The 57,671-nt window shown below is 46.8% G+C and carries 50 protein-coding genes (2 of these 50 only partly in view); 19 read left to right on the plus strand and 31 right to left on the minus strand.

All coding sequences use genetic code 11. The features are described 5' to 3' along the window. On the minus strand, positions 1-134 hold the beginning of the coding sequence (udk, locus tag LY387_RS11750; protein WP_042474065.1) for a uridine kinase. Its footprint begins 508 nt before the window's first position; 134 of the gene's 642 nt are visible here — the first part of the coding sequence; it begins with the start codon at positions 132-134; the stop codon falls past the left edge of the window. 190 nt (positions 135-324) lie between these two features. Then, positions 325-1,401, minus strand: a complete 1,077-nt coding sequence (gene apbC, locus LY387_RS11755; protein ID WP_234494253.1) for an iron-sulfur cluster carrier protein ApbC — start codon at positions 1,399-1,401, stop codon at positions 325-327. Between the two features lie 177 nt (positions 1,402-1,578). Here apbC and metG point away from each other — a divergent pair, with 177 nt between their 5' ends. The 3 genes from metG (at position 1,579) to LY387_RS11770 (ending at position 5,545) form a co-directional block, all read left to right on the plus strand. After that, complete coding sequence (gene metG, locus LY387_RS11760; protein WP_234494254.1) at positions 1,579-3,639, plus strand: methionine--tRNA ligase; 2,061 nt, start codon at positions 1,579-1,581, stop codon at positions 3,637-3,639. A 206-nt stretch (positions 3,640-3,845) separates the two neighbouring features. Next, positions 3,846-4,652 (plus strand): hypothetical protein, encoded by an 807-nt coding sequence (locus LY387_RS11765; RefSeq protein WP_128649060.1) that lies wholly within the window; start codon positions 3,846-3,848, stop codon positions 4,650-4,652. A 104-nt stretch (positions 4,653-4,756) separates the two neighbouring features. Then, the gene (locus LY387_RS11770; RefSeq protein WP_234494255.1) at positions 4,757-5,545 is read left to right on the plus strand and encodes a hypothetical protein; all 789 of its coding nucleotides are present in this window, start codon (positions 4,757-4,759) and stop codon (positions 5,543-5,545) included. Between the two features lie 26 nt (positions 5,546-5,571). Here LY387_RS11770 and fadR read toward each other — a convergent pair whose 3' ends face one another. Beyond that, complete coding sequence (gene fadR, locus LY387_RS11775) at positions 5,572-6,411, minus strand: fatty acid metabolism transcriptional regulator FadR (protein WP_234494256.1); 840 nt, start codon at positions 6,409-6,411, stop codon at positions 5,572-5,574. 690 nt (positions 6,412-7,101) lie between these two features. Between fadR and nhaB the strand changes: the two genes are divergently transcribed. Then, positions 7,102-8,694 (plus strand): Na(+)/H(+) antiporter NhaB, encoded by a 1,593-nt coding sequence (nhaB, locus tag LY387_RS11780; protein ID WP_234494257.1) that lies wholly within the window; start codon positions 7,102-7,104, stop codon positions 8,692-8,694. 80 nt (positions 8,695-8,774) lie between these two features. Continuing rightward, positions 8,775-9,317 (plus strand): disulfide bond formation protein DsbB, encoded by a 543-nt coding sequence (gene dsbB / locus LY387_RS11785; RefSeq protein WP_234494258.1) that lies wholly within the window; start codon positions 8,775-8,777, stop codon positions 9,315-9,317. Between the two features lie 99 nt (positions 9,318-9,416). Here dsbB and LY387_RS11790 read toward each other — a convergent pair whose 3' ends face one another. Continuing rightward, positions 9,417-10,019 (minus strand): YecA family protein, encoded by a 603-nt coding sequence (locus tag LY387_RS11790; protein WP_234494259.1) that lies wholly within the window; start codon positions 10,017-10,019, stop codon positions 9,417-9,419. 122 nt (positions 10,020-10,141) lie between these two features. Here LY387_RS11790 and dusC point away from each other — a divergent pair, with 122 nt between their 5' ends. Beyond that, positions 10,142-11,104, plus strand: coding sequence for a tRNA dihydrouridine(16) synthase DusC (gene dusC, locus LY387_RS11795; RefSeq protein WP_234494260.1), 963 nt, complete (start codon positions 10,142-10,144; stop codon positions 11,102-11,104). Positions 11,105-11,113: 9 nt separating this feature from the next. On the opposite strand, the gene malZ is transcribed toward dusC, so the two are convergent. From malZ to LY387_RS11815, 4 genes are all read right to left on the minus strand, one after another. After that, entirely contained in the window at positions 11,114-12,946 is a 1,833-nt protein-coding gene (gene malZ, locus LY387_RS11800; protein WP_234494261.1) for a maltodextrin glucosidase, read from the minus strand. A gap of 151 nt (positions 12,947-13,097) precedes the next feature. Further along, on the minus strand, positions 13,098-13,892 hold the full coding sequence (locus LY387_RS11805; RefSeq protein WP_042474051.1) for an ABC transporter ATP-binding protein: 795 nt from the start codon (positions 13,890-13,892) through the stop codon (positions 13,098-13,100). Further along, positions 13,889-14,830, minus strand: a complete 942-nt coding sequence (locus LY387_RS11810; RefSeq protein WP_042474049.1) for an ABC transporter permease — start codon at positions 14,828-14,830, stop codon at positions 13,889-13,891. Before LY387_RS11810 ends, LY387_RS11805 begins: the two co-directional genes overlap by 4 nt. Positions 14,831-14,911: 81 nt before the next feature. Then, on the minus strand, positions 14,912-15,877 hold the full coding sequence (locus LY387_RS11815) for an ABC transporter substrate-binding protein (protein WP_234494262.1): 966 nt from the start codon (positions 15,875-15,877) through the stop codon (positions 14,912-14,914). Between the two features lie 396 nt (positions 15,878-16,273). On the opposite strand from LY387_RS11815, the gene LY387_RS11820 reads away from it, so the two are divergent. Next, complete coding sequence (locus LY387_RS11820) at positions 16,274-17,368, plus strand: PQQ-dependent sugar dehydrogenase (RefSeq protein ID WP_234494263.1); 1,095 nt, start codon at positions 16,274-16,276, stop codon at positions 17,366-17,368. A gap of 125 nt (positions 17,369-17,493) precedes the next feature. Here LY387_RS11820 and yfbV read toward each other — a convergent pair whose 3' ends face one another. After that, positions 17,494-17,946 carry a terminus macrodomain insulation protein YfbV gene (gene yfbV, locus LY387_RS11825; protein WP_234494264.1) on the minus strand — a complete coding sequence of 151 codons (453 nt, stop codon included), beginning with the start codon at positions 17,944-17,946 and terminating at the stop codon, positions 17,494-17,496. Positions 17,947-18,281: 335 nt separating this feature from the next. Here yfbV and LY387_RS11830 point away from each other — a divergent pair, with 335 nt between their 5' ends. Beyond that, a complete protein-coding gene (locus LY387_RS11830) occupies positions 18,282-19,478 on the plus strand; it encodes an acetate kinase (RefSeq protein ID WP_006070029.1) in 1,197 nt (398 codons plus the stop codon). 131 nt (positions 19,479-19,609) lie between these two features. After that, on the plus strand, positions 19,610-21,754 hold the full coding sequence (pta, locus tag LY387_RS11835) for a phosphate acetyltransferase (protein ID WP_234494265.1): 2,145 nt from the start codon (positions 19,610-19,612) through the stop codon (positions 21,752-21,754). A gap of 73 nt (positions 21,755-21,827) precedes the next feature. Here the strand turns inward: pta and LY387_RS11840 are convergent, their stop codons facing one another. Together LY387_RS11840 and LY387_RS11845 are read right to left on the minus strand one after the other, a co-directional pair. After that, positions 21,828-23,000 (minus strand): hypothetical protein, encoded by a 1,173-nt coding sequence (locus LY387_RS11840; RefSeq protein WP_234494266.1) that lies wholly within the window; start codon positions 22,998-23,000, stop codon positions 21,828-21,830. 142 nt (positions 23,001-23,142) lie between these two features. Then, positions 23,143-24,024 carry a Tim44 domain-containing protein gene (locus LY387_RS11845; RefSeq protein ID WP_128649052.1) on the minus strand — a complete coding sequence of 294 codons (882 nt, stop codon included), beginning with the start codon at positions 24,022-24,024 and terminating at the stop codon, positions 23,143-23,145. 295 nt (positions 24,025-24,319) lie between these two features. On the opposite strand from LY387_RS11845, the gene LY387_RS11850 reads away from it, so the two are divergent. From LY387_RS11850 to LY387_RS11860, 3 genes are all read left to right on the plus strand, one after another. Beyond that, positions 24,320-24,910, plus strand: coding sequence for a TetR/AcrR family transcriptional regulator (locus LY387_RS11850; protein WP_234494267.1), 591 nt, complete (start codon positions 24,320-24,322; stop codon positions 24,908-24,910). A gap of 15 nt (positions 24,911-24,925) precedes the next feature. After that, a complete protein-coding gene (locus LY387_RS11855) occupies positions 24,926-26,800 on the plus strand; it encodes an MFS transporter (RefSeq protein ID WP_234494268.1) in 1,875 nt (624 codons plus the stop codon). Between the two features lie 139 nt (positions 26,801-26,939). Next, on the plus strand, positions 26,940-27,866 hold the full coding sequence (locus LY387_RS11860) for a YeiH family protein (RefSeq protein ID WP_234494269.1): 927 nt from the start codon (positions 26,940-26,942) through the stop codon (positions 27,864-27,866). Between the two features lie 10 nt (positions 27,867-27,876). On the opposite strand, the gene LY387_RS11865 is transcribed toward LY387_RS11860, so the two are convergent. From LY387_RS11865 to LY387_RS11895, 7 genes are all read right to left on the minus strand, one after another. Next, on the minus strand, positions 27,877-28,104 hold the full coding sequence (locus tag LY387_RS11865; protein ID WP_234494270.1) for a hypothetical protein: 228 nt from the start codon (positions 28,102-28,104) through the stop codon (positions 27,877-27,879). A gap of 71 nt (positions 28,105-28,175) precedes the next feature. Continuing rightward, a complete protein-coding gene (gene menE, locus LY387_RS11870; RefSeq protein ID WP_234494271.1) occupies positions 28,176-29,597 on the minus strand; it encodes an o-succinylbenzoate--CoA ligase in 1,422 nt (473 codons plus the stop codon). Continuing rightward, positions 29,597-30,601 carry an o-succinylbenzoate synthase gene (gene menC, locus LY387_RS11875; RefSeq protein WP_234494272.1) on the minus strand — a complete coding sequence of 335 codons (1,005 nt, stop codon included), beginning with the start codon at positions 30,599-30,601 and terminating at the stop codon, positions 29,597-29,599. The genes menE and menC overlap by 1 nt, the downstream gene beginning before the upstream one ends. Positions 30,602-30,777: 176 nt before the next feature. Next, a complete protein-coding gene (menB, locus tag LY387_RS11880; protein ID WP_128649945.1) occupies positions 30,778-31,644 on the minus strand; it encodes a 1,4-dihydroxy-2-naphthoyl-CoA synthase in 867 nt (288 codons plus the stop codon). Between the two features lie 12 nt (positions 31,645-31,656). Further along, positions 31,657-32,496 carry a 2-succinyl-6-hydroxy-2,4-cyclohexadiene-1-carboxylate synthase gene (gene menH, locus LY387_RS11885; RefSeq protein ID WP_234494273.1) on the minus strand — a complete coding sequence of 280 codons (840 nt, stop codon included), beginning with the start codon at positions 32,494-32,496 and terminating at the stop codon, positions 31,657-31,659. A gap of 1 nt (position 32,497) precedes the next feature. Beyond that, on the minus strand, positions 32,498-34,201 hold the full coding sequence (gene menD, locus LY387_RS11890) for a 2-succinyl-5-enolpyruvyl-6-hydroxy-3-cyclohexene-1-carboxylic-acid synthase (protein WP_234494274.1): 1,704 nt from the start codon (positions 34,199-34,201) through the stop codon (positions 32,498-32,500). Beyond that, positions 34,198-35,505 (minus strand): isochorismate synthase, encoded by a 1,308-nt coding sequence (locus LY387_RS11895; protein ID WP_234494275.1) that lies wholly within the window; start codon positions 35,503-35,505, stop codon positions 34,198-34,200. The genes menD and LY387_RS11895 overlap by 4 nt, the downstream gene beginning before the upstream one ends. A gap of 228 nt (positions 35,506-35,733) precedes the next feature. Here LY387_RS11895 and LY387_RS11900 point away from each other — a divergent pair, with 228 nt between their 5' ends. The 3 genes from LY387_RS11900 to LY387_RS11910 all read left to right on the plus strand — a co-directional run bounded on the left by LY387_RS11900 (position 35,734) and on the right by LY387_RS11910 (position 38,982). Next, a complete protein-coding gene (locus LY387_RS11900; protein WP_234494276.1) occupies positions 35,734-36,948 on the plus strand; it encodes a pyridoxal phosphate-dependent aminotransferase in 1,215 nt (404 codons plus the stop codon). Between the two features lie 81 nt (positions 36,949-37,029). Next, a complete protein-coding gene (gene yfbR, locus LY387_RS11905; RefSeq protein ID WP_234494277.1) occupies positions 37,030-37,614 on the plus strand; it encodes a 5'-deoxynucleotidase in 585 nt (194 codons plus the stop codon). A gap of 15 nt (positions 37,615-37,629) precedes the next feature. Beyond that, entirely contained in the window at positions 37,630-38,982 is a 1,353-nt protein-coding gene (locus LY387_RS11910) for an anti-phage deoxyguanosine triphosphatase (RefSeq protein WP_234494278.1), read from the plus strand. 57 nt (positions 38,983-39,039) lie between these two features. Here the strand turns inward: LY387_RS11910 and LY387_RS11915 are convergent, their stop codons facing one another. Continuing rightward, positions 39,040-39,651, minus strand: coding sequence for a tRNA-uridine aminocarboxypropyltransferase (locus LY387_RS11915; protein WP_234494279.1), 612 nt, complete (start codon positions 39,649-39,651; stop codon positions 39,040-39,042). On the opposite strand from LY387_RS11915, the gene rrtA reads away from it, so the two are divergent. After that, positions 39,650-40,192: a rhombosortase gene (gene rrtA, locus LY387_RS11920; RefSeq protein WP_234494280.1), complete on the plus strand. Its 543-nt coding sequence runs from the start codon at positions 39,650-39,652 to the stop codon at positions 40,190-40,192. The two genes, LY387_RS11915 and rrtA, sit on opposite strands and share 2 nt — an antisense overlap. Positions 40,193-40,223: 31 nt before the next feature. Here rrtA and LY387_RS11925 read toward each other — a convergent pair whose 3' ends face one another. The 7 genes from LY387_RS11925 to tig all read right to left on the minus strand — a co-directional run bounded on the left by LY387_RS11925 (position 40,224) and on the right by tig (position 49,097). Then, positions 40,224-40,517, minus strand: a complete 294-nt coding sequence (locus LY387_RS11925; RefSeq protein ID WP_234494281.1) for a ComEA family DNA-binding protein — start codon at positions 40,515-40,517, stop codon at positions 40,224-40,226. 162 nt (positions 40,518-40,679) lie between these two features. Further along, positions 40,680-42,539, minus strand: coding sequence for a peptidylprolyl isomerase (ppiD, locus tag LY387_RS11930; protein WP_234494282.1), 1,860 nt, complete (start codon positions 42,537-42,539; stop codon positions 40,680-40,682). Positions 42,540-42,724: 185 nt separating this feature from the next. Then, positions 42,725-42,997, minus strand: a complete 273-nt coding sequence (locus LY387_RS11935; RefSeq protein ID WP_006075676.1) for an HU family DNA-binding protein — start codon at positions 42,995-42,997, stop codon at positions 42,725-42,727. 194 nt (positions 42,998-43,191) lie between these two features. Further along, positions 43,192-45,543: an endopeptidase La gene (gene lon / locus LY387_RS11940; RefSeq protein ID WP_234494283.1), complete on the minus strand. Its 2,352-nt coding sequence runs from the start codon at positions 45,541-45,543 to the stop codon at positions 43,192-43,194. 116 nt (positions 45,544-45,659) lie between these two features. Then, entirely contained in the window at positions 45,660-46,940 is a 1,281-nt protein-coding gene (clpX, locus tag LY387_RS11945; protein WP_042474030.1) for an ATP-dependent protease ATP-binding subunit ClpX, read from the minus strand. Between the two features lie 123 nt (positions 46,941-47,063). Next, positions 47,064-47,687 (minus strand): ATP-dependent Clp endopeptidase proteolytic subunit ClpP, encoded by a 624-nt coding sequence (gene clpP, locus LY387_RS11950; protein WP_042474027.1) that lies wholly within the window; start codon positions 47,685-47,687, stop codon positions 47,064-47,066. A gap of 105 nt (positions 47,688-47,792) precedes the next feature. Next, entirely contained in the window at positions 47,793-49,097 is a 1,305-nt protein-coding gene (gene tig / locus LY387_RS11955; protein ID WP_234494284.1) for a trigger factor, read from the minus strand. A 550-nt stretch (positions 49,098-49,647) separates the two neighbouring features. Between tig and LY387_RS11960 the strand changes: the two genes are divergently transcribed. From LY387_RS11960 to LY387_RS11970, 3 genes are all read left to right on the plus strand, one after another. Then, positions 49,648-51,453: a sensor histidine kinase gene (locus LY387_RS11960; RefSeq protein WP_234494285.1), complete on the plus strand. Its 1,806-nt coding sequence runs from the start codon at positions 49,648-49,650 to the stop codon at positions 51,451-51,453. Further along, positions 51,450-52,793: a sigma-54-dependent transcriptional regulator gene (locus tag LY387_RS11965; RefSeq protein ID WP_234494286.1), complete on the plus strand. Its 1,344-nt coding sequence runs from the start codon at positions 51,450-51,452 to the stop codon at positions 52,791-52,793. Before LY387_RS11960 ends, LY387_RS11965 begins: the two co-directional genes overlap by 4 nt. An 88-nt stretch (positions 52,794-52,881) precedes the next feature. Further along, on the plus strand, positions 52,882-53,067 hold the full coding sequence (locus LY387_RS11970) for a hypothetical protein (RefSeq protein WP_234494287.1): 186 nt from the start codon (positions 52,882-52,884) through the stop codon (positions 53,065-53,067). An 18-nt stretch (positions 53,068-53,085) separates the two neighbouring features. On the opposite strand, the gene LY387_RS11975 is transcribed toward LY387_RS11970, so the two are convergent. The 5 genes from LY387_RS11975 to LY387_RS11995 form a co-directional block, all read right to left on the minus strand. Further along, positions 53,086-54,447 (minus strand): TRAP transporter large permease, encoded by a 1,362-nt coding sequence (locus LY387_RS11975; protein WP_234494288.1) that lies wholly within the window; start codon positions 54,445-54,447, stop codon positions 53,086-53,088. Positions 54,448-54,449: 2 nt separating this feature from the next. Further along, a complete protein-coding gene (locus LY387_RS11980; RefSeq protein ID WP_234494289.1) occupies positions 54,450-55,103 on the minus strand; it encodes a TRAP transporter small permease in 654 nt (217 codons plus the stop codon). A gap of 75 nt (positions 55,104-55,178) precedes the next feature. Continuing rightward, positions 55,179-56,177, minus strand: a complete 999-nt coding sequence (locus tag LY387_RS11985; RefSeq protein ID WP_234494290.1) for a DctP family TRAP transporter solute-binding subunit — start codon at positions 56,175-56,177, stop codon at positions 55,179-55,181. Positions 56,178-56,462: 285 nt separating this feature from the next. Then, on the minus strand, positions 56,463-57,575 hold the full coding sequence (locus LY387_RS11990; protein WP_234494291.1) for an ABC transporter ATP-binding protein: 1,113 nt from the start codon (positions 57,573-57,575) through the stop codon (positions 56,463-56,465). Positions 57,576-57,580: 5 nt separating this feature from the next. Next, positions 57,581-57,671, minus strand: partial view of a carbohydrate ABC transporter permease gene (locus LY387_RS11995; protein WP_234494292.1) — the 3' portion only. Its footprint extends 767 nt past the window's final position; only the last 91 of its 858 coding nucleotides appear in the window; the start codon falls outside the window, past its right edge; its stop codon occupies positions 57,581-57,583.

Consider the following 57,671-nt stretch of genomic DNA (forward strand, 5'->3'; position numbering starts at 1 on the left):
TCCGTGATGACACCGATTTGGTGGTCGCCTACCTTTTCACGTAGTTCGTTATAGATAGTGCTCGCGATGAGGCTTTTTCCAGAAGCAGAAGCGCCAGCGATACCGACGATGACACATTGATTATTATCAGACATTCTTTGCACCTAGTACATATATGGTGGTGAGGACAAAACCGCGTAATTATATGGACATCATTCATTAGATACTAGTCGATATCTCACTTATTTGACCTCCAATTTTGCCTTCGCTCAAAGAATGGAGAAATGCAATCGATTACCCACTAGCGCCGCGTTTTAAACATAGCCAACACATGTCATATCATGGCTATTCCACCATCTTGAACATGATCGAGTCTGGTTTGGCTTTACCGCTCCAAAATAGATCGGCGCACACACGCTCTGCGAGTTCTTGATAGATAATCGCGTGTTCACTTCCTGGGTTTGAAACCACGGTCGGCGCACCATTATCAATCGACTCACGAATGTCGATGTGCAGAGGCACTTGACCGAGAAGGTTTAATCCGAACTTAGACGCCATCCACTCTGCGCCACCAGCGCCAAAGATATGCTCTTTCGAGCCGCATTGGCTGCAAATGTGATAGCTCATGTTTTCTACAATACCCACCACTGGTACCGAGACTTTCTCAAACATAGCAGCACCTTTAATCGCATCAGCAAGGGCAAGGTCTTGGGGTGTGGTCACAATCAGCGCCCCCGTCACAGGAATTTGCTGAGATAAGGTTAGCTGAATATCCCCCGTACCCGGTGGCATATCGATGACTAGGTAATCCAGATCTGGCCATTCTGTTTCATTGAGAAGCTGAGCTAGTGCCTTGGAGGCCATTGGGCCGCGCCATATCGCCGCGTCATCGGTACTCATTAAATAGCCAATAGATTGAGTGTAAATGCCATGCGCGGGTACAGGCTGCATCCACTTACCATCACGAACGTCTGGATGAGCATCAATCTGGCCAAGCATAATAGGAATTGAAGGACCATAGACATCCGCATCCAAGATGCCCACTTTGGCACCCAACTTACTGATGGCCAGTGCCAAGTTCACCGCCGTGGTTGACTTACCAACGCCGCCTTTCGCTGACGTAACCGCAATGACGTTTTTGACGCCTTTTATCTCTGTCGCAACCGTGGTTTCCAGTGACTTAGTATTGACAGACACAGAGTAAGAAAATTTAGCAACGTCGCCACTGCTTTGTTTCGCGTCAATCCAGTTTGCTAGAGCTTCTCGTGCTGAGAGATTGGCAAATGGTAAGGCAATTTGAAACTCTCCAGAGGCGGCAACCTTAACCACATCAGGGACTTCGCTCCACCCCAACTTAAGGTTTGAGTACGTGAACTCCCCCAGCCATTGGCAAAAATCTTGTTTCGATTCAAACGTGCGCATCTTGCTTTCCTTATTATTGTTAGTCTTTCGCTAATCTTTCTAAGATTAGCACTCACTTAGCTGAACCAGAACCCTAAAAAAGTTGGGGAGATTGATACTGGATACCTTGGAGTCATGCCACGCATCATGTAGTATTAGCCAATATTTTTACTCTGAATAAAGAAAGCGAAACAAAGTATGGCAACCGATCCAAGAAAATTGTTGGTCACTTGTGCACTACCGTACGCTAACGGCTCTATCCACTTAGGTCATATGCTTGAGCATATCCAAGCGGATATTTGGGTGCGCTACCAACGTCTACGTGGCAACGTAGTAAACTTCATTTGTGCTGATGATGCTCACGGCACACCAATCATGCTGAAAGCGCAGCAGATGGGGATCACGCCTGAAGAAATGATCGCAGCGGTTAGCGAAGAGCACCAAAAAGACTTCGCTGGCTTTGATATCAGCTTTGATAACTATCACAGCACACACTCAGAAGAGAACCGTGAGCTTGCGTCTCACATCTATCTTGAGCTGAAAAAGAACGGCTTTATCTCTAGCCGTACCATTTCTCAGCTGTTTGATCCTGAGAAAGAAATGTTCCTACCGGACCGTTTTGTAAAAGGTACTTGCCCGAACTGTAAGTCTGAAGACCAGTACGGTGACAACTGTGATAACTGTGGTGCAACGTACAGCCCGACGGAACTTATCAACCCTCAGTCTGCGGTATCTGGCGCTACACCGGTAATGAAAGATTCTGAGCACTTCTTCTTCGATCTACCTCAGTTTGAAAGCATGCTTCAAGAGTGGACTCGCTCTGGCTCGCTGCAATCTGAAACTGCGAACAAGATGCAAGAGTGGTTCGAATCAGGCCTACAGCAGTGGGATATCTCTCGCGATGCACCTTACTTCGGTTTCGAAATCCCAGGTGAAAAAGGCAAGTTCTTCTACGTATGGCTAGATGCACCAGTTGGTTACATGGCGTCATTCAAGAACCTATGTAACAAACGCGACGATCTAGATTTCGACGAGTACTGGAAGAAAGACAGCTCAACGGAACTTTACCACTTCATCGGTAAAGACATCGTTTACTTCCACAGCCTATTCTGGCCAGCCATGCTAGAAGGCGCAGGTTTCCGTAAGCCAAACAACGTATTCGTACACGGCTACGTAACGGTAAACGGTGCGAAGATGTCTAAGTCTAAGGGCACCTTCATCAAGGCAGCTACCTACCTTGATCACCTAGACCCTGAATGTCTGCGTTACTACTACGCTGCCAAGCTGAACAGCCGTATCGATGATCTAGATCTTAACCTTGAAGACTTCACGCAGCGTGTCAATGCTGACGTCGTCAACAAGATTGTTAACCTAGCTTCTCGTAACGCTGGTTTCATCACTAAGCGTTTTGAAGGCAAGCTTTCTGACAACTTTGCAGAGCCTGAGCTATACAACGAGTTTGTTGCTGCTGCGGACCGCATTGCAGAGCTTTACGAGTCTCGTGAGTTTGGTCGTGCAATCCGTGAGATCACGGCGCTAGCAGACAAAGCGAACCAATATGTTGACGAGAAAGCACCTTGGGTTGTTGCTAAAGAAGAAGGCAAAGACCAAGAGCTTCAAGACATCTGTTCAGTCGGTATCAACCTATTCCGCGTTCTGATGACTTACCTGAAACCGGTCATGCCAGCATTGGCTGCTCGCACCGAAGCGTTCCTAAACGAAACGCTAACTTGGGAAGGCATTGCCGCGCCGCTAACTGGCCATGAAATCACTAAGTTCAAGGCGCTGTTTAACCGTATCGATCCTAAGAAAGTGGAAGCCATGATCGAAGCTTCTAAGGAAGATGCAGCAGCAGAAGTAGCAGCGAAGGAAAAAGCAGAAGCTGAGAAGAACAAAGCAAGCCAAACTGAGCTTGATAAAGATCCTATCGCTGATGAGATCGAGTTTGACGACTTTGCTAAGGTGGATATGCGTATTGCACGTATCATCTCTTGTGAAGAGGTACCAAAAGCAAACAAGCTACTTAAGTTCCAGCTAGACATCGGTGGCGAAACGCGCCAAGTGTTCTCTGGCATTAAGTCTGCGTACAAGCCTGAAGAGCTAGAAGGCAAGCTAACGGTTATGGTAGCAAACCTCAAACCTCGCAAGATGAAGTTTGGTATGTCTGAAGGCATGATCCTAGCAGCGGGCCCTGGTGGCAGTGATCTATGGATCCTAGAGCCGCACGAAGGTGCTCAGCCAGGTATGCGCGTCATGTAATTGACCATTTTATCGCTAGACTAAAGCCAGCATTTTTGCTGGCTTTTTTTGTGACCAAATTCACAAATAAAGTGCACTTGCACCATGAGCAAGCAGTTCCTTATACCCCAAAAGTATTAACTCATTGTTTTATAAGCATATTCAACATTGGCACTCGCCTTGCTCTGATTGGAGTGAGAGCGATAAACGACGTAAAGGAGGTCGTTATGTTTGTGTTGATATCTCTAGTCCTATCATTAGGTATTTTGGCTGCTATCTATCACTACGCAAAAGTGACAGAGGCAAAAGTAGAACGTAAGTATCAACTTGTGGTGCATTTACGTGAGCTCGTCACCTTGATTCGACAGCATCGCACGGCCACACACTATCAGCTGATGTTTGACCAAAAGAAAGTAAAGCAATTAGAGAAAATCGAAATTGCGATGGAGGAGTCCTGCCTTAAACTGGTCAATGTCGCTCATTTTGACAATAAACCCTTGTACCGAGTATTGCATAGCAACGTTAAGCTTCTTACTCGCTCTTGGAAAAAGCACAGTGTTAGTAAGAATCAGATTGTGCACGGGAAACTCATTCGACAAACGCTATTTCTTGTCGACGAGATCTTCATGGCCTGGCTCATGGATGTCGATCGCGAAGAGCTTCAGCAAGAATATCGTAATGTCTGGCAAGGCGTGATTGACTCATTAGATTGCCTTACACAGCTGCGTATCTGTATCGATGGTGCCGATAGCGAACTGGGTAAACAACGAATCCTTCATTACTGTAAGCAGATGCACAGAAAAGTGAATCACCTAAGCCTGGTCGGCCCCCTTTCGGTGCCATCACCTATGTACAGTACTACGATCACTAAGATTGAAGAGCTGATTTCGCACCCGGAAACGTCGTTAGATAAAGAGTCTTTGTATCAGCTTACCTCTGAGTTATCAGAGCTTATCTTTACTACCTACGATGGATTGGTGAGTGAAATTGCGAGTGATCTCTATCAACCTGTACCAAGTATTATGACAGTCTAATTATGTCACTTACCTTTCATAATCAATAAGTAAGGTAAGTGGACAAAAGAATTAACCCAAGCAACTTAGTGTTTATAGTGCTTGGGTTTCGCAGGGAGGCGAGAATGAATTATCCAAGAGTAAGAACCTCAAAAACAGTGCGCCGCATGTTTAGCACTGCATCCTATCGTGGTGTCAGCGATGAGTGTTACTACCAACGCTTAGCAGACCTACGAAAGCTAATTGCATTACTCAGGCTCCATCGAGAAGCCACACACTACAGCTTGCTGTTTGGACACAATAACCAGCGCCAACTGGCATCTGCACAATCTCAGTTGGTCTCGCTCTTAGAAAGCAAAGCGATGGGCAGGCTAGTGGGCTTTGACGATATAAAAGCCTCAGTGTCGTTACAACTGAGAAGTTGGAGCCAGCAAAGTGTCAGAGACAATCAGTTGGTCCACAGTCAGTTGATTCGAGATGCACTTATCCTCGTTCAAGATACGATATCTTCTTGGGCTAAAGCGGACGGGCAGACTCACTTGCTGGTGACTCAGCGCAAAAGCTGGCAAATGATTGTGCCCTATATGGATACATTGACCACTCTAAGGCTGCACATTGCGACACTTGAAGCCCAAGAGAGTCAAGCAGCTATCAACTCACTGTGTCATCAACTCACACATCAATTATCAGAGCTGTATGTCAGTCAAGATCTAAGCCTACAACAACATTTGCATGACGGCTTATTACAGCTTCTCTCAGAAGTCGACTATCATCAATCACTCGACGAATTGAAAGAGAGACTCTATCGCATCACGTCACAGCTTTCGGAGCTTATTTTCCACTGCTACGACAGAACGGTAACAACGGTTGCTCAATCGGTCTACTCAACCTTACCCAAGATTGCTGTGGCATAAAAAAACCGCCTCTCGGCGGTTTTTTATTAGCTATCGTCTTCGGTGAAGCTTGTTGGCAGTGTGGTCTTCATCTGATTCCAGATTTGACCACTCTCCATACCATACTGACGAATCACATTTGGTAATCTGTCGCGATCACCCGTTTGGCATAGCTCTAACAAGTCTTTGTAGAAGTTAAGCGCCAGGGTACGTGCCTCAGGGTTCGAGAAATAGTAAGAGCCTACACGATCATAGAGCTTCTTAAGACCGTTGAAGATCAAACCATAGATTTGGTTACCAGAATGGAATGCCAAACGCTGGAACAACGAGTAATCGTAAAAGTTAAACGTTTGAGCAATCAGTGCGGATTGGCGAGCGACTTCGTCTTTTTCACCATCATCTTTTACGTGCTGCTTCAACTTATCTGCATAAGGTGAAGACTCGATAAACGCATCCCAAGACTCAGCATTAAGCAAGCTTTCACAAGATTCAATAATACCTTCGATAGTACGCTCTGAATTCTCTTTATTGGCTTTAAATGCATAACGCATAAAGATTGGGCTGATGTTAGTGCGCGCCGCAAGCAAGTCTTCAACAATTGAAGTCGCGTTGTCGGCATCCAACGTCATTAACGTATCAAGGATATGCAGACCTGAGGTCTCCATAAATTGGTTTACTTTCGTTGGTTTACCGTGCTGGATAGTTAGCCATCCATCACGAGCCAAACGTTGCAACACCTCACGTAGTGTTGTTCGAGTTACCCCAATTAGTTCTGACAGCTCACGCTCAGCTGGGAGAATTGAGCCTGGAGGGAAACGGCCGTTCCAGATGCTCTCAATTATATACTTTTCAGCGAACCCTGCTGGGCTCTTCGCCTTAATTACCATTATGGGGTGTTTCCAATTTCATTTTATTCGTAGTTGTATAGAACTCATCATACCACTACTTCAAGATTTTGGTAAACCTACACTACTTATCTATGTAACAATAACAAAATAGAGTAATAACTCCATTTTGACATTTACGACGCTGTAACCATTTATGGGTATGAAGCATGATTATTACAGATTTATTTACATTTCATTAATCATACAAGCCACTGAATTATATATAAAACACCAATAGCATCACCCACCCCTATCAATAAGATATTTCCGATCAATTCGTCAGAATAACCCTAAAAAACATGCTTTTTTGGCTGTTGTGATTGGCATATCATCGTCGAGCGGTGTTTTATGAAGAACATAGTCCGGCAAGAAAAGTTCAATCATTGGCTAAGTCCATGTTTAGCTTATTTCGTATAGATCGCGTTTTTGGCAAAAAGTACCTTTTTCACTATGTCGAAAGGTAATTTTTGTTGACTAAATCTTACCGAAGAGTAGAGTTGCGGGCGAAGCAAGGAGTGCTTAGCAGCTGAGGGACTTGGCAAGTGAACATTCTCCCCACTCCGTTTGTGAAGTGTGTAATTTTTGTTCGTTTTCTAAGTTTTTTAATTCTGCCGATTTATTTGGAAGCCCACTCAAATACTCTTCGTACCCTTTGCTACTGTCGATTAATAACAACATAAGAGTATTCCCATGCCGATGTCCCTTGGAAATGCATTTATCAAGAACTTTCTTGGTAAGGCACCCGATTGGTATAAACTAGCGATCATCGCTTTCCTGATTATCAACCCGATCGTTTTCTTCTTGGTTAACCCGTTCGTTGCAGGTTGGCTACTAGTCATAGAATTCATCTTCACGCTAGCAATGGCGCTCAAATGCTACCCGCTGCAACCCGGCGGTCTACTTGCGATTCAAGCCGTTGCGATAGGAATGACCAGTCCAGAAATGGTGATGCACGAGCTTATCAATAACATCGAAGTGTTATTGCTATTGGTCTTCATGGTTGCTGGTATCTACTTTATGAAGCAGCTTCTGCTGTTCATTTTCACCAAGATACTTCTCGGCATTCGCTCCAAAGCCATTCTGTCATTGGCATTCTGTTTTGCCGCAGCGTTCCTATCTGCTTTCTTAGACGCCCTAACTGTTATTGCCGTTGTTATCAGCGTATCCGTTGGCTTCTACTCGATCTACCACAAAGTAGCGTCGGGTAAGAACTACGGTTCATCTCACGACCATACTCAAGATGGTGAGATCACCGACCTGACTCGTAATGACCTCGAAGACTACCGTGCATTCCTGCGTTCACTTCTGATGCATGCTGGTGTCGGTACAGCGCTTGGTGGTGTAATGACTATGGTGGGTGAACCGCAAAACCTCATCATTGCAGGTCAAGCAGGATGGGAATTTGGTGAGTTCATCATTCGTATGTTGCCTGTTACTGGTCCTGTTCTTATCTGTGGTCTAGCTACCTGTCTCATGGTAGAGAAGCTAGGAGTGTTCGGCTACGGTGCTAAACTTCCTGAGAACGTTCGTCAGATTCTGGTTGAGTTCGACCGTGAAGAGCGTAAATCTCGTACTAAACAAGACGTAGCGAAGCTTTGGATTCAGGGCGCTATCGCAGTATGGCTGATTGTTGCACTGGCGATGCACTTGGCTGCAGTAGGTCTAATCGGTCTATCTGTTATCGTTCTAGCGACGGCATTTACTGGTGTTATTGAAGAGCACTCAATGGGTAAAGCATTTGAAGAAGCACTGCCGTTTACCGCTCTACTCGCTGTTTTCTTCTCAATTGTTGCTGTGATTGTTGACCAAGGTCTGTTTAAGCCAATTATCGATGCAGTACTTCACATCGAAGATAAGGGCACACAGCTGGCATTGTTCTATATTGCTAACGGCGTGCTGTCTATGGTGTCAGATAACGTATTCGTCGGCACCGTGTACATTAACGAAGTGAAGACAGCGCTTATCGAAGGCATTATCACTCGTGACCAGTTCGACCTTCTGGGCGTAGCAATCAACACAGGTACTAACCTACCTTCAGTTGCAACACCGAACGGTCAAGCCGCATTCCTGTTCTTGCTCACATCGGCACTGGCTCCGCTCATCCGTCTATCTTACGGCCGAATGGTTATCATGGCACTGCCGTACACTATCGTGCTATCTATCGTAGGTCTGCTTGGCATCATCTATCTTGTTGAGCCTATGACAGCATGGTTCTACGACGCGGGCTGGATTGTTAAGCACACTGGCGAAGTAGTTGGGAGCGCTATCTCATCTGGGCACTAATTTTTAGTTGATTGTGAAACTAATCCACGTTAAAAAGCTCTGAGTATTCAGAGCTTTTTTATTTCAACAAGGATGTGACAGTGACACTTCTATCCAACATCAAAGCATTTTCAAAGACGCGACTGTCTTGGGGCTTGCTACTTCTCTCCGTTATTTTTTTCGAACTGAGCGCTCTCTTCTTCCAGCATGTTATGCAGCTCGCACCATGCGTGATGTGTATTTATGAGCGTGTCGCGATGTTTGGCATTGGTGGCGCTGCACTTATCGGCATTATCAACCCTAAGAATACGCTGATTCGCTGGCTAGGCCTTGGCGCTTGGGGTGCTTCATCGATTAAAGGGCTGACCTTGTCACTAGAGCATGTGGACTACCAGTTTAACCCTTCTCCGTTTAAAACATGCGACCTGTTTGTGACCTTCCCAGATTGGGCTCCACTGAACGAATGGGCTCCGTGGCTGTTTGAAGCGTATGGTGATTGTTCTAAGGTTGTGTGGCAGTTCTTGTCGCTGTCTATGCCACAGTGGCTGGTTGTTATCTTTGCGGGTAACTTAGTGGCGCTGGCTATTGTTGTGATTTCTCAGGGAGCGAAGGTGTCATCGGCTAGAAAGCGTGGTTTTCAATAATACGGCGATGCGACGATAGGAACTAGCCTGTGGTTCTCCCCCTAAGATTAGGGGGAGCTAGAAGGGGTACTTGCGATGAACTCGCAGCATGTCGCTTATCTATTTCCCACAACACTTCTTAAACTTATTCCCACTCCCGCATGGGCAAACATCATTACGCCCTATCCCTTTGAACGGGTTAACCGTCTGCGATTGGTGTCCCACCATCATTTCATCCGCCGCCATAGCAACTTCGTTAACCATCGCATCTAATTGCGGTGCTAGATCAGCGTAAGTTGGCAGTTGCTCAAAGCCCGCATCACGCATCTGTGCATGTGTCTGCTCTTCATCCATCGCTAACATTAACGTGGTTAGTAGCGCTTGAAGCATCCGCTCCGTGCCATCTGACAGCGCTTTGCCTTGCCACTGCCCCTCAACAACAGGCCAAACGGTCATAAAGCCCTCAGCAAAATCGGCTGCAAGCTCTTGGTTATCATCAAGCAGTGCCAAAAGAGCGTATTGGTTGGTTTTGAGCAGAGCATATTGCGCATGAAGGTGCTCTACCACCCAAGACTCTTGAGCTTGGGTATAGTCGCTCACCACTGTGGATAGCCAAGCCTCTGGCTTCAATGGCTCGGTCGCGAAGTTAGCTGCTAGGATTGCGCCTTCGATAAACGCGCTAGATTCGCCTGCCCAGTCTGCAGGAAGCTCGATGAATTTCATTTGCTCATTACACTAATCAAAATTTGCCGCAAGTATATTTACCTCGTGTACGAAACACAATGGTCGATTCTTTGTTCTATAACGGGTAGAATCCCCGCTCCCTGATTATGATGAGAACTGGTATGCGTGTTGTTTTGGGCCCGATGGAGGGTGTGTTAGATCATTTAATGCGAGAAATTCTTACCGAGATCAATGACTACGATCTGTGCGTAACGGAATTTGTTCGCGTTGTTGACCAAGCACTACCCGATCACGTGTTCTACCGCTTATGTCCCGAGCTCGCTCAAGGCTCTATGACTAAGTCAGGTACGCCAGTCCATATTCAGTTGCTCGGACAAGACCCTCGCTGGATGGCAGAGAACGCCGTTAAGGCCGCGTCACTTGGCGCGCGAGGCATCGACCTTAACTTTGGCTGCCCTGCCAAACTTGTCAACAAGAGCAAAGGTGGTGCAGCGCTGCTTCAACACCCAGAGCTCATACACAATGTTGTCAAAGCGTGCCGTGACGCGGTGGACCCGTCTATCCCCGTCACAGCGAAGATTCGCTTAGGCTGGGAAAACCCAGAGGACTGCTTTGAGATCGTTGATGCCATCGAGCAAGCAGGTGCTAACGAGCTGACCGTGCACGCGCGCACCAAAACTGGTGGCTACAAAGCAAGTGAAATCAAGTGGGAATACATCAACGAGATCCGTAAAAAGACCACTCTACCTTTGATTGCCAATGGTGAGATTTGGAACTTTGCCGATGGGCAACGCTGTATTGAAACGACAGGCGTTGATTCGTTGATGGTGTGTCGAGGCGCGTTTAACGTGCCAAACCTAGGTAATGTAGTGAAGCACAATCACACTGCAATGCCATGGCACGAAGTGGTGGAGCTCCTTCTGGTTTATTCCACTTACGAGATCAAGGGTGATAAAGGGCTTTACTATCCTAATCGCGTTAAACAATGGTTCTCGTATCTTCGTCAGCAGTATCCAGAGGCGGCAGAGCTATTTCGTGAGATCCGCACCTTCAACAAAGCCGCGCCTATTGTTGAACATATTCAACACTACCGCGACAAGGTCTTGGCGACCCTGCCGCAGTAACGCTTTGTCTTATCGACGTAGCAGTATTGAACCTTCCGCTGCTATGTCGATATCAAGTTTCCCATCGATAACCTCAGCGTGCTGACCACTCAGTGGGCACGCAAACGACGCGCTCTCAATGCCTAACTTCCAAATCGGCAGCGTTAGCTTTTTGCTCTCAGCGCTCAAGTTGAAACCACTTAGCACAACATCGTCACCAAACTGTCTCGCAAAGACCAGGCTCTCTTTGTCCACATGCATTGGGATAAAACTGCCCTTTTGCAATGCCGTAGAGTCTTTTCTCAACGCAATAAGCTTTTTGCAGTAAGGAAGCCATTGGCTTGTCTCTACTCGCTCCCACGGGAAGCAGCGGCGGTTATCAGGGTCGTGCGTGCCCTCCAAACCCACTTCGACACCGTAATAGAGGCAAGGCGTACCCACGTAAGTCATGAGTAGCTGCATCGCAATAGCAAATCGCTCGCTGTTACTTTCAAGCGTAGTCAGGAAGCGTTCTGTGTCATGGCTATCAAGTTGGTTGAGCTGAGCAAGTTGATTGCTCCAAGGCACCTTAGCGGCGGCCTCTTGCAGCCAATTCAGAAACTCCACGCAATCTATCTGGATTGGGTCAAAGGCAATATCTTTACCTGCAAGTAACGCGCGCACGGGATGCGCAAAGCCATAGTAATTCATCGCGCCATCTTCTTGATCACCTTGAAGCCATTGGGTCGCTTCAAAGAAGTGCTCGCCCAGCATGTATGAGTCAGGATTCACCGACTTCATCGACGCTCGAAACTCACTGACGTAGTGAGCATTGTTCGTCGCACCTTCGCCTTCTCCCAGCATATGAATAACGTCAAATCGCCAGCCATCAATGCCATAAGGAGGCTTTAGCCAGTGCTTGATTACTGAGTTATCATCCTGATAGATATGGCTTTTAACATCTTGGTTGTGGAAGTTAAGAACAGGGAGAGTATCAATACCTTTCCATCCTACATAGCGCTTAGAATCCCCTTCAAAAAAGTAGTAATCACGATGTGGGCTCTGAGAAGATGTGTAGGCTCCGTTATACTCGCCACTGATGTCAAACCAAGGGTGCGACACCGATGTGTGATTGAGCACGGCATCGAGTACGACTTTCATGCCTCTTTGATGAAGGTTTTCTGTGAGTGATGCGAACTGCTGGTTGGTACCGAGTTTTGGATCAACGGAATAATAATCGACGGTGTCATACTTATGGTTGGTATATGACGTAAAAATCGGATTCAGGTACAAGGTCGTAATACCCAACTCCTGAAGGTAGTCGAGCTTAGCCTCGATACCAGCTAGGTCGCCGCCATAAAATTCAACCGCACCTGAGTCACCGTGTGTGCCAACGGGTTCACCCCACTGTTTTTTTATCGACTCACGTTTTCGGTTTGGGTATTGGTACTCACCGCTTTCAACTCCGATACTTGGGTCGCCATTATTAAAACGGTCAGGGAAAATTTGATAGAAGACCTGTTCAGAGACCCATTCTGGCGGCTGGTGTACTCGATTAAACTTGAAGTGATATTCACGACCAGGCATACGACTTTGAATCCCGCGTGCATCCAGCCAGCGCTGACTTGTTGAGGTTAGCGCTTTGAACACATAATAGGTCACGTCCTTGTCGGCGCTTAGCGGCAAGGTCGCTTGCCAAATCTCAAGCTCACCTTTGGCGCCAGACTTAGACATATCTATTAGATATTCTTCGTTGTCAGGCTCATGACGAAGCTTAATCTGCTCGAAAGCGCCTTTTTCAGAAAACACGCTCACGGTAAGTTGGTCACCTTGCCTAACCAAGCCATCTTGGGTTTGTGGGTGATAAAGAAATGGTTGGGTCATTATGATTCTTCTATAAAAGGGAACGAGGTACAGTAATTGTAGAAGAATCACATAGATAAAAAATCCCCCTTCAAATTGAAGAGGGATCACGGTTTGTAGGCGTAGCTAACGGTAAGAGTCAGGCTGAGCCCAACCTAGATTCAATGAGTGACTAACTCAGTAGCAAGCTATCATCAGCAAGTTCCTCACCGCGCACTTTAGAGAACATCTCGAGTAAGTCGGGTACCTGCATATTGGCGCGCTGCTCCCCTTCTACATCAAGCACAATCTCGCCTTGGTGCAGCATCACTGTTCGGTCACCACAGGCCAACGCATCTTTCATGGAATGCGTCACCATCATAACCGTCAGGTTAAACTCCTTGATTACCTTTTTAGTGAGATCGATAACGAACGCGGCCATGCGCGGATCGAGCGCAGCCGTATGCTCATCCAATAGCAGCAGTTTACTATCGGACAAAGTGGCCATAACCAAACTCACGGCTTGTCGCTGTCCACCGGACAACAAACCAATATTGTCGCCCAATCGATCTTCTAAACCTAAGCCAAGAATGCTGATGCGCTCTTGAAACAGCTTACGGCGTTTACTGGATAGAGAAAGACTCCAGCCGCGCTTCTTTCCACGCATGTACGCCAGTGCCATGTTCTCTTCAATCGAAAGGTCGCCACATGTACCAGCGAGGGGGTCCTGAAACACTCGTGCACACTGATTCGCTCGCTGATCAACGGTTTGTCGAGTCACGTCCATATCATCAATTAGCACACGACCACCAACCATAGGCGTTTCACCAGTAACCGCACCTAGTAACGTCGATTTGCCAGCTCCGTTCGAGCCTATCACCGTCAAAAACTGATGCTCTGGCACTTCAAGATTTACCCCTTTCAGTGCTCGATTTTCTAGGATAGTCCCCGGATTGAAGGTTACTTGAATATCTTCTAATCGAATCATGCTGTATTCCCCGTGTTGCCTGATTGAGAGACCGCTTTACTCTTAGCAGGCTTAACGACCTTTTTTGCTTTGAGGTTTCCTTTTATCTTCGGTGCGATAAGCGCGGCTGCGACTAGTACCGCTGTAACTAAGTTAAGATCGGAAGCTTGAAGACCAAACATTCCAGTACTCAACGCGAAGGCAACAGCAAGTCGATACAACACGGAACCGACAATAACCGCCGTGACCGCAACCCAGATCTTTCGCCCAGGAATTAAGGTTTGACCCAAAATAACCGCCGCAAGGCCAACCACTATGGTACCCACACCAGAAGTCACATCAGCGAAGCTGTTGGTCTGTGCGAACAAAGCGCCTGCAAACCCCACAAAGCCATTCGACAAGGCCAAGCAAAAATAGGTATAAAACGAGGTACTGGCACCCTGTGCTTTCACCATTCGAGCATTAACACCTGTCGCACGAAGCCCCAGACCAAAATCACTATTTAGCAACCTGACGACAAACCATGCAGAGATTAGAACAAGGACGCCAACCACTAAAGGTCGAACATACATTGCATCACCCATCATCTCGAAAGGCGTGAGAATGGTGTCTTCTCCTAGCAGCGCCATATTGGGTCTGCCCATAATTCGAATATTGATGGAGAACGCTGCAATCATGGTCAAAATAGACGCCAGCAAGTGAAGAATGCCACAGCGCACGGCGAGAAAAGCCGTTACCCAACCTGTTGCCGCACCCGCGACGATCGCCATGGCCGTTGCGACCCAAGGGTTAATGCCCGCGACAATTGCCGTCGCCGCAACAGCCGCACCCATTGGAAAGCTGCCATCAACACTCAGATCGGGGAAGTCGAGGACTCGAAAGGTAAGGTAGACACCCAAGGCAACCAGTCCGTAGATAAGACCAATTTCAAGGGCTCCAAAAAATGCAAAAGCAGACATAACAACTCCTCTGCTGTTTAACAAATGAAGGCTCAATAAAAAAGCTGGACCCAGGGGTCCAGCTAAATCTTGATACCAGCGTTACTTGACGTCAGTTGCGCGGTCCATGACCGTTTTAGGAATCGCAAGTCCCAGTTTTTTCGCAGCCGTCGCGTTGATAACTAAGTCAGAACCTTTCGCCACCTTCACATCAATCTTACCAGGGTCTTCACCTTCTAAGATTTTCGCGACGTAATCCGCTGTTTGAACGCCGATTTGGTAGTAGTCAAAGCCAAGGCTTGCCACTGCGCCACGCTCAACGTAAGACGTTGCAGCACCAAACACAGGTGTTTTAGCTTGGTTTGCTGACACGATCATGCCTTCAATAGCACTTGCTACTGTGTTGTCGATCAAAGCGTAGATGATGTCTGATTTCGCTGCGATCGCTTGTGTTGCTGTCTGTACATCAGCACTCTTTAGCGCTGTTGCTTCTACCAGCTCAATACCACGTTTCTCAGTGCTTTCTTTCAGAAGCTTCATCAAACTCACTGCGTTCGCTTCACCTGGGTTATAAACCACACCAATGCTTTTCACATCAGGCATGATTTCTTGAATTAACTCAACGTGTTGGTCTACAGGTGATAGATCAGAAAGACCCGTGACGTTTTTGCCTGGCTGCTCAAGCTTTTTCACCAGCTTGGCACCCACAGGGTCTGTCACTGCCGTAAATACAACTGGGATATCACGAGTTGCCGAGACCAGTGCTTGCGCCGTTGGTGTTGCAATACCGACAAGTACATCAGGGCGCTCACCGACATATTGACGTGCTATCTGCACGGCAATCGCTGGGTTACCTTGTGCCGTTTTATAATCAAAATCTAGGTTCTTTCCTTGCTCGTAGCCTTTCGCTTTCAAACCATCGACCAAGCCTTGGCGAGTTGCATCCAATGCCGGGTGCTCAACAATTTGAGATACCGCGACTTTTGCGGTTTTCGCCATAATGCTGGCAGACGATAGTAGCGCCACACCAGTTAATGCTGCAGTGACAATTAACTTGCTTGCTTTCATCTTAACTCCTTGATTAAGCAGCCCTGATTCGTCCTTTTAGAAGACTCATCAATCGGGGAATGAGGTGTAATTTGTAATTTACACTTTGATTGTTATTTTTTAACTTCCTGTTACTTCTACCAGTTAGCCAACCAAAATGAAAGATGTTATTAACATCCACGTTAGATAAACGTGCTATTCGTATCCTTTCGCAACCAACATTTAAACAAATGCGTACAAACAGCGATACATGCGACTAATATTTACTCAAAAACCAGCGTAATCCATTTTTGACAAAAGTGAAGCTTTGTGAATGCATTTCTGTGAAAGATGTCTATATTCATACAGATAGCGTAATCGTTGCTCATACTTGTTACGTATCACAACCATCCAGCTTTGACTCCAAGGAAGAGAGACATGCGACAGTTAATCCTTATTCCACTCCTTTTCTTCATCGCGCTTTCAGGGCAGGCACGAGAGTTTGAAGGCAGCCAACTGGAAAAAATCACCACCGTTAATGGCGTACCTTGGTCGATTGTGCATTTAGATGACAACACACTTCTCGTGGCACTTCGAGACGGTAACTTGCTATTAGTCGATACCGTTAAAAACACGCAATCAAAGGTGGCGGGAGTACCAAAGGTATACGCATCTGGCCAAGGTGGGCTGATGGATATACACCCAAGCCCTACTGAAGCTAACGTGTACTATTTCACCTACGCGAAACCCGTTGGAAAAGGCGGAGCACCCACTCTGGCTAAAGCGACGTTGGATGGTTCCAGTCTGTCTAATTGGCAAGATCTGTTTACCAGCAACGTCCCCGTAACCTCTGGCAGACACTTTGGGAGTCGCATTGCATTTGATGACAAGGGATTGGTCTACATGACTATTGGCGACTCTGGAGACAGAGATACCGCCCAACAAACGGATAATCACGCAGGCACTATCGTTCGTCTCAACCCAGATGGCTCGATTCCTAAGGACAACCCATTTGTGGACAAAGAAGGGTTCCAACCGGAGATCTATTCCTACGGTCATCGCAATCCTCAAGGTATTGTATTTGACAGCGAAAGGCAGCAGTTATGGTCGATAGAGCACGGCCCAAGAGGCGGTGATGAGCTCAACCTTATCAGTGCAGGCTTGAACTATGGATGGCCAATCACCTCTCATGGGAAGGAGTACTGGGGTCCTATCAACGCCGGTGACGCGCAAGAAAAAGAAGGGATCGAATCACCAAAGAAAGTCTACATCCCGTCAATTGCGCCTGGTTCACTGCACTTATACCAAGGCGAGGAATTTCCAAGACTTAACGGCATTTTGTTGATTGGTGCACTAAAACTCACCCACATCAACATTCTCGATGTGAATGAAACAGGCCAGGTGCTGGAAGAGCGCCGCTACTATGAAGACCTAGGAGAGCGCGTTCGAGATATCACCACCGATAGCCAAGGAAATGTTTGGTTTAGTACCGATAGTGGTGCGATATACAAAATTAGCCGAGCCTTTCAGTAACAACGTTAGGCTCTTTCGGAAAGATACCCATTGACACAAGGCACTTCAGTTACTCAAGGCATAGGCAAGACATGAAAAAGCCCAGCTCGATGAGCTGGGCTTTGTTGTTTAGTTCAGATGAGTCCTTAGAACCAGCGGTCAAAATCGCTGCGGTCTAACTGACGAAAAGCACGGTTCAGCGTCATCGCCAGTTCTTTGTACTTGGGTTTTGCCTTAACAGGCTCCATCGCACAACCAGATTCAACAATTTTTTGGTGAAGCTCTCGATACCAAGATGCGAGTGCCGGTGGAAGCTGTGTGTTGTAACGATTCCCCAGCCACCACATACCCTGAACCGGCATGCTAATAGCGAATAAAGCAATCACGATTGCTTGTGGCAAAGCATGAGCGTTATTGAAGGCCATTTGCGTCAGCACACTGATCGCTGCAACCGCTGGCATGACTTTTATACCGAAGCGCGTCGCCTTTATGATGCGCTGTTCTGGAAACAAGGGAGTCAGTTCCTTGCGCATCGGCCAAAGTTCCATGTACTTTTGACCATTTTTTATACTCTGAGTCAGACTTGCTCTCTCGCTCATAGCTAACCTCACTAAAAAAAAGTTGAACTATTCAACTAAATCAGCAAAATATTGACGGAAGTTAATATTCTTTCAAATTTATTTTGTTATCTTCTGTCATTATCGTTATTCTTTGCGAATCCTCAATCTCATTGTTGTCTTTATTTACAAATAAGGCAACCGTCGAGATGACCGTCGCAAGGACGCTAATGTGGTTTTCTTGGGAAAATCGCATATTATTATACGGCAATTGATGATTTTATGACCAAGAGTGATAGGCATTTTTCGTCGCCTCTCAGTCTTGAGATACGTTTACATCCTTGATCCCCGATCAGATAAAATACAGGTAACCTCTAATGTCTAAGCTGGTTTTAGTTTTAAACTGCGGCAGTTCTTCTCTTAAGTTCGCCATCGTTGATGCAGAAAACGGTGATGAGCACCTAACAGGTCTTGCAGAATGTCTTCACCTTCCAGAAGCTCGTATCAAGTGGAAACTTGACGGTAAACACGAAGCTCAACTAGGTGATGGCGCTGCTCACGAAGAAGCACTAGCGTTCATGGTAGAAACTATCCTTGCTTCTAAGCCTGAGCTAAAAGCAAACCTAGGCGCTATCGGTCACCGTATCGTTCACGGTGGCGAGCAATTCACATCTTCTGCACTAATCACAGACGATGTACTTAAAGGTATCGAAGACTCTGCAACATTTGCTCCTCTTCACAACCCTGCTCACATCATCGGTATCGAAGCGGCGAAGCACAACTTCCCTGAGCTTAAGAACGTAGCGGTATTTGACACTGCGTTCCACCAAACTATGCCTCAAGAGTCTTACCTATACGCTCTACCGTACAACCTGTACAAAGAGCACGGCATCCGTCGCTACGGCATGCACGGTACTTCTCACCTATTCATCGCACGTGAAGCAGCTGAGCTACTTGGTAAGCCAGCTAACGAACTGAACATCATCAACTGCCACCTAGGCAACGGTGCTTCTGTTTGTGCTATCAAAAACGGTGAATCTGTAGACACTTCTATGGGTCTAACTCCGCTTGAAGGTCTTGTAATGGGTACTCGTTGTGGTGACATCGACCCTGCTATCATCTTCCACCTACACGACGCTCTTGGCTACTCTGTTGAGCAAATCAACAACATGCTAACGAAAGAGTCTGGCCTTCTAGGTCTAACTGAAGTGACTTCTGACTGTCGTTTCGTTGAAGACAACTACGGTGAGAAAGAAGAAGCAACACGTGCAATGGACGTGTTCTGCCACCGCCTAGCTAAATACGTAGCTGGCTACACTGCATCTCTTGACGGTCGTCTAGATGCTATCGTGTTCACTGGTGGTATCGGTGAAAACTCTGCACCAATCCGCGAGATGGTTCTAAATCGTCTAGGCGTATTCGGCATCGAAGTTGACGGTGAAGCTAACCTTAAAGCTCGTTTCGGCGGCGAAGGTACTATCACTGCAGCAAGCAGCCGCATCCCAGCAATGGTTATCTCTACTAACGAAGAGCTAGTCATCGCTGAAGACACTGCACGTCTAGCAGGTCTTTAATTTCAAAACTGGCTAACCTAGGTTAGCCAGTTTTCATATTGGGCTCAGTGAAACATTTGCTTGCGCTTTTTTTGCAATTCATCGAACCACTGAGTTTCTTCCCCCTATATATAGTTTGAGGTACTCAAAGAATGTCCCGTACTATTATGCTTGTACCTACTAGCGCTGGTGTCGGTCTTACTAGTGTTAGCATGGGTGTCCTGCGTGCAATGGAGCGTAAGGGTGTAAACGTATCGTTTTACAAACCTGTTGCTCAGCCTCGCCATGGTGGCGACCAGCCAGATCTAACTTCTTCTATCGTCGGTAACAGCAGCGACATGAAAGTGGGTCAACCACTTCCAATGTCAGAAGCAGAAACCCTGATTGGTAACGAGAAGCTAGACGTGCTTCTAGAAACGATCGTTGAGCGTTACAACCAAATCAACAAAGATGCGGACGTGACACTTATCGAAGGTCTTGTACCAACTCGCAAGCACCCGTTTGCAAATGCAATCAACGAAGAGATCGCTAAGACACTTGGCGCTGAAATCGTATTCGTTGCAACGCCAGGTACAGACAACCCGAGCCAGCTTAAAGAGCGTATCGAAGTTGCATGTTCTAACTACGGCGGCACTAAGAACAAAAAGATCTCTGGCGTTATCATCAACAAACTGAATGCCCCAGTTGATGAAGCAGGTCGTACTCGTCCAGATCTTTCTGAAATCTTTGACGATGCAGACACAGCTCAGCAAGCTAACCTTGAAGTCATGCAGATCTTCAACACTAGCCCAATTCGTGTTCTAGGCTGCGTGCCTTGGAAGATCGACTTGATTGCGACTCGTGCTGTCGACATGGCAGAGCACCTAAACGCTGAAATCATCAACGAAGGTGACATCGCTAAACGTCGCATCAAGAGCATCACGTTCTGTGCACGTTCACTGCCTAACATGATCGAGCACTTCAAGCCTGGCTCTCTACTAGTAACTTCAGCGGATCGTCCAGACGTTATCGTTGCAGCAGCACTAGCAGCGATGAACGGTGTTGAAATCGGCGCGATCCTACTAACAGGTGGCTACGACGTACCAGCAGAGATCACTGACCTAATCAAGCCTGCGCTAGACACAGGTCTACCAATCTTCAAGGCACAAGGTAACACTTGGCAAACGTCTCTAAACCTACAGAGCTTCAGCCTTGAAGTTCCTGCAGACGATAAAGAGCGTATCGAGTTCGTTAACGAGCACGTTGCTGGTCACATCGACGGTCCTTGGATTGACTCTCTACTTGAAGGCACTGTTGGCGGTCGTAAGCTTAGCCCACCAGCATTCCGTTACCAGCTAACTGAGCTTGCTCGCAAAGCTGGCAAGCGTATCGTTCTTCCTGAAGGTGACGAGCCACGTACAGTTAAAGCTGCAGCTATCTGTGCTGAGCGCGGTATCGCGGAATGTGTGCTTCTTGGTAACCCTGAAGAAATCAAACGTGTTGCTGCTCAGCAAGGCGTTGAACTAGGTGCTGGCGTTACTATCATCGATTCTGATGCAGTACGTGAAAACTACGTTGCTCGCTTGGTTGAGCTACGTGGCGCGAAAGGTATGACTGAGGTTGTTGCTCGTGAGAAGCTACAAGATTCTGTATACCTAGGCACTATGATGCTTGAAGCGAACGAAGTTGACGGTCTAGTATCAGGCGCTGTTCACACAACAGCGAACACTATCGTTCCTCCGTTCCAAATCATCAAGACTGCTCCAGGTACATCTATCGTATCGTCAATCTTCTTCATGCTTCTGCCTGATCAAGTATTGGTATACGGTGACTGTGCGATCAACCCAGACCCAACGGCTGAGCAACTTGCTGAAATCGCTATCCAGTCTGCAGATTCTGCAGCAGCGTTTGGTATTGAACCACGCGTTGCAATGATCTCTTACTCTACTGGTGAGTCTGGTAAGGGTGCTGACGTAGATAAAGTACGTGAAGCAACGAAACTGGCTCAAGAGAAACGTCCTGATCTTATCATTGACGGTCCTCTACAGTACGATGCGGCAATCATGGAGAACGTAGCGGCTTCTAAAGCACCTAACTCTCCAGTTGCAGGTAAAGCGACAGTATTTGTATTCCCAGACCTAAACACTGGTAACACAACATACAAAGCGGTACAGCGTTCAGCAGACCTAGTCTCTATCGGTCCAATGCTGCAAGGTATGCGCAAGCCAGTTAACGACCTGTCACGTGGCGCACTAGTAGACGACATCGTTTACACAGTTGCATTGACTGCGATTCAATCTGGTCAAGAGCAAAACTAATTTTGTTCTAGCTGAATGACAAAAGCCTCCGAATGGAGGCTTTTTTAATGCGTTGAAGATGGCTATTGCTTTGTTAGAACACTTCGTTGACATGGAAGTAAAAGGTACCGCCGTGCTCGCCGTAGCCGATGTCAGCACGGACATTGACCTTGTCTTTAATCTTGAATCTAAAGCCGGTACCAGCACTTGCCAAGGTGTTATCCCAGAGCCCAGACACATTTTCCGATACGGTGCCAGCAGCACCCCAGAACACAACCCCAACACGCCAGTAAACAGGAAGACGATACTCAACCTGCCCCATCATCATCTGGTTATCACGATAGCGACCGAGGACATAACCACGCATCGCATCTGCTCCACCAAGATCAGGTAATTGATTCCAAGGCACATTACCTGAGGTTAGGTTGGCTTGTACCTGCCATGCCAACAAGCCCGGCACGGGTGCTAGTGAATGATATTGCGACGCCTTGAGCGAGTACTTACCAAAGTTTTCAGAATTGGTCGCATCATGGTACAAGCCCAAATCCGCTTGCAGCAAGGTTCCCTTCGTTGCATTGGTGACATTATCTCGAGTATCAAAAACATTCGATACGAAAACACCGTAGCTGGTATTATCAGTAAGCTCATCGGCTAAGTAATCACTATTCTGATTTTCGAACGTCTTGTCGTGAGGTCTCACTGATTTTATATTGCCGCCAAAACCCAAGAAGTAGTCGCCACTCACTCGTGTCAGCCACGTAGGTTTTATATCGACCACCTGCTCTTTGAAGTTAATCTTGTTACCGTCTTGCTGACCATTTTCATACCCTTGCCCGTAATACACAGCCGCATCATCAAAGACCTTGATATCGGTGTAGACTCGGTTATCACCCCCGTTGTAGAAGTGCTTATTACTGAACGTAATACCTATTGACCCGTTAGAGGAAGCGTAGGGATTAATCACCATCGATGACGGCTGGCCAGCCCCATCACTAGGGTCACCATATAGACCGACGTACAAAAGGCCAAGCCCCAGTCCTTGCTCTGGCGTATAGAACACCGCAGGAATGTAGCTCGAGTTCAGCCCCTTCTCCTTGTCGTACTCTGATTCCGCACCAAACACACCAAGAAAGCTATCCAGTTTGTCCGTAGTCGAGTTGGGCGTATGTTCGAACAAAGGCTCAATATGATCATCTGCGATTACGGAGACAGACAGACAAGCACTGCAGCCCATCGCAAGTAGAGAGTGCGCAAGTTTGGTATGCATGGATATAAGTAACTGAGGTCAATAATAAAGGCTGGGATTATAGAGGAAAAGCGTAACAAATGAGCATATTCAAATGTAAAAAAACTGCAGATTTTCATCTGCAGTTTTTTGTAATTGGTGTAGCTATGGTAACGAGAGGTTATTAACCTTGAATACCAACAATCAACCATGGTGCATTTGGAACCGTCAAGTCACGCTCTAGGTGCCAAATGTCTTCGATATCTTCTTCAATGTTTTCTACCGCATCGCGGTAACGACCAGAGAATTGTAGGCTTAGCTGCGCCTTATTCGCATCGTAGTCTGCTCGAACCACCTCAGCATCGACATACATTACATCGGTATGTTGCTCGCCTTCTAGCTTAGCACGCTCGCTGATTAGGTCTTGTAACAGGCTTGGCGACACATATTCTTCGATCGTATGTAGCTCGTTATGGTTCCAAGCACCTTGTAGGATACGGTAGTGCTCACGCGCACCATTCAAGAATGCTGCTTGATCAAAGCCCGGTGGGTAGTTATGAGGTACGTCGCTGTGACCTGCCGCACCAAAACCACCCGTCGATGCTGCGGATGCTGGCTGTTCAAAGTTTTGGAAGTTCGAAGGCTGCTCAAATTGCTGACGCGAATTGCCGCCGAAGGCTGGTTGCTGTCGCTGCTGGTTCATACTGCCCTGCTTAGCGCCAAGCATGCCTCGCATAAACTTAAAGATCACAAACGCAATCAGACCGAAGATCAAGATGTCCATGAAATTGATGCCTTCGAATGCGCCACCGAAGAATGCCGCAAGCAAGCCACCCGCCAATAGGCCGCCTAAGATACCACCCATCAGACCTTTCTTGCTGCTTCCAGCTTTGTTTTGATCCTGACGACTGATGTTATTCGTGTTTTGTTGCTGTTGCTTTGGTGCAGGAGCGGTTTTAAAGCTCTTACCAAATGATTTACCGCCACCGAATTTCTTTGCTTCGGCTACCGGATTCACCGCAACTGCTAGTACTAGCAGCGCGACGAAAGAAAATAAACGTTTCATTCTAGACCTTTAATTATATTGTTACGTCACGTCTTAAGTCCTATTTCGACTTACTACGCATCATATACTGAGCTTAGCATTAAAGAAATGTTTCTGAAGCTCCGACATGTTTCAGGATATTGCACGTTTGTTACGGTATACACAATACGAATCCGATTATTTTGTCATCAGCTCAGATTGCCGACGATCATCTCAAAAGTTAGCTGAAACCTTGAAACACAACGCTTCATTTGTTGACGCTACAGGGTCCCACCACTAAAATAACGAACCGTGTTCAATTAAGAATCCACCAACCATGGCCCGCAGAAACGATCATACTAGGGAAGAGCTCATAGACCTGACGCTCACAACAGTCAGGGACTACCTAACAGAGAACTCCTACCATTCACTTAGCCTTCGCAAGATTGCTACGATGATCGGCTATGTGCCGAGCACCCTGGTTAATATTTTTGGCAGTTACAATTTACTGTTATTGCACGCTGTTGCTCGTACCCTTGATGAACTTTCTCAAGAAGCAAAAGGCGTTGTTGAGCAAGCGCAAAACACCGAAGAAGCACTGTATGCACTCGCAAGCTGCTATCATGATTTTGCTAAGAAGTATCCGTATCGTTGGCAGCTTATATTCGAACACAACATGAATGGAGATGCGCTGCCAGAATGGCAATCACAGCGAATTGACGGCATGACCGGCATGCTTGAGCACCTTCTCTCTGTTTATCGTCCAGAAAAGTCATCGACCGATGTCATTAAAGCCAGCCGCGTGTTGTGGGCCGGTGTTCATGGTATTACGCTATTAAGCGTGGACGATAAATTCTTCGCGTCCGAGCCCGTTGATGGCAACGAGCTCATCAAAGACCTCATCTCAAACTATTTAAAAAGCTGGTAACCAAAAGGAAAGGTAATGCCCAACACCAAAACCGCGTCTTTGCTCTCTGAAAGGCGCTTTATGCCCTACTTTGTTACCCAGTTTTTCGGCGCATTCAACGACAACATTTTTAAAAACGTACTACTTTTGTTTGTTGCGTTTGCTGGCCCGCAAGTTCTGCCTATCTCAAGCAACTTGTTTATCAACCTCGCCGCAGGTTTGTTTATTCTCCCGTTTTTCCTATTTTCTGCATCAGCTGGGGTTCTGGCCGATAAATACGAAAAGTCGTGGTTTATTCGCAAAGTAAAACTCGCTGAGATCGGCATCATGTGCCTGGGCGCAATTGGCTTTGTCACTGAAAGCTATGGCATTTTGCTGCTACTCCTATTTTTGATGGGAACCCAGTCCGCTTTCTTCGGTCCAGTTAAGTACGCTCTACTCCCTCAGCAGCTAAAACCCAATGAGCTATTGTCTGGTAATGCTCTAGTAGAAACCGGTACCTTTCTCGCTATCTTACTCGGTACCTTAGGTGCGGGGATAATTGCTTCAGCTGAACATGCCAAATACGTAGCAGCAGGAAGCGTGATCTTGTTTGCTATCGCGGGTTATATTTCTAGCCGCTCGATTCCAGAAGCGCCTGCAGCCGATCCTGAATTGAAGTTTCGCTGGCAGCCAGTAAAACAAACCAAGCAAACCCTTAAGATAGCGCACCAAGATCGGGTGGTGTTCCAGAGCATTATGGCAATCAGCTGGTTTTGGTTTCTGGGCGCGGCTTACCTAACCCAGTTCCCGAACTTTACCAAGATCCATTTGATGGGTAATGAAGCTGCGGTTTCTTTCCTCCTGGCTCTCTTCTCTGTCGGTATCGCGCTCGGCTCTATGCTGTGTGACAAAATGTCGAAAAACCGCATTGATGTCGGCATCGTACCTATTGGCAGCATCGGCATTACTATTTTTGGCGCGCTTATGGCTTTCTCCGTGCCAGAAGCGCTTCCGCAATTTGAGTCGTTTAGCGAGTTTATTTCCTACTCCGCGCTTTGGCCTGTATTTGGTTACCTTCTCGCATTAGGTGCTTCGGGCGGTTTGTTTATTGTTCCTCTGTATGCCTTGATGCAGCAAGAAGCGAAACCAAACGAACGTGCTCGAGTCATTGCTGCGCTTAACATATACAACTCACTGTTTATGGTAGGCAGTGCCGTGCTGGGCATTGTCGGACTATCGATACTTGAACTCACCATCGTTGAGTTGTTCTTAGTACTCTCTGCACTTAACTTCTTGATGGCGACCTATCTATTCTTGCAAGCACCTATCTTTGTGGTTCGCTTCCTGATCTGGATTTTGACTACCATCATGTACCGCATCTCGCATAAGAACTTGCATCACCTGCCTGAAAAAGGCGGCGCATTGATCGTGTGTAATCATGTAAGTTACATGGATGCGTTGGTTATGAGTGCAGCAAGCCCGCGCTTGATTCGCTTTGTTATGGAAGAAGATTACGCCAACTTTAAGCCTGTTCGTCGCTTCCTCAAGCGCGCTGGTGTCATTCCTATTTCAGCCAAGCGCAAAGGCTCTATTCGTCGCGCATTTGGCGAGATTGAACAAGCGCTTGCTGAAGGCGAAATCGTCTGCATCTTCCCTGAAGGACGTCTCACAGCAGATGGTGAAATGAATGAATTTATGCGCGGCATTGATCTTGTGCTTAAGCGTTCACCGGTACCTGTTATCCCAATGGCACTAAAAGGGCTCTGGGGTAGCTACTTCAGTCGCCACAAAGGCCGTGCTTGTAAAGGTTTCCCTACTCGATTTAGAGCAAAACTCGAGCTCGAAGCAGGCGATCCAGTTCAGCCAGAAAACGCCACCAGTCAAGCGATGTTTGATAAAGTCGCCCAACTTCGCGGTGATTATCGCTAAGACTCGCTTTCATTTTAACGGGCGTTAAGAAAAACTAAACGCCCGTTAAATTTAACTGTGTTTTACTGACCCTTGTCCCTCGATACAATCCACAACTAAGCTGGTCTTAGCTCTCAATGTCTTTTTAGTAAGGTACTTAATGTTATCCCTTGTGCGTTCTTATCCTCTGTTCTTCCTTGCGTTAATTGCGTGCCTCACGCCGTGGATAAGCTCACCTTTGGCATTGATTCTAGGTTTTCTACTCACCACGTTCAGCCTAGTGCCACACACACTGCCTATCGCTAAGTACACAAAAAAACTACTCGCATACTCCATTGTGGGTCTGGGTTTTGGCATACATTTAGATCAGGCAATGAAGGCAACAAGCGATGGTATCGGCATCATCATAGCCACCATCATTGGTACCTTAGTCATCGGCTGGTTTCTTGCTAAAAGAATGGGATTGGACAAACATACGGGTTATCTGATTTCATCAGGCACGGCTATTTGTGGTGGCAGCGCAATTGCTGCAGTCGCACCGGCCATAGATGCAGACGATGAAAAGATCGCTATCGCACTGGCGACCGTGTTCGTTCTCAATTCTGTCGCGCTCTTTGTTTTCCCAGTGATTGGACACGCTTTAGCGCTCGATCAGCACACTTTTGGGACTTGGGCAGCAATCGCTATCCATGACACGTCTTCTGTGGTTGGTGCGGCGTCCGCCTACGGTGAGGAAGCGCTCACAACGGCAACCACGCTCAAGCTTGCTCGCGCACTATGGATTATTCCTGTCGCGTTAGTTAGCGCACTGCTGTTTAGAAGCAAGAGCAAAAAGATCACCATTCCCTACTTCATTCTTTTCTACTGTGTTGCGATCTTAGTAAGTGATTACTTACCGCAGTTCGAGGTTGCTTATCAAAGCATTTTTGCAGTGTCTAAAAAGTTACTGGTGGTGTGTTTGTTCTTGATTGGTAGCAGTATTTCAATTGAGAGGTTAAAACAGGCTGGTAGCAAACCTATGCTGTTTGGTGTGACGCTTTGGTTGCTGATTTCAGTATCATCACTTAGCTGGTTATTGATGGCTTAAAGCCGTCGCGTTAAGGATCGCAATGCTCTATTTGTCGGTTGTTATTAGGCTGTGGGTTGTTATTGGGCTGTAGTTTCTTACTAGGCGACACCGAATCAGCGTTGGCTTTCTTATAGTTAAGGTATAGTGACACCGTCAAAACAAACGCCGTCAATTCGGCTAATGCTTGTATCAGTCCATCGGACGTCAACGCTAACCCTATTTGCAATCCAATTGCGACAATTAAAAGCTTATTCATTCCCTACGCTCACTCAACTCTAGTGGGGTTATTATGGTGAGCGCTGGCAGGAATGAAAATTCCGATTTGGACTATGAAATAACAATAAAATCCGATTGAGCAGACCTTAACCAGGTCTTCACTGCTTTTCTGGAGACCTTAATCCCCGATGAAAGCAGATGTTCCGGCATCTGAACATAGCCAATTGGATGCTTGAACTTAGGTAAGTGAGGTCGCAAAATGTCATTCATTGCGGCCACCGTTGGTAAACTGTCAGACTGAACTACAGCAATACATCGAGTTCCAAACTCCGTGTCCTCCACGGGAACAACGATGCTTTGGGAAATATCACTCAATTGATTGAGCGCTGCTTCCACCTCCTCACAGTGAACATTTTCGCCACCAGAGATAAACAGGTTATCAGCACGCCCAACCACAACGAGCTCGCCTTGCTCATTCCAACGTCCCAAGTCCTTAGTATCAAACCATCCATCCACTAACTCTAGTTGGCGAAGCGCTCCTTGGACGTAATAGCTCGCGGCTAAGGTATCCCCTGCCACATAGATACGCTCACTCTCAACCTTAATCGCACGTCTTGGCAGCAAATAGCCTGAAGATGGATGACTATCGACTCGTTTTGCCGTCACCGTCGAAGCGGTCTCTGTCATGCCGTATCCCATCCACGCTTCGATGCCTTGCAATTGCGCTTGTTTAATCAGTTCGTGCGGGATGTGACTGCCTCCAAGCAGCACACGCTTTAATCTGGTAACCCAACCATTATCGACGATACGCTTTAGTTGAGTAGACACCAATGAAGCGTGCGTCACCTTAGCAATATCACTAGCAAAGTCGCCTGACGCTATACACAGCCCACCACCAGTGACGAGCCAGCGCCAAACGATGGCTAACCCCGAAACATGAAACATAGGCAGGCTGAGCAGCCAGGTATCACTACTCGAATATTGGAACTTCTCCAATAGCCCCTCTGCTGAGGCGACATGGTGATTAGCTGAATGTACAACCGCTTTAGGCTGGCCTGTCGAGCCGGACGTAAAGACGATCGACGCGATCGGTGAACCAGCTGGAAGATCTTTGACTGACTCTTGTGAGGAGCTTTGCTGCGCTTCACCTCTGTCAATGTTATGCAGCGAGTATTCATCGGCTTTTGAATAGCCGTCCATTCCCCCCCAAACACAGGCACTTTCTGTCGGCGGATACAGAGTGTCAAACTTAGCGGTTAGCTGCTCCAGCGGTTGATTGGCAACAAGTGCAGGCACGGCTCCATGCTGCAAGCAAGCAAGGTATCTTAGGACTAGGCTAAGTTCTGAACGTCCAGAAAGGCAGACTACCTTACCCACGTGGACATTTTGATATCGAAGTGTCGACACCAGTCCATCGATTCGTTTTGCAAGCTCGAGCCAAGTAATGGATTCAGTAGCGGTGGTAATGGCAATCTTATTGGGCGCATACCGCGCCCACTTCTCGCAGAGATTCACAAGGGTCGTGTTAGACATTAAGCCGTCGCATGCCCATGAGATTGCCAATATAAAGTTTGCTCAGACAAGGTTTTGACTGGCAATAAACATCCCGGCCAAGGCGTTTCAAGTTGAGCACCAAACAATTGCATGGTATCTAGACCGGGCGTTTCATCCGGCACTTGCCAATGTGACAGCCGAGCCAATTGACCCAACCCAACGCTCGACTCAAGACTTGAACTAATCACAACTTTGATGGCATGGCTGTTGGCTTCTTCGATCAAACGAATACACTTTTGCACACTACCAACCAAGGTTGGTTTGATGATCAGAGCTTTCACTCCAGTCAGATGTTTTACGGAAAAATCAGGCTCACGTACGGCTGCCTGAAGGGTTTCATCCCAAGCAATGGCGATACCCGTATCAATGGCGAAGGAAACACTGTCTCCGGGGCTCTGGCAAGGCTCTTCAATGAACGCGATACGCTGCCTTAGAGACGGTGATATGTACTTGGCGAACTGCTTGGCTTTATCCAAAGTCCAAGCTCGATTGGCATCAAGCCTTAGGGTTAGATCTGGAATCGACTCTAGGAACAGGCTAACAATCATACCGTCACGAATCGCTTCGTACAAGCCGACTTTGATCTTAGCGACTTTCTTGCCTTGCATGTTGTTGAGAATTGGAATGAGCTCGTCAGGATCGCCGCTGCATAGCGGCGCAGCACGATAGTTACCTTCGCTAGGTAGGCTGCCTTCGAGTTCCAACAATGCAGCAGACAGACCGAACGCAACTGACGGTACACACTGTTCGATATTGATCTGTTGCTGATTGACCCATAGCTCGAGCTGCTCTTGAGCTTGCACGCCAGCGGTTTCTAATGATTCTTGACTAAATCCAGGAAGAGGCGCGATTTCTCCCAACGCCGTTTTGCCGCTGTCGCAAAGCTCGACAATCCAGCCCTCTCGGTTGGTAAGTTTTTGATCGCGAAGAATAACACCACTGTCCATAGGCAGACTGTAGCGGTAGAGTTTTGCTTGTCTCATGTTTGTTTCCCACTTCATAAGAAGTTATCACCACCACAGACCTAAATGTGTGGCAGTGAACAATACACCGTATTTAGGCTCGATTTTGCATTAAGAGTTCCAAACAATTGTTGCTCAAAAATGTTGCAAAATGTCACCTTGGTTTGCAGCACAATGAGAGTGCTGCAAGCCCTTAATTACGGGTTTCTTGGGAACTTATCGAAGTCTGGGCGACGCTTCTCATTGAAAGCATTACGACCCTCTTGACCCTCTTCGGTCATATAGAACATCATGGTCGCATTACCCGCCAACTCCTGAAGACCTGCTTGGCCATCACAGTCTGCGTTGAGCGCAGCTTTCAGGCAGCGCAGCGCCATAGGGCTGTGTTGCAGCACTTCACGACACCAACGCACTGTCTCTTTTTCTAGGTCCTCGAGAGGCACAACTGTGTTGACGAGCCCCATATCGACAGCTTCTTGCGCATCATAGAAACGGCATAAGAACCAAATTTCACGAGCTTTCTTCTGACCTACAATGCGAGCCATATACGACGCGCCCCAGCCGCCATCAAACGAGCCTACTTTAGGGCCAGTTTGACCAAACTGAGCATTCTCTGCTGCGATAGTTAGATCGCACATCATGTGCAGAACGTGACCGCCACCAACAGCCCAACCCGCTACGGATGCAATCACAGGCTTAGGGCAGGTACGGATTTGACGTTGGAAGTCCAAAACATTGAGGTGGTGAGTACCTGAATCATCTTGGTAACCGCCGTAGTCACCACGAACGCTTTGATCACCACCGGAGCAGAACGCCTTCTCACCAAGACCAGTAAGAATGATAACGCCAACGCCTTCGTCATAGCGTGCATCTGCCAACGCCTTAATCATTTCATTGACAGTTCTTGGCGTAAACGCATTGTGTACTTGCGGGCGAGCGATCGTGATTTTTGCAATGCCATCTTTAGATTTGTGATATTTGATTTCTTCAAAATCACCCGTTACATCGGCCCAATCTACGGGTGCGTAAAGCTCTTCTTCTGTTAATCCAACGGTTTTAGCCATGATCTATTCCAATTATTTTATTAAGCCTAAGCTCTTTTGTTCTAGATAGTTACGCAGCTTTGAAGCAAAAGCTTCAGGCTGCTCTTTATGTACATTATGGCCCGCATTGGCAATCACCTCGGTTTGGAGATTGCTCTCTTTTGCAAGCTCAGTAAATTTGTGGTCAAGCGCCCCGCAGATATACAGCGGGACTCTGCCTTGCTCAAACGACAAGGCCTGCACTTGAGGTAGCAAGTAAGGCTGTTTGGCTAGGGAGGTTGCTAGCAGCATGTCACTTAATGCACTCCCAAGGTTAACACTACGCTTGGCAATCAAAAGTTGTCTTTGCTCATGGTTTAGTGAGGAAAATACCGGCTGTCGATACCAGTCGGTCAAAACTGCTGCAATCTCTTCATCTCGAAAGCGCTCAGCCCATTGACTATCGTTATCGAGGCGAGCTGAGCGAAGACTCTCTGTTTCTAGACCAAAATTACCACCCTCAATGACTAATCCATTAATCTTTAACGAGTTAAAGTCATCAGCCTTCGAGTGACAATCGGTCACTAGGTACATCGCCAAACGTGCACCCAGCGAATAACCGACCAAACATACCGACACTGTAGTGCCAAGTTTCTGTGCTTCAATACAGTTTAGTATTGTCGCACGAATCATTTTGCAAACTTGGTCAAAACTTTCACCTTTGATGGCACAACTTTTCCCATGCCCTGGAAGGTCAATCATCAAGCGAGAGTAATCAGGAAGCGCTTTAGATACGTCTAACCAGTCATCTCCAGCTCCCAGAAAACCATGTATAAACACCAGAAGTTGCGTGCTTTCTTCAGACTTCGCTGGGGAAAAATGACTTGCGAGCATGTTACTGCGCCACCGATTGGCTCAGCTCACGTATAAGAGTGCTCACTTCGTGAGGATCTGTGGTTACTTCTAACAAAAGCGCACCAACGCCCTGTTCAAGGTGGGTAGACAAAGCTTGGCTAAGTTCAGTTGAAGACGCTGGCGCCGCATATTGCAATCCAAACTGCTTTGCGGCGTGTTCAAATCGATAGCCATGAGGCATTTGATAGCACTGCTTTTTGTGCTCTGCGGGTGCCGGCAAAATGTCAAATATCGCACCACCATCATTGTTGGTTACCACAATGACCGATGGCGTACTAACATTCGAAAACAGGGCGAGCGAATTCAGATCGTAAAGAAGTGATGTGTCACCGATATAAAGCACTAATGGGCCTTGAATACCACGCTGAACCCCAGCCGCCGTTGCGACAAGGCCATCAATACCGGAAGCGCCTCGATTAGTAAACGTCTCAATCGATGGAACACCTGTCACCATATCCACCAGCCTAACGATCAGACTGTTGCCGATAAACAATGCGGTATCTTGCGGTAATTGCTCTATTGTTCTCGCGACATCAAACTCTGTTATGTGAGGTCTTTGAGGTACGTTCTCCAATACGCAATGAGATGCCAAAGAAAGCCTATCCGCCCACCCTTTGTGGCTACTATTGGAAATCACACTCGACGCAGACTCTAACCAGCTTTGGATATCCGCATGAATAAAGTTCACCCTCAAATGACTCGGATTCAGCCTATCGAGATAAGGCAACACAACCAAGTAATCGCATCGCTCCGACACTTGCCTATCCACCCAAGCCAAAAGTCGCTTCGATACTAACCTAGACCCAAATTGAACGATCAAGTCAGTTTCGCTCAGTTTTTGGCTAAGCTTTACGTTCTGAAGCCACATATCGTAGCGCTGCCATTTATCATGAGTACCTGACTGCGGGTCGAACAACACTGGCCATCCCAACAGCACGCCCAACGCTTTGGCTTTTTCAGCCTCCGCCAAGGTGACATTGCCGACTATAATGGTTCCTTTGTGTAAACCAAGATTAAGCGCCGTTATGTCTTCCACATCGACTCTGCTAGGTAACGGTTCTGAATAGGTTACGTAACACTGTTCACTATTCAACCAGGCATCAATTGCCGATAAATAGTCATTAAACGCTGATTTGTCCTCTCCGCCATACAAAGGCTCAGGGAAGGGACAATTAATATGAATGCTCGAGCCTTTCTGCTTTTGCTCAGCGAACGCGTGATCCACGGAGGTCAAAAGCCATGAAAGAGGGACTTGCGTACTTGGGGAAGGTAAATTAAGCGCATGAGTAACATGCTGAGAAAAGATCCCCGATTGCTCGATAGCTTGATTGGCGCCACAGCCAACCAGCTCAACGGGTCTATCTGACGTAAGCAGAACCAGCGGCTCTTTGGTGAGTTTTGATTCCGCGACCGCTGGCAACAAGTTCGCCACAGCGGTTCCCGAAGTCACAATAACCGCAACCGGAGTGTGAGTCGATTTGGCTAGCCCCAGCGCTAAAAAACCTAAACCTCTCTCGTCAAAATGAGTATGCACAGTCATATCAGGATGAGCGACTGCTTCAAGCGTGAGCGGCGTAGAGCGTGAACCTGGCGCAATGCAGATGTGCCTTACACCTTGTCGATAACATTCTTCTATTAAAACTTGAGTCCAAACCCGATTCAAAGCCGCCTGGTTGAGACTCATGATGCGACCCCTAGCGATGGATTGTCTGAAATAAGGCTCAATAAAGTAGACATCTTTTTATCGAGCTCTTGCCATTCATGAGCCGCAACGGACCCCGGAACAATGCCTGCGCCCGCAAAAAGCTGAACTTCATCTTTCATCAGCAGCGCACTGCGAATCGCGACGCAAAACTCAGCTTTTTCATGACTCAAATAGCCGACGGAACCGGCATACCAACCACGTGCAAAGGGTTCATTCTCTTGGATATAAGCCAGTGCTTCGCTGCGCGGCAAGCCCGCTACCGCAGCCGTTGGTTGCAAAGCTTGCAGCAGTTGAACCGCATTGATGCCCTTACTAAGCTGAGCGACAATATTACGCTTAAGATGCTGCACTTTACGAAGACGAACTAGGCGCAGCTCTTTCTCTAGATGCACCTCACTCGAATGTGGAGCAAGGCTCTGCAAGATGTCATCAACCACGTATTGGTTTTCATTGATGTTCTTAACATCTTGGGTCAACCAATTGGCAAGCTCCATATCTTGCGCGGCATTGTCGCCACGACCGATGGTCCCCGCTAGCGCTTCAGTCTCAAGTTGCTGGCCAACACGGCGATATAAGCGCTCTGGTGTGGAACCTACAAATGCAAGTTCCTTTGATAACGCCATGAGAAAGTGAAAGCTATGGTGGTTTTCACGATAACTCGCTTTGAGAAGCTGTGCCGGTGAAATAGGGTCTTTGATGTCAATCGTGGTTTTGCGCGCTAACACCACTTTCTTGAATCTGTCCTCTTCAATCCCCGTTAACACATCATCGACCAGCTCATGCCACTGCTGCTCGTTTGGCGTATGTGTCATGCCAACAATAGAGGTTGCCAGGGGTGGCAGCTCTGTCACGTCCGCTATCAATTGCTTGAGCGCACCGATCGCCTTGTCGACGCTCATACTGATGTTGACCGCGATGCGCCAAGAGGCGTCAAAACGGATTAACTCGACTTGAGGAAGAAAGAAGAAAGCCGACATACAGCGCCTGTTTTTATCGGTGTGCCCATCAAATGAGCGACCACCCCAAACACGTTGGTTGTCCGCGAGAATGGCGTAGGCAGGAGACGCTTCTGAGAAAGTGTGCAACTGACCAAGCGCAACGACCTCTTCACGCGTATCACGTGACTGCCAATAGAACTTTGGAAAGTGAGGTTGAGCTTCTAGCCAATCAATGCAATGAAATTTCGGATGACCCTGTATTTCTTGCTCAATGCGCTTGCAACCTTGTGGTGCCTTTTCGAGCTTGCTGATAAGCTGAGCGATAGCCGTTGTTAACTGAGACAAATCAACCTCATAACCTTAAAATTTGTTTCTATATACACGAAATACTCTATTTCTACCAAACGCATAGATCAAGCAACAAGCCGTTTTATTGCTCGCAATGTTAACCTGCTCAGTACAACCCTATTCATACCGTCTCTTTATTTTCCACTTTTAGCAGATTTATATTCTTTCAAATGCCAATTTGGTGTAATTTAGTAAAGAAATTATCGAATTTTTAGGAATATAACAATGAAAAATATCGGGATGTCGTCAAAACTCGATAATGTCTGCTACGACATTAGGGGACCTGTACTCAAACATGCTAAACGCATGGAGGAAGAGGGACATAAAATACTGAAACTCAATATCGGTAATCCCGCCCCATTTGGTTTTGACGCCCCTGATGAAATTTTAGTCGATGTCATCAGAAACCTACCGACTTCTCAAGGTTATTGCGATTCCAAAGGTATATACTCCGCTCGAAAAGCGGTAGTTCAACATTACCAACGCAAAGGCATTCGTAGTTTAGACGTCGAAGATGTTTACATCGGTAATGGTGTATCTGAGCTTATTGTAATGGCGATGCAAGCACTGTTAAACAACGGGGATGAAATGTTAGTTCCCGCTCCTGATTATCCACTTTGGACGGCAGCGGTATCCTTGTCTGGCGGTAACCCGGTTCACTACCTGTGTGATGAAGAAGCGGATTGGTATCCAGACCTGGATGACATCAAGAAGAAAATCACACCAAAAACACGCGGTATTGTACTCATCAACCCGAACAATCCAACAGGAGCAGTCTACAGTCGTGACTTCCTGCTCGAAGTGATTGAGATTGCTCGCCAACATAAGCTGATCATTTTTGCCGATGAGATCTACGATAAGGTTCTCTACGATGGCGCGACGCACACCTCTGTCGCGACCTTGACGGAAGATGTGCTGGTTGTGACCTTTAATGGTCTTTCGAAATCGTACCGTGTGTGTGGGTTCCGCGGCGGTTGGATGTTCATGACTGGCCCTAAAGAGTACGCAACGGGCTATATTGCAGGTCTAGAGATGCTTGCTTCAATGCGTTTGTGCGCCAATGTGCCGATGCAGCATGCCATTCAAACGGCACTTGGTGGTTATCAGAGTATTAATGAACTCATTTTACCTGGCGGTCGCCTACTTGAGCAGCGTGATAAGGCTTATGACCTAATCACACAGATACCGGGAATTTCATGTGTGAAGCCTAAAGGGGCGATGTACCTGTTCCCGAAAATTGATACCAAGATGTACAACATCAAGGATGACCAAAAAATGGTGCTCGATTTCCTTAAACAGGAAAAAGTACTGTTGGTTCAGGGGACTGGCTTCAACTGGCCGAAGCCGGATCACTTCAGAATCGTCACACTTCCTCATGTGGAAGATCTTGAAATGGCCATCGGTCGATTTGAAAAATTCCTGTCTACCTATAGCCAGTAACTCTTTCATATTTCAGCCATTAAGCCTATTCTTAATACGCGCCAAACTGTCACTCTGGCGCGTATTAAGGGGATTCGCTGTATGAAAGAAAGTCATTTTTTCGCTCACCTTGCTCGCATGAAGCTGATCCAGCGTTGGCCACTTATGCGCTCTGTCTCTACTGAAAACATCTCAGAACATAGCCTCCAAGTTGCCTTCGTCGCCCATGCACTAGCCATCATCAAAAATAAGAAATTTGGCGGCAATACCAATCCAGAGCGTATCGCAATCTTAGCCATGTATCATGACACCAGTGAAGTATTGACTGGAGACCTCCCTACTCCGGTTAAGTACTACAACCCCGAAATAGCGAAAGAATACAAAAAGATAGAAGCGGCAGCCGAGCAAAAGTTGTTATCGCTTCTCCCAGAGGAGTTTCAAGAAGACTTTCGACCTTTCCTGATTTCAGATGCCGCATACGAAGAGGATACTCAGATCGTCAAACAGGCGGATTCTATCTGTGCCTACCTTAAGTGCCTTGAAGAGCTGAGCGCGGGTAACCACGAATACGCGTTAGCAAAAAAGCGTTTGGACCAGACCCTGCAGGAGAGAAAAACGCCAGAAATGGATTACTTTCTGAATACGTTTGCTCCTAGCTTTGAATTATCGTTGGATGAAATCAGCTAGTATTCAGGAGAAAGCATGAATCACAAAAATCCCCTGCTAAGTGCAGCCACTCTTGAGCAACTGGATGTCTGGCAAGCAAGACACAGTGATGAACACAAGCTGAGAAGAAACGATCACCGTGATCCATTCCAGCGTGATAGGGCGAGAATACTCCATTCAGCCGCGTTTCGTCGCCTGCAGGCTAAAACCCAGGTCCATGGCACTGGGGTGAATGACTTTCATCGAACTCGACTTACCCACTCACTTGAAGCGGCTCAAATTGGCTCAGGAATTGTGGCGCAGTTACGACAAAAACAGCCCGAGTTCGATGCATTATTGCCCTGTGATGCTCTGATTGAAGCGCTCTGTTTAGCGCATGACATCGGTCACCCTCCCTATGGGCACGGTGGTGAAGTCGCGCTTAATTACATGATGCGCGAATACGGTGGCTTTGAGGGCAATGCACAAACATTCCGAATCGTCACTCAACTCGAACCTTATACTGAATCACACGGGATGAACTTGACCAGGAGAACCTTGTTAGGCCTGTTGAAGTACCCCGCCCCGCTTAGCCGCACTTGCTCTGACAAACTGCCTCAACCGGTTGCCCATCAGCGTCAGCTTAAAGCCAAAGACTGGTCGCCAGCCAAAGGCATCTACGACAAAGATGACGCTCAATTCGATTGGGTACTGCAACCTTTAACGCCATCCGATAAAGCGCTGTTTCAAACCATGCGCCCCGGAAAAACATCGCCAAATGGCCACCGCAAGACACAGTTTAAGTCTCTTGATTGTTCGATCATGGAGCTTGCTGATGACATCGCCTATGGTGTGCACGATCTTGAAGATGCCATTGTGCTTGAGCTCGTCAATAAAGAGCGTTGGCAACTGAGTGCTGCAGAGGCATTAAAGAAACTAGAGCCCAACTGGTTAACCGAGAACATCGACTCCATTTCTGAACTGCTGTTTTCTGGTAAGCACTATGAACGTAAAGATGCCATTGGCGGCATTGTAAACGCACTATTGACCAGCATTGAAGTAAGAGCTGTCGTTAACAATCAATTCGAGAGCCCGCTGCTTGCCTACAACGCCTACCTTGAGGAAGGCATGGCCGCGGTGCTTGACGTTCTGAAACAGTTCGTCAGCGATTATGTGATTCAGGTACCACGGGTACAAATATTCGAGTACAAAGGCCAGCAAATCATAATGGATTTGTTTGAGGCATTCAGCGCTGACCCAGAACGACTATTACCGGAGTCGACGTGTAACTTATGGAAAAAAGCGTGCGGTCAACACGATGATGGTATGCGCGTTATCGCCGATTATGTCTCGGCAATGACAGATGGTTATGCTCAAAAGATGCATCAACAGTTGTTTGCTGCAAGCTAGTTTTCTATCGCCTTATTTCTTATCGCGATGTTTTTGAGCGCGCTGTTTTTGAACACGCTATTTTTGAACACAATAGTTTCGTTCGAAAACGCCTTCTGGCATGTTTTTGATTTGAAAGCCAATCATCTCGTTAAATGCATTAACAAGGGGTGTAAAGTCAATGTTGGGCTCGATCGTTTCAAGTAAGTGAAACCCAGCTTCTACGGTCGATAGCGCATTGCTCGACGGTGCTTTGCGAATACGGTAATCACCAATAAGATCATCGGCCAACTTTACCAAAGGCAATGAATGTAGGTTGGTAGACAGCTTCCACATTTTAAATGCCTTTTTCCATGTACCGTCCAGTAATATCACTCTAAGAGGCTTGCTCTCACTATCATCAGTTAGAGTCTCTGCCGGCAGTGCTCCTTCACCGGGGTAAAGCACAACGGTACGATAATCTTTGTCATCAATTAAGGCATTTAACTCAGTGTGTTGACTGAAATCCTCACCAACAAATAAAGAGGCATTGCCAAGGGACAGAGACAGAATTCGAGCAGTGCCCAAGGGGCGTTTTTCTTCGCTAGTATGCTGCAAAATGATCAATTGTGTGTCACAGTGGATGGGCTCTATCCACTGACATATACACGCCCGCTTTGCTTTGAGGCATTTTGGACAATAACGAGACATGGACAATTCTTTCGTCATAAGGCTATCGCTGTTTAGTTTTCTCTGCGCTTTGCTTCAACTGCCCACGCTTCAAGAGTGGGTTGAATGGAATAAACTAGCCATCTATTCAGGCCAGTGGTGGCGGATAGTAACAGGAAACTTCTCCCACACCAACTTAGCACACCTTGCAATGAACCTAGCCGGTCTTTGGGTTATTTGCTACCTGTTTCGTCCTAGATGGCGCACTCTCGTCGCCGTCGTTTTAGCCAGTGCGACTATCATAGGTACAGGACTGTTGATGACGTCTTTAGGTCAATATCTTGGCCTGTCCGGTGTATTGCATGCCGTCTTCGCCTTCTGGGCGTTGAAAGAAGCCTTAGAAGGACGGCGGTCCAGTTGGTTACTCGTCATAGGTGGAGTTGCTAAGGTAGGTTGGGAGTCGATTTATGGCGCCTCCGTCGCCACAGCAGCACTAATAGAAGCCAATGTGGCAACCCAAGCACATGCCATTGGATTGATGGCAGGCTTGGGTCTTGCACTATATTACCACTATCGTAGATGAGGTGTATCTCAGATATAGCGAACTGAAGCCGCTATAGAATAATACGGTCGCGATTCTTCTCGACCGTCGCAGCACCAATACCTTTCACCTGAGTGAGATCGTCGGCAGACTTGAACTTACCGTTGGCTTCTCGATAATCCACTATCTTTTGTGCCTTATCGATTCCAACCCCTTTGAGAAGCTCTGCAAGCTCTTCTGGCTCCGCTTGGTTGATATTCACAGTTATCTCTATACCTTCTAATTTACCTCCTTCAGAGGCCCAAAGAGAGCCTATAGGAGCAACAAGTAAAGCGATAGCAAGCCAGATTGACGTAATTAGTTTCATGATAATCCCTATTTGTTTGGTGTTCGAGTGAGCCAAGTTAAGGGATAAGTGCGAGAGAGGAAGTCATTGGAGCAGAAACTATAACGGACTGCAGAGGCAGTCCGTTATTATTTAACTATCAGTTACATTCTTATGTGAACGCACCAACATCTATGCGGCCTATTACTGAGCGTCCAAGAAGTACTCGATCTCAGTATTGCTGCGCAAAATCGCGATAACTGAAGTCAGATCTTTCTGAGTGGCTTCACGCGCCATTTGTGCACCGATTTGCTCATTGTAAGCATTGTCGTAATCAGACGCCACTTTGCTCAGCTCTACGACCACAATATTGCCTTGCATGTCTTTGGTTTGAGCAAAGGTTGCTGCACCTTCTTCAGGTTTAGACATAGCAAATACAGTACCGGCTAGTGGTGAGCTGCGGTCGATTGTTTCTAGCTCGCCAAACACTAGGCTATTTGCATCTAGTGTATCTGTCTTGCCTTCTTTTAGGTCATTAACCAGTTGAACACCAAGCTCCATTGCCGCTTGTTCGCCTTTCACTTTCGCTAGCTGTGTTTCAACCTGTTCTTTCACTTCTTCTAAAGGAAGAACCGTTTGATCACGAACGTCGTCAACACGAACCACAATGATGTGCTCAGGTGCGATTTCCATTGCCTCTGAGTTAAGACCGTCTTCTTTCACTTCAGGTGATTCTAGTGCTTGCATAACGGCAGGCGATCTTAGGATCTCAGGTGCGTCAACTTGCGAGATGAAGTCCGTTGTGACGACTTTTTGGTTTACTGCTTTTGCTGCATCATCCAAAGAGTCTGGGTACTCAAAGGCAACTTTCTCTAGCTCATTTTGAAGGCTGTAGAACTCATCAATCGCTACCTGGTCACGCAGTTCTGCGATGATTTCGTCTTTCACTTCAGCAAGAGGCTTAGACTCAGAAGCTTTTACCGCATCCAGTTTGATGATGTGGTAGCCAAAGTCAGATTTCACTAGACCCGTACGGTCACCAACATTCGCAAGCGAAAATGCTGCTTCTTCAAATGCAGGGTCCATCACGTCACGTTCAATCCAGCCTAGAGAGCCACCTTCTTCAGAGCTACCGATGTCTTCAGATTTCTCTTTCGCGACTGTAGCGAAATCGGCGCCCGCATTTAGCTCGTCAAGAATAGCTTGAGCTTTCGCTTCGTCGTCACCTTGGACTAGGATATGGCTAACTTCACGCTGTTCAGACGTTGAGTACTTGTCTAAGTGCTCATCGTAGTACTGCTGTACATCCGCATCGGTGACTTCAACACTGTCTTTCAGCGCTTGCGCAGATAGCTCGATGTAAGACACTTTTACTTGCTCTGGGCGAGTAAATTGAACCGGGTTTTCGTCGTAATACTGTTGAATCTCTTCTTCAGTAATCGTCGCTTTGTTAGCGAACTCCTCAAGAGAAAGAGTCAGCGTTTTGATATCACGCGTTTGAGTTAACAGCTTGCCTTGAGATTCAATTTCACTCGGAAGCGTAAACTCACTGCCTTGCAGTGCACTTAGCAGTTGGTTACGAACTAAGTCACGGCGAAGGTACTCAGCAAAGCTGTCTGCGCTGAAGCCAGCACGGCGAAGCGTTGCTTGATAAATTTCTGGGTCGAACTTGCCATCATTTTGGAACTGAGGCATTTCTAGCATCATAGTACGAATTTGAGCATCGCTAATACGAAGGCCCAAAGACTCTGCATGTTGCTCAAGAAGGACATCGTCAATCATGCGGTCCAGAACAGACTTACGGAAAGAAGCGACATAGCTTGGATCGCTAAGTAGAGTCGAGAAGTACTCGCCCATTTGCGATTGCATACGATTACGCTCGTTTTGATACGCTTGCTCAAACTCGCCACGACCGATCTCAACATTACCCACTTTTGCAGCTGTGTTGCCAATACCGCCTGCGATATAGCTGCCTACACCTGCAAACACAAAAGACAGAATAATGAGTCCTAGGATAATTTTAACCGCGATGCTATTCACGCCTTCGCGAATTCGCTCCATCATAATTTTATTACTCTCCAGATAGGAAGGGTTATCTTCTACTGCTTGGGATAATATCAGAAAAAGAAATGCGCATCAGTAAGATGCGCATATTTAAAAAAGGTTCGACTTTTTTTGTCGATTAAGCTTGTTGAAAGCTTAATTTTTGTGCAGTTAATGCAAGGTTTGCGACTAACTGCAACAAAAGATTAGTTACAAGCGTCTTTAAGCGCTTTACCTGCTTTGAATGCAGGAACTTTAGCTTCAGAGATTTGGATCTCTTCACCAGTTTTTGGGTTACGACCAGTACGCGCTGCACGAGTACGAACGCTGAATGTACCAAAGCCAACTAGAGCCACTTGATCACCTTCTTCTAGAGTAGTGCTCACTGCTTCGATGAAAGCGTCTAGTGCACGGCCAGCTGAAGCTTTAGATAGATCTGCGTTCTCTGCGATTTTTTCCACTAATTGTGTTTTATTCACTGTGTTTCCCCTTTCTGTTACCAGATTATTATTTTTAAAAGGTAACGTTAGTTCCATTCTCGTAGTTAAAGACTCCAAGCCTTGTCTATCAAGGGCTTCGGAGTTACATAGCTAAAGTTAGTGCCACAAAAAAACGCTGACAAGCTTTTTTTACCTATCAGCGTATTTCTTTTACCTAAATTTGGGGCACATCACTATTTTACAGGTTCAAACGCCGCTCCAAGCGGTGCTCGCTCTAGTGCTACCTCAAGAACTTCGTCAATCCATTGAACTGGAATCACTTTTAGATCCGCGATAACGTTGTCAGGAATCTCTTCCAGATCACGCTCGTTATCTTTAGGAATCAACACAGTTTTGATACCACCACGGTGCGCTGCTAACAGTTTTTCCTTTAAGCCACCGATTGGAAGCACCTCACCACGCAAAGTGATTTCACCTGTCATGGCTACCTCAGCTTTTACTGGGTTGCCAGTCAGGCTAGAAACAAGCGCAGTACACATCGCGATACCCGCACTTGGGCCATCTTTTGGTGTTGCACCTTCAGGTACGTGAACGTGGATATCACGCTTCTCGTAAAAGTCAGTGTTAATACCAAGCTTTTCAGCGCGCGAACGTACCACCGTCATCGCCGCCTGAATCGACTCTTGCATAACGTCGCCAAGTGAACCCGTTTGCGTCAGCTTACCTTTACCCACCATCGCTTCTGTTTCGATAGTCAGTAGGTCGCCTCCCACTTCTGTCCACGCTAGGCCTGTCACCTGACCAATGCGGTTGCTGTCATCAGCTTTACCGTAGTCAAAGCGCTGTACGCCAAGATATTCTTTCAGATTGTCTTGGTTGACCGTCACTTTCTTCAGGTCTGGATCAAGCAGGATGTTCTTCACAGCTTTACGACAGATCTTCGAGATTTCACGCTCTAGGCTACGTACGCCCGCTTCGCGAGTGTAGTAACGGATGATGCCGATGATCGCTGAGTCTTCAATTTCAATCTCGTGCGCTTTCAGGCCATTGCGTTGTACCTGTTTAGAAACAAGGTGACGCTTCGCAATGTTTAGCTTTTCATCTTCGGTGTAGCCCGACAGACGAATCACTTCCATACGGTCCAAAAGTGGGCCCGGAATGTTCATCGAGTTCGATGTCGCCACAAACATCACATCCGAGAGATCGTAGTCGACTTCTAGATAGTGATCGTTAAATGCATTGTTCTGCTCTGGGTCCAGAACCTCAAGCAGTGCAGAAGACGGATCGCCACGCATGTCCGATGACATCTTATCGATCTCATCAAGTAGGAATAGCGGGTTCTTAACGCCTACCTTAGACATTTTCTGGATAAGCTTACCTGGCATCGAACCAATGTAAGTACGACGGTGACCACGGATTTCCGCCTCATCACGCACGCCGCCTAGTGCCATACGCACGTACTTACGGCCCGTCGCTGCCGCAATCGAGCGACCAAGAGAGGTTTTACCAACACCTGGAGGACCAACAAGACATAGGATAGGACCTTTAAGCTTATTGATGCGGTTTTGCACGGCTAAGTACTCAAGGATGCGTTCTTTAACGCGTTCCAAACCATAGTGGTCTTCGTTCAGTACTTCTTCAGCTTTCGCTAGGTTTTTCTTAACCTTAGAGCGCTTCGCCCACGGTACACCTACCATCCAATCGATGTAGCTGCGTACCACAGTGGCTTCAGCGGACATTGGAGACATCATCTTAAGCTTTTGAAGCTCTTGTTCTGTCTTCTCTTTCGCTTCCGCTGGCATTTTCGATTCTTCGATTTTTGCTTTTAGCGTCTCGAACTCATCCGGCGCATCATCAAGGTCACCCAACTCTTTTTGGATAGCCTTCATTTGCTCGTTGAGGTAGTACTCGCGCTGTGATTTCTCCATCTGCTTCTTAACGCGACCACGGATTCGTTTCTCAACTTGTAATAAGTCAATCTCCGACTCCATTTGTCCCATTAGGAATTCAAGACGCTCTGTCACATCCAGCAATTCAAGCACTTGTTGCTTATCAGCGAGTTTCAACGGCATGTGCGCAGCGATAGTGTCGGCAAGACGGGCTGCTTCATCGATACCACCTAGAGAGGTCAGTACCTCTGGTGGAATTTTTTTGTTCAGCTTGATGAAGCCTTCAAATTGGTCAATGGCACTGCGCACAATGACTTCTTCTTCGCGCTCTTCAAGCTCTGGAGTAATTAGGAATTCTGCATCCGCAACGAAAAAGTCTTCATCACGGTAACTACTGATGTTTGCTCGCTGTTGACCCTCAACAAGCACCTTCACTGTACCGTCAGGAAGTTTTAGTAGCTGCAGGATCGTAGCAACAGTACCCGTGGTATACAGGTCATCGATGGTTGGCTCTTCAGTATCTGCTTCTTTTTGAGCTACTAGGAGTACTTGTTTGTCATTGTCCATCGCTGCTTCTAAACAGCTGATCGACTTTTCGCGGCCAACAAACAAAGGAATCACCATGTGTGGGTATACCACAACGTCGCGCAGAGGCAATACCGGGATTTCTATACGCTCGGAACGTTCCAAGTTCATATTATTCTCTCTTCCGCTTAGTATTATTTTCAGTATATGGGGGCGTATTCGTTGGATTCAATAAAGAAATAAAAAAAGGAGGTAATGATACCTCCTTTTTGAGTGAACTTGGCAAATTACTCTGCGCTTGCCACTTGATTGTCGTTGTTGGTGTAGATAAGTAGCGGTTCTGACTCACCATTTATCACACTTTCGTCGATAACCACCTTGCTTACATCTGTTGCCGATGGAAGCTCGTACATGGTCTCAAGAAGTACACCTTCAAGAATTGAACGCAGACCACGAGCACCTGTTTTACGCTCCATCGCTTTAGCAGCGATCGCACGTAGTGCATCTTCGCGGAACTCAAGTTCAACACCTTCAAGCTCGAACAAGGCACCGTACTGCTTAGTCAGGGCGTTCTTCGGCTCGTTTAGGATTTGGATAAGTGCATCTTCATCAAGTTCAGTCAGGGTCGTTGTGACCGGAAGACGGCCGATGAACTCAGGGATAAGGCCGTATTTAACCAAATCTTCTGGTTCAACTTGAGTGAACAACTCACCAACGGTTTTAGTTTCGTCTTTAGAGCGAACTTCCGCACCAAAGCCAATACCAGTTCCCGTTGCTACACGCTGGTCAATCACTTTATCTAGACCAGCAAATGCACCGCCACAGATAAATAGGATTTTCGATGTGTCCACTTGCAAGAACTCTTGCTGTGGATGCTTACGACCACCTTGAGGTGGAACAGAAGCAATCGTACCTTCAACCAGTTTTAGTAGTGCTTGCTGCACACCTTCACCGGATACATCGCGCGTAATTGATGGGTTTTCTGCTTTGCGTGAGATCTTGTCGATTTCATCGATATAGACGATACCACGCTCTGCTTTTGCTACGTCGTAGTCGCACTTTTGCAGCAGTTTCTGAATGATGTTTTCTACGTCTTCACCAACATAACCGGCTTCGGTTAGTGTTGTTGCGTCGGCCATAGTGAATGGAACATCAAGGAAACGAGCAAGCGTCTCAGCAAGCAGCGTTTTACCACTACCTGTTGGACCGATAAGGAGGATGTTACTCTTACCGAGTTCAACACCGTCTGCCGTAGTATCACCATTGCGCAAGCGCTTATAGTGGTTGTATACGGCAACAGAGAGAACTTTCTTCGCATAGTCTTGGCCGATTACGTAATCGTCTAGGTGCGCGCGAATGTCTCTTGGCGTTGGCAACGCTTCAGATTCCTTCTTCGGCAGCACATCTTTGATCTCTTCGCGGATAATGTCGTTGCACAAGTCAACGCATTCATCGCAAATGTAAACAGACGGACCTGCGATTAGCTTGCGAACTTCGTGCTGACTTTTGCCACAGAAAGAGCAGTACAATAGTTTACCACTACCGCCCTCTTTGCTTTTATCTGTCATTCGCTAACCTCTTAGCCTTTACTTTCTATGTTTTGAGTGTATATCACTTTAGACTATATTGCGCCCGAGAATTCATTTTTCAAGGGCTGCAATCCAGTCTTATTTCACTCAAACGATGACGGGTTAACCGCGGTGGGTCAAAACTTCGTCGATAATACCGTATTCAGCTGCTTGAGCCGCTGACATGAAGTTGTCACGGTCAGTATCTTTTTCAACAACTTCGAGTGGTTGACCTGAGTGCTCAGCAAGAAGTTTGTTTAGCTTCTCTTTGATGGTCAGGATTTCTTGCGCGTGAATTTGAATATCAGATGCTTGACCTTGGAAGCCGCCTAGCGGTTGGTGAATCATCACGCGAGAGTTTGGCAGCGCAAAGCGTTTACCTGGAGCACCACCAGCAAGTAGGAAGGCACCCATTGAACATGCTTGACCAGTACACAGTGTGCTGACGTTAGGTTTGATGAACTGCATGGTGTCGTAGATAGACATACCCGCTGTTACACTGCCACCTGGTGAGTTAATGTAGAGGAAAATATCTTTGTCAGGATTTTCTGATTCTAGGAAAAGCATTTGGGCGACGATAAGATTCGCCATGTTGTCTTCCACTTGACCAGTCAAGAAAATGATTCGTTCTTTTAGTAGTCGCGAATAAATATCGTAAGAGCGTTCGCCGCGGGAAGTTTGTTCAACCACCATAGGTACTAGCGCGTTCATAATTGGCGACATTGCATTTTTTTCTTGGTAGCTCATATTCTTATGTCCCTAAAATAAATGGCCCGGATGATAAACATCATACGGACCATTGTTAGCAGAGAAGTCGACTCTAAGTCAACCTTCTATACAAGATATTGCTTATTAAGCTGCAGGCTGCTGGTTCATTAGCTCGTTGAAGCTAACTTCTTTGTCAGAAACCTGTGCTTTAGCTAGGATCGCGTCGATCGCTTGCTCTTCTAGTGCAACGTTGCGCATGTTGTTCATCATTTGCTCGTTTTGCTCGTAGTAAGCGATAACTTCTGATGGATCTTCATATGCAGTTGCCATTTCAGAGATAAGCTCTTTCACTTTCTCATCGCTAGCTTCTAGCTCTTCAGACTTGATCACTTCACCTAGAAGAAGACCAACAACTACGCGACGCTTAGCTTGCTCTTCGAATAGCTCACGTGGAAGCTGAGCAGCAGCTTCTGGGTTGCCGCCGAAACGCTGTGCAGCTTGCTGACGTAGAGCACCGATCTCTTGATCGATTAGTGCAGCAGGAACGTCGATGTCGTTCTCTTTAACTAGACCGTCAAGCGCTTGCTCTTTGATGCGGTTCTTGATTGCTTGCTTAAGTTCACGCTCCATGTTCTTACGAACTTCAGCTTTAAGAGCGTCAACGCCGCCTTCAGCTACACCGAACTTAGCAACGAACTCGTCGTTGATTTCTGGTAGTTCTTGAGCTTCAACTTTGTTCACTTTGATTAGGAACTTAGCTGCTTTACCTTTTAGGTTCTCAGCGTGGTAATCTTCTGGGAAGTTTACGTCGATTTCGAATTCCATACCCGCAGTCTTACCTTGGATACCGTCTTCAAAACCTGGGATCATGCGACCAGCGCCCATTTCTAGTGGGAAGTTCTCAGCTTTACCGCCTTCGAACTCTTCACCGTCGATAGAACCAGTGAAGTCGATTGTTACACGCTTGCCGTCTTCAGCTGCTTCTTCAACTTCAGTCCAAGCTGCTTGCTGCTTACGTAGAGTTTCGATCATCTCTTCAACGTCTGCGTCTTGTACTTCAGTCGTTGGTTTTTCAACTACAACGTTCTCTAGACCCTTAAGTTCAACTTCTGGGTAAACTTCGAAAGTTGCAGTGAATACTAGATCTTTACCAGCTTCGTTCTCAACAGGAGCGAAAGTTGGTGCGCCTGCTGGATTGATTTTTTCAGAAACGATTGCTTCGATGAAGTGACGTTGCATAACTTCACCCATCACGTCTTGACGTACTGCTTGGCCGTACATTTTAGCAACCATCTTCATTGGCACTTTGCCTTTACGGAAACCATCGAAACGACGGTTTTTCGCGATGTTGCGTAGTTCAGCTGTCACTGCGTCTTCGATGTTAGCAGCAGGAACAGTAATGTTTAGACGGCGCTCTAGGCCCTCTAGAGTTTCAACAGTAACTTGCATTGTATAAACCTCAGTTTGGCTCAGTGTTGGCTGAGCGTATGAGCGTCAATATCACGAGGATACTTCCGCTTCATCCTTGTTAGTACCAAACGTACTTCTTTAAAATGAGCATCGATAACCAGTCAATTGTGCCTTATACAGCACTTTGCTCTGGATATCGGACTAATGAGTGACGTCTTCTTTAGCACTGAACATGTCGAATAGAACATGTTAGTTAAAAGGCATCTCTGATTAGTCTCAGGACAAAATTTCAGACGCGACATTCTAGCGATCTCCACCTACCCTGTCGAGTCGAACTCGGGTCAATCGACTCTTTTGTCGCTAAATACTCAAAGAAAAGGGAAATCAGTGCTGATTTCTCCTAAGTCCACATTGAAATGGGGACAATATCGACTTTTTCAAGAGATTGAAGGTCTTTTTTTGGTGAAAGACGAAAAAAGAGATCTTGCTCCTGTTTTGCTGGTCTTCCACCTCTCAGTTCTTATAACTTTTTCGCCACAATTTCCTTATATTCGTTAACCTATAGATATCGAGCTGTAGAGGTGCTGTCATGCGATTAAAACGGATTTTAGTGAGCTTTATTGCACTGTTTGTTTTTATCTCTGCGACAGCCGGTCACTGGTATTGGCGTCACAGCTTTGAAGCGATGCAATTGCAACACCAAAACTGGCTCAACCGCTTTGTCGAGACCATAGATAGCAAGCTTGATAAATATCGCCATATTCCTCAGCTACTGTCGCAAGACAAAGAGTTAGTCGACGCTCTGCAAGCGCCTAACAACTCCGCGCAGATTGAAGTGACCAATCGCTATCTTCAACAAGCCAATACCATCATCCTTGCCTCTGATACTTATCTATTGGATCGCTATGGCAATACGATCGCCTCGAGTAACTGGAATCTTCCCCATTCGTTTGTCGGCAAAAATTTTGCGTTCCGACCCTACTTTCAAAATGCAATTGAGGGTAAACAGAGTGCTTACTTTGCACTAGGCTCGACATCTGGACAAAGAGGTTACTACTACTCGTTCCCTGTGACCTATGCCGCTGACCACATAGGCGTGGTTGTGGTTAAAATGGATCTCTCGTCAATCGAGCGCAGCTGGCAAAGTGATAACAGCATTTATGTCGCCACCGATAACAATCAGATCGTTTTCATGTCGAGTGATACCGATTGGCTTTTTACCAGTCTCTCCGATATTGACTCTGAAACACTGACATCCATACGTGACTCTCGACAGTACCTGCAAACCGACATCAAAAGCCTCGGCTTTCAAGGTGACTTGCTTGCTTCATCTGCACTGCTCACTGACCCAAAAGGGAATATTTTTACCAAACAGTATTTGGCTACCCAGCGTGACTCCGGCATCCCGAACCTAATACTTCGCGTGCTAACGCCGCTATCCGCGCTCTATATTGACCTCTTCAGCTTTATTAGCGTCATAGCGCTGGTGTTTATTTCCTTCTATCTCGTCGTCGCGCTGGTAGAAAACCGCCGCTATCGCCATCGACAAATCGAGCAGCTACAAGCAGAAGCCAAGCAGAAGCTTGAGTTTCTCGTCATGGAAAGAACCGCGGAATTACATGTGGAGATTGATGAACGCGTTAAAACAGAGAAAGCACTGCGCCAAGCACAAGATGAACTTATTCAAGCAGCAAAACTCGCGGTGTTAGGACAGATGTCAGCCAGTATCAGTCACGAGTTGAACAACCCTCTCGCTGCAATAAGAAGCTTTGCAGAAAACGGGCAACGTTTTATCGATAAACACAAGGTGGATCGTGCCAAAGACAACCTAAATCGTATCGTCGCCCTGACTGAGCGAATGGCGAAAATTAGCCAACAGCTCAAATCTTTTGCCAGACGAAGCGACGCAAATGAGCTAAGCGAAGTCAAATTGGCACCGGTACTGTTCTCAACCATTGAGCTCATACAACCTCAGCTTAAGAGCCACCAAGTTAAGCTAGATTGTGTCATCGATCAGCAGGATATTCTCGTTGTCATTAACCCTATTCAGCTTGAGCAGGTGCTTATAAACCTAATGACCAACGCGATGCAAGCGATGGAAAACAGCCCTCAAAAGCAGTTAAATCTCAGTGTAGAAACAACAAATCAGGCGGTTACTATCCACGTCGATGATTCCGGTCCTGGACTTCAGAATTACTCAGAGGAGAGTCTGTTTGAGCCTTTCTACACCACGAAGGAAAACGGCCTGGGGTTAGGGCTCTCTATCTCTCAGCAAATCATTCAAAACCTGCATGGAAAAATCCATGTCACTCAATCCTCTTTAGGGGGCGCTCGCTTTAGTGTCGAACTACCGATAACCGACTCAGCACTGACGCCCACAAGGAAGCCTGTATGAGCCAAGTTTTTTTTATAGATGATGAATCCGATATTCGAATCGCCTTGGAACAAAGTTTCGAGCTTGCCGATATCGATGCCAAATTCTTTGCCAATGTCGAAGATGCGCTCCTCTGTCTCAAACAAGAGACACCACTCGCCATTATTTCAGATATCCGATTACCAGGTTTATCTGGGTTAGATCTGCTCAACACAATCAGCCACCACTATGCGGGAATCCCGGTGATCCTCATTACCGGGCATGGCGATATCTCTATGGCGGTTCAGGCCATTCAAGATGGCGCTTACGACTTTATTGAAAAACCTTTCTCGGCAGAGCGCCTTATCGAAATCACCGAACGTGCCATCGAAAAGCGCCAGCTAACCTTAGAAAACGAGCAGTTGAAACGCTCTTTAAAAGCGAGTCAAACGCTGGGGCCAAGAATAATTGGCGACACGGCCGTGATTCAAAACCTGCGAGAAACCATCTCTGCGGTTGCGGATACTCACGCCGATATACTTCTGTTTGGAGAAACGGGTACGGGTAAAGAGTTAGTAGCACGTTCACTTCACGAACAAAGCACTCGAAAAGACGCCAATTTTGTCGCTGTGAACTGCGGCGCGGTTCCTGAGAACCTTATCGAAAGTGAGCTGTATGGCCATGAAAAAGGGGCATTTACTGGCGCAGAAACAACCCGCGTAGGTAAATTTGAGCACGCTCAAGGGGGCACTCTGTTTCTCGATGAGATAGAGTCCATGCCGATGCAAGCTCAGATCCGTCTGCTACGCGTCCTGCAAGAGCGTTCAATCGAGCGTGTGGGTTCGAATACGCTAATCCCTCTTGATATTCGCGTCATTGCGGCAACCAAGACCGACCTAAACCAAGCGTCACTAGAAGGCGATTTTAGACAAGACCTCTATTACCGACTCAACATTGTCACGCTGGATCTCCCACCATTAAGAGAGCGTAAAGACGATATCGCCGCCCTATTTCACCACTTTCAGCTAGTGGCCGCTTCTCGCTATGGAAAGACTGCAAATGCGCTTAGCCCACAGGAATTAAGTCAGCTAATTAGCCATGATTGGCCGGGCAATGTGAGGGAGCTACGAAACTGCGCCGAGCGTTTTGTTTTGCTGGGTAAGATTCAAGCGGGCGATCACGCTCACGACTCGAAAGACACGGGGCAAACCCTTGCAGAGCAGGTAGGGCTATTTGAGAAAAATGTCATTGAACAGGCTCTGATTGAAACCAACGGCAGCATCAAAGAAACCATGGAAAAACTCAATGTCCCGAGAAAAACTCTCTACGATAAAATGCAGAAATATCAGCTTATTAAGGAATCCTACAAAAGTAATCCCTAAAATAAACTAGAACTGTGATTGAGATCTCCTAGACTTATAAATGTAAACACAATGTTGCATAACAACTTTGGAAAGAGGGAGAGATCTGATGGGCGAAAAAACCAAGGTGCCCTTCATTTCAGACACTGTTGAGATTGATGGTATTTTTTACGTTGAGCAGCGTGTTGAAGTTGGGGACAGACGCAAACAAAAAGCGAAGCGCGTATTCTACGAAAGACGCTTCCAGCCCGACCCGAGGGCACAACATGGGAAACATATTGATGAGGAGGTCTAACGACCTCCTCTTTTTTTGTTACTTGGTAATAATTTCTGGTCCCATCAAGGTCGTTGGCAGCCAAGTCGACACCCAAGGTACATAAGTCACGATGATCAAGAATAAGAACATCACACCCACCCATGGCAGAGCAGCTTTGACCACACCCATCATCGACATCTTAGCGACACCAGCCGTCACAAACAGGTTAAGCCCAACGGGCGGCGTAATCATACCTATCTCCATGTTTACTACCATCATGATGCCGAGGTGAATCGGATCAATCCCAAGCGCAATCGCAATTGGGAAAACCAACGGCGCGACAATGATAAGTAGACCAGACGGCTCCATAAACTGACCACCGATTAGCAGCAACACGTTAACCACTATTAGGAAGGTGATCGGTCCCAAACCCGCAGAAAGCATCGATTCAGTGATCATCTGAGGGATACGCTCTTCAGTCAGGACATGCTTGAGAATCAATGCGTTTGCAATAATAAACAGCAGCATAATAGTGAGCTTGCCTGCTTCAAACAGTGTGTGCTTGGTATCTTTGTGCACAAACGTCTCAAAGACTTTGATTAGAGCCGGTTTCTTGTTTTCCTTGTCGGCAAACGGCCCCATATCCTTATAGATGAAGTTAGCGATCAAGAACGAGTAAACCGCTGCTACCGCTGCCGCTTCTGTTGGCGTAAATACCCCGCCATAGATCCCTCCAAGGATAATCACCACCAGCAGCAAACCCCAACTTGCTTCACGAGCAGAATCGAAGACCTCTTTCCAGCCTACAAATGGCTGCTTTGGAAGACCTTTTACTTTGGCAGCAATATAAATGGCAATCATCAGCATCAACCCAGCAAGCAAGCCGGGAATGACACCACCAAGGAACATACGACCTACCGAAACGTCAGTTGCTGCCGCATAGACCACCATAACGATCGATGGCGGAATAAGAATGCCTAACGTCCCTGCATTACAGATAACGCCAGCGGCAAACTCTTTGGTATAACCGTTCTTAATCATACCTGCGATAACGATACTACCGATGGCGACCACCGTCGCTGGCGACGAGCCAGACAGAGCAGCAAACATCATACAAGCCACCACCGATGCCATCGCCAATCCACCTCGGAACCAGCCAACCATGGCAATCGCAAAACGGATAATTCGCTTCGCCACACCACCTGTCGACATGAAACTGGATGCCAAAATAAAGAATGGAATCGCAAGCAGTGTGTAGTGCCCAGCAAAAGCATTAAATAGAGTTTGAGCAACCGAGGCCAGTGAGGCATCAGAGTGCATCAACAAAAACAGAATACTTGATAGGCCAAGAGACACCGCAATCGGCACCCCGATAAGCATAAAGCCTATCACCATAAGGAAGAGTAATAGAATATCCATGCTTATTTATCCTTGTCCTTAACGTTATCGAATGCGTTGTCTTGCATCTCCGCTTTCAATGCTTCCAAATCCTCCTCAGCTTCATGGCCTGCAATTAAGCGATCCAGCTTTCCAGTAAAGATTTGATAGGCCGCCTGAGCAAACCGGAAAGTCAGGAGAGCCATACCAATAGGCAGCGCCATGTAAGGAATAAATCGCGGCATTTTTTCGTAACGCTCACCCTCATTGAGCCAGTCCGCTAGAAACTGGAGCATTTCAGGCATAGGAATATCGTCGGTTTCATACCAAGCTCTGTCGGTGACAAACGGATACCAGTAGTTCCATGAACCGATAAGCAACAGGACTGAAAACGTCAGACAGGCTAAAACAGAGAGAATGGCGAAGAGCTTACGGTTGTTTTCCGAAACCATATTGATCACGACATCAACACCGATATGAAAGTGTTTCTTTACACCATAAGAAGCGCCGACGAGCACCATCCAGGCAAACATGAAAACGGTAAGTTCGAGTGCCCATAAAATATTGTCGTTAAAGACATAACGAGAGATAACATTGGCAAATGTTAACAGTGTCATCGCACCTAAAAAGAACGCAATCAGCGTTTCTTCAAAGGCGTCGGTAACCTTGCCAATAAGAGAGATAAGAGACTGTTCCATGTGATACATCGCTTTTGTAATAATTGGGACAGGGAAGATGACCTCACTTTCGTGAGGTCATGAACTGCTTAATAATTATTGTTGGTTAGACGCCAGTGCTGCTTCGATGAGATCAGAGCCGATGTCCTTCTCAAACTTCTTCCACACTGGTTGAAGTGCTTCTACCCATTGCTGGCGCTGCTCTGGAGTCAGAGTACGCACCACACCACCAGACTCTACGATGTTATTTTTGTTTGCTAGGTTTACTTTGGTCGACTCAGCATTACGAGTCTCAGTAACTTCTTTGAGAATCAAAGCAAACTGGTCACGCGTATCTTCTGGCATGCCATCCCAGAACTCACGAGAAGTCACGACGAGGTAATCAAGGATGCCGTGGTTGGTTTCTGTCACACCATCCTGAACTTCGAAGAATTTCTTACCGTAGATGTTTGACCAAGTGTTCTCCTGACCATCGATAACCTTAGTTTGCAGACCGCCATACACCTCTTTGAACGACATCTTCTGAGGGTTAGCACCTAGCTGCTCAAACTGTGCAACCAGTACGTCTGATGCTTGAACACGGAACTTCAGATCTTTTGCATCACCCGGTACTAAGAGTGGCTTGTTCGCCGACATCTGCTTCATACCATTGTGCCAAAACGCTAGTCCTTGCAGGCCACGACGCTTCATCGCATTTTTCAGCTTTTCACCCGACTCTGAATTTTGGAAACGATCCACCGCTTCCACATTTTCAAACAAGAATGGCAAATCAAAGATGCGGTATTTCTTAGTAAACTTCTCGAATTTAGAAAGTGAAGGAGCGGCAAGTTGAACATCACCGTTCAAAAGGGCTTCGAGAACTTTGTTGTCATCGTACAGTGTTGAGTTAGGGAATACCTGCATACACGCTTTACCGTTCATTTCAGTATTCACGCGCTCTTCGAGCATTGACGCTGCGATGCCTTTCGGGTGTTTGTCCGTATTAGTGACATGACTGAACTTAATAACAATTTCACCAGGGTCACAGTTCGCGGCAGCGTTGAAGCTAACAAGCGCAAGAGCAGAGACAGACAGTAGGGATAGAGGCTTTAACATTATTATTCTCCTTTGGATTAATGCAGTCCCATCTATGGGTACTGATGGGCATTAAAGGAGCAATAAGGATGCCAAGGTTAGATAACTTATATTTTTCAATACTATAGGTCATATCTAGCAATGAACGAACGCTTCTGTCGTATGACAATGGGTGGAAAATGACACATTGGGATTTGAGGAATTGGTGGGAAATGACCAAGTATTAAAAAAAGAGCTGACCCACTCTAGCTCCCCCGGCTCTGAGGGATCAGCTCTCAAAATGCGAAGCAGTAATACCTCACATCCCTACACTAATAACCTCTCCTCGGTCCCAGCATCAAAAAACACCGCCTTAGACATATCAAAATAAAGTGGTGCCACCTGCCCTACAGAGGCATCAAACTCAGGAGATAAGCGACACGCCACCTCTTGTTCATTGACCTTAACCATAGCAATCACATCAGGGCCTGTTGGCTCAAGCACTTCCAATTTAAGGCTGACTTGAGTCGCAACGGCCGTCTCTTCTTCGAGCTTTTCCGTGATGTGTTCAGGACGCAGACCAATCACAATCTCATTGCCGTCTTGTGGACGTAATGAGTCAGGCAGTGCGACAACGTGCTGCTGATTGTCGCCAGAGACCACACGAATAATCGGCTTGTCGTTCTCATCTAAATCAACACGAGTCTTAATGAAGTTCATTGACGGAGAGCCCATAAAGCCTGCGACAAACATATTGTTTGGCTCGTTATAGATCTCTTTTGGCGTGCCTAACTGCTGCAACTCACCATCCTTCATAACTGCGATGCGATCTGCGAGCGTCATCGCTTCGATTTGATCATGCGTTACATAGACAATCGTGGTGTTGAGCTGCTGATGGAGGCGTTTGATCTGATGACGCATCTCAACACGCAGTTTCGCATCTAGGTTAGACAGCGGCTCATCGAACAAGTACAGCTTAGGACGGCGTGCTAGCGCTCGGCCCATCGCCACCCTTTGTCTCTGACCACCCGAAAGCTGCGATGGTTTGCGATCGAGAAGGTGGTCGATTTGAAGCATCTCAGCAACGCGGTTTACTTCCGCATCGATTTGCTCCTGAGGCATCTTGCGGATCTTTAACCCAAAGGCGATATTGCCACGCACTGTCATATTTGGGTAAAGAGCATAGGATTGAAACACCATAGCAATATCGCGATCTTTCGGCTGCACTTGAGCGACATCGCGACCATCAATCACAATCTCACCTGCGCTGATATCCTCAAGGCCTGCAATGGTGTTCATCAAGGTCGATTTACCGCAGCCCGATGGTCCCACAAGGATAAGGAACTCACCTGAGTCGATACTGATATCAATACCTTTTAGGGTTTCATTGTCCGCATTGCGATAAGTTTTACGGATCTGTTTAAGTTCTAAAGTTGCCATGTTGATTATCCTTTTACTGAACCCGCAGTGAGACCGCGAACAAAATACTTCCCTGCCAGTACATAGACCACCAGCGTTGGCAATGCAGCGATGATC

The sequence above is a fragment of the Vibrio maritimus genome (assembly GCF_021441885.1).
GTDB classification, from domain to species: Bacteria; Pseudomonadota; Gammaproteobacteria; order Enterobacterales; family Vibrionaceae; genus Vibrio; species Vibrio maritimus_B.

Coding starts and splice junctions, on each gene's coding strand:
- apbC (WP_234494253.1), bottom strand. CDS start 1,401: ATGCGCACGTTTGAATCGAAACAAGATTTTTGCCAATGGCTGGGGGAG.
- metG (WP_234494254.1), top strand. CDS start 1,579: ATGGCAACCGATCCAAGAAAATTGTTGGTCACTTGTGCACTACCGTAC.
- LY387_RS11765 (WP_128649060.1), top strand. CDS start 3,846: ATGTTTGTGTTGATATCTCTAGTCCTATCATTAGGTATTTTGGCTGCT.
- LY387_RS11770 (WP_234494255.1), top strand. CDS start 4,757: ATGAATTATCCAAGAGTAAGAACCTCAAAAACAGTGCGCCGCATGTTT.
- fadR (WP_234494256.1), bottom strand. CDS start 6,411: ATGGTAATTAAGGCGAAGAGCCCAGCAGGGTTCGCTGAAAAGTATATA.
- nhaB (WP_234494257.1), top strand. CDS start 7,102: ATGCCGATGTCCCTTGGAAATGCATTTATCAAGAACTTTCTTGGTAAG.
- LY387_RS11790 (WP_234494259.1), bottom strand. CDS start 10,019: ATGAAATTCATCGAGCTTCCTGCAGACTGGGCAGGCGAATCTAGCGCG.
- dusC (WP_234494260.1), top strand. CDS start 10,142: ATGCGTGTTGTTTTGGGCCCGATGGAGGGTGTGTTAGATCATTTAATG.
- malZ (WP_234494261.1), bottom strand. CDS start 12,946: ATGACCCAACCATTTCTTTATCACCCACAAACCCAAGATGGCTTGGTT.
- LY387_RS11805 (WP_042474051.1), bottom strand. CDS start 13,892: ATGATTCGATTAGAAGATATTCAAGTAACCTTCAATCCGGGGACTATC.
- LY387_RS11810 (WP_042474049.1), bottom strand. CDS start 14,830: ATGTCTGCTTTTGCATTTTTTGGAGCCCTTGAAATTGGTCTTATCTAC.
- LY387_RS11815 (WP_234494262.1), bottom strand. CDS start 15,877: ATGAAAGCAAGCAAGTTAATTGTCACTGCAGCATTAACTGGTGTGGCG.
- LY387_RS11820 (WP_234494263.1), top strand. CDS start 16,274: ATGCGACAGTTAATCCTTATTCCACTCCTTTTCTTCATCGCGCTTTCA.
- yfbV (WP_234494264.1), bottom strand. CDS start 17,946: ATGAGCGAGAGAGCAAGTCTGACTCAGAGTATAAAAAATGGTCAAAAG.
- LY387_RS11830 (WP_006070029.1), top strand. CDS start 18,282: ATGTCTAAGCTGGTTTTAGTTTTAAACTGCGGCAGTTCTTCTCTTAAG.
- pta (WP_234494265.1), top strand. CDS start 19,610: ATGTCCCGTACTATTATGCTTGTACCTACTAGCGCTGGTGTCGGTCTT.
- LY387_RS11840 (WP_234494266.1), bottom strand. CDS start 23,000: ATGCATACCAAACTTGCGCACTCTCTACTTGCGATGGGCTGCAGTGCT.
- LY387_RS11845 (WP_128649052.1), bottom strand. CDS start 24,024: ATGAAACGTTTATTTTCTTTCGTCGCGCTGCTAGTACTAGCAGTTGCG.
- LY387_RS11850 (WP_234494267.1), top strand. CDS start 24,320: ATGGCCCGCAGAAACGATCATACTAGGGAAGAGCTCATAGACCTGACG.
- LY387_RS11855 (WP_234494268.1), top strand. CDS start 24,926: ATGCCCAACACCAAAACCGCGTCTTTGCTCTCTGAAAGGCGCTTTATG.
- LY387_RS11860 (WP_234494269.1), top strand. CDS start 26,940: ATGTTATCCCTTGTGCGTTCTTATCCTCTGTTCTTCCTTGCGTTAATT.
- LY387_RS11865 (WP_234494270.1), bottom strand. CDS start 28,104: ATGAATAAGCTTTTAATTGTCGCAATTGGATTGCAAATAGGGTTAGCG.
- menE (WP_234494271.1), bottom strand. CDS start 29,597: ATGTCTAACACGACCCTTGTGAATCTCTGCGAGAAGTGGGCGCGGTAT.
- menC (WP_234494272.1), bottom strand. CDS start 30,601: ATGAGACAAGCAAAACTCTACCGCTACAGTCTGCCTATGGACAGTGGT.
- menB (WP_128649945.1), bottom strand. CDS start 31,644: ATGGCTAAAACCGTTGGATTAACAGAAGAAGAGCTTTACGCACCCGTA.
- menH (WP_234494273.1), bottom strand. CDS start 32,496: ATGCTCGCAAGTCATTTTTCCCCAGCGAAGTCTGAAGAAAGCACGCAA.
- menD (WP_234494274.1), bottom strand. CDS start 34,201: ATGAGTCTCAACCAGGCGGCTTTGAATCGGGTTTGGACTCAAGTTTTA.
- LY387_RS11900 (WP_234494276.1), top strand. CDS start 35,734: ATGAAAAATATCGGGATGTCGTCAAAACTCGATAATGTCTGCTACGAC.
- yfbR (WP_234494277.1), top strand. CDS start 37,030: ATGAAAGAAAGTCATTTTTTCGCTCACCTTGCTCGCATGAAGCTGATC.
- LY387_RS11910 (WP_234494278.1), top strand. CDS start 37,630: ATGAATCACAAAAATCCCCTGCTAAGTGCAGCCACTCTTGAGCAACTG.
- rrtA (WP_234494280.1), top strand. CDS start 39,650: ATGGACAATTCTTTCGTCATAAGGCTATCGCTGTTTAGTTTTCTCTGC.
- LY387_RS11915 (WP_234494279.1), bottom strand. CDS start 39,651: ATGTCTCGTTATTGTCCAAAATGCCTCAAAGCAAAGCGGGCGTGTATA.
- LY387_RS11925 (WP_234494281.1), bottom strand. CDS start 40,517: ATGAAACTAATTACGTCAATCTGGCTTGCTATCGCTTTACTTGTTGCT.
- ppiD (WP_234494282.1), bottom strand. CDS start 42,539: ATGATGGAGCGAATTCGCGAAGGCGTGAATAGCATCGCGGTTAAAATT.
- lon (WP_234494283.1), bottom strand. CDS start 45,543: ATGAACTTGGAACGTTCCGAGCGTATAGAAATCCCGGTATTGCCTCTG.
- clpX (WP_042474030.1), bottom strand. CDS start 46,940: ATGACAGATAAAAGCAAAGAGGGCGGTAGTGGTAAACTATTGTACTGC.
- clpP (WP_042474027.1), bottom strand. CDS start 47,687: ATGAGCTACCAAGAAAAAAATGCAATGTCGCCAATTATGAACGCGCTA.
- tig (WP_234494284.1), bottom strand. CDS start 49,097: ATGCAAGTTACTGTTGAAACTCTAGAGGGCCTAGAGCGCCGTCTAAAC.
- LY387_RS11960 (WP_234494285.1), top strand. CDS start 49,648: ATGCGATTAAAACGGATTTTAGTGAGCTTTATTGCACTGTTTGTTTTT.
- LY387_RS11965 (WP_234494286.1), top strand. CDS start 51,450: ATGAGCCAAGTTTTTTTTATAGATGATGAATCCGATATTCGAATCGCC.
- LY387_RS11970 (WP_234494287.1), top strand. CDS start 52,882: ATGGGCGAAAAAACCAAGGTGCCCTTCATTTCAGACACTGTTGAGATT.
- LY387_RS11975 (WP_234494288.1), bottom strand. CDS start 54,447: ATGGATATTCTATTACTCTTCCTTATGGTGATAGGCTTTATGCTTATC.
- LY387_RS11980 (WP_234494289.1), bottom strand. CDS start 55,103: ATGGAACAGTCTCTTATCTCTCTTATTGGCAAGGTTACCGACGCCTTT.
- LY387_RS11985 (WP_234494290.1), bottom strand. CDS start 56,177: ATGTTAAAGCCTCTATCCCTACTGTCTGTCTCTGCTCTTGCGCTTGTT.
- LY387_RS11990 (WP_234494291.1), bottom strand. CDS start 57,575: ATGGCAACTTTAGAACTTAAACAGATCCGTAAAACTTATCGCAATGCG.